The sequence below is a fragment of the Mesorhizobium sp. P2_F7 genome (assembly GCF_056403695.1).
Window position 1 is genome coordinate 840,322 of record NZ_JBFUFA010000002.1, and the last position, 50,167, is coordinate 890,488.

General features: G+C 63.2%; 48 protein-coding genes (1 of these 48 cut by a window edge). 21 read left to right on the forward strand and 27 right to left on the reverse strand.

All coding sequences use genetic code 11. The features are described from left to right. The 4 genes from AC1DZ8_RS09490 to AC1DZ8_RS09505 form a co-directional block, all read right to left on the reverse strand. Window positions 1–758: the 5' portion of an NAD(P)-dependent oxidoreductase gene (locus AC1DZ8_RS09490; protein WP_477309335.1), read on the reverse strand. The gene continues 223 nt to the left of window position 1, outside the view; the window shows 758 of its 981 coding nt (coding positions 1–758); its start codon is at window positions 756–758; the stop codon falls past the left edge of the window. 88 nt (window positions 759–846) lie between these two features. Beyond that, on the reverse strand, window positions 847–1,563 hold the full coding sequence (locus AC1DZ8_RS09495; protein ID WP_477309366.1) for a FadR/GntR family transcriptional regulator: 717 nt from the start codon (window positions 1,561–1,563) through the stop codon (window positions 847–849). Window positions 1,564–1,565: 2 nt separating this feature from the next. Beyond that, window positions 1,566–2,735 carry a mandelate racemase/muconate lactonizing enzyme family protein gene (locus tag AC1DZ8_RS09500; RefSeq protein ID WP_477400757.1) on the reverse strand — a complete coding sequence of 390 codons (1,170 nt, stop codon included), beginning with the start codon at window positions 2,733–2,735 and terminating at the stop codon, window positions 1,566–1,568. A gap of 56 nt (window positions 2,736–2,791) precedes the next feature. Then, window positions 2,792–3,679 carry a sugar phosphate isomerase/epimerase family protein gene (locus AC1DZ8_RS09505; protein ID WP_477287538.1) on the reverse strand — a complete coding sequence of 296 codons (888 nt, stop codon included), beginning with the start codon at window positions 3,677–3,679 and terminating at the stop codon, window positions 2,792–2,794. 401 nt (window positions 3,680–4,080) lie between these two features. On the opposite strand from AC1DZ8_RS09505, the gene AC1DZ8_RS09510 reads away from it, so the two are divergent. From AC1DZ8_RS09510 to AC1DZ8_RS09520, 3 genes are all read left to right on the forward strand, one after another. Continuing rightward, complete coding sequence (locus AC1DZ8_RS09510; protein WP_477309032.1) at window positions 4,081–5,136, forward strand: sugar phosphate isomerase/epimerase family protein; 1,056 nt, start codon at window positions 4,081–4,083, stop codon at window positions 5,134–5,136. Between the two features lie 146 nt (window positions 5,137–5,282). After that, window positions 5,283–6,470 (forward strand): Gfo/Idh/MocA family protein, encoded by a 1,188-nt coding sequence (locus tag AC1DZ8_RS09515; protein WP_477400759.1) that lies wholly within the window; start codon window positions 5,283–5,285, stop codon window positions 6,468–6,470. A 98-nt stretch (window positions 6,471–6,568) separates the two neighbouring features. Next, window positions 6,569–7,420 (forward strand): sugar phosphate isomerase/epimerase family protein, encoded by an 852-nt coding sequence (locus tag AC1DZ8_RS09520; protein ID WP_477309038.1) that lies wholly within the window; start codon window positions 6,569–6,571, stop codon window positions 7,418–7,420. A gap of 295 nt (window positions 7,421–7,715) precedes the next feature. Here AC1DZ8_RS09520 and phnE (AC1DZ8_RS09525) read toward each other — a convergent pair whose 3' ends face one another. The 9 genes from phnE (AC1DZ8_RS09525) to AC1DZ8_RS09565 all read right to left on the reverse strand — a co-directional run bounded on the left by phnE (AC1DZ8_RS09525) (window position 7,716) and on the right by AC1DZ8_RS09565 (window position 16,054). Then, a complete protein-coding gene (gene phnE, locus AC1DZ8_RS09525; protein ID WP_477309795.1) occupies window positions 7,716–9,086 on the reverse strand; it encodes a phosphonate ABC transporter, permease protein PhnE in 1,371 nt (456 codons plus the stop codon). Window positions 9,087–9,088: 2 nt separating this feature from the next. After that, window positions 9,089–10,045 (reverse strand): phosphonate ABC transporter, permease protein PhnE, encoded by a 957-nt coding sequence (gene phnE / locus AC1DZ8_RS09530; RefSeq protein ID WP_477309796.1) that lies wholly within the window; start codon window positions 10,043–10,045, stop codon window positions 9,089–9,091. Window positions 10,046–10,100: 55 nt separating this feature from the next. After that, the gene (gene phnD, locus AC1DZ8_RS09535; RefSeq protein ID WP_477309797.1) at window positions 10,101–11,009 is read right to left on the reverse strand and encodes a phosphonate ABC transporter substrate-binding protein; all 909 of its coding nucleotides are present in this window, start codon (window positions 11,007–11,009) and stop codon (window positions 10,101–10,103) included. Between the two features lie 88 nt (window positions 11,010–11,097). After that, the gene (gene phnC / locus AC1DZ8_RS09540; RefSeq protein WP_477400762.1) at window positions 11,098–11,955 is read right to left on the reverse strand and encodes a phosphonate ABC transporter ATP-binding protein; all 858 of its coding nucleotides are present in this window, start codon (window positions 11,953–11,955) and stop codon (window positions 11,098–11,100) included. Between the two features lie 109 nt (window positions 11,956–12,064). Next, entirely contained in the window at window positions 12,065–12,781 is a 717-nt protein-coding gene (locus AC1DZ8_RS09545) for a DUF1868 domain-containing protein (protein WP_477309799.1), read from the reverse strand. 88 nt (window positions 12,782–12,869) lie between these two features. After that, the gene (locus AC1DZ8_RS09550) at window positions 12,870–13,487 is read right to left on the reverse strand and encodes a DapH/DapD/GlmU-related protein (protein WP_477309800.1); all 618 of its coding nucleotides are present in this window, start codon (window positions 13,485–13,487) and stop codon (window positions 12,870–12,872) included. After that, window positions 13,484–14,191, reverse strand: a complete 708-nt coding sequence (phnL, locus tag AC1DZ8_RS09555) for a phosphonate C-P lyase system protein PhnL (protein WP_477309801.1) — start codon at window positions 14,189–14,191, stop codon at window positions 13,484–13,486. Before phnL ends, AC1DZ8_RS09550 begins: the two co-directional genes overlap by 4 nt. Window positions 14,192–14,399: 208 nt before the next feature. Then, window positions 14,400–15,176, reverse strand: a complete 777-nt coding sequence (gene phnK, locus AC1DZ8_RS09560) for a phosphonate C-P lyase system protein PhnK (protein WP_477309802.1) — start codon at window positions 15,174–15,176, stop codon at window positions 14,400–14,402. Further along, entirely contained in the window at window positions 15,173–16,054 is an 882-nt protein-coding gene (locus AC1DZ8_RS09565; RefSeq protein WP_477309803.1) for an alpha-D-ribose 1-methylphosphonate 5-phosphate C-P-lyase PhnJ, read from the reverse strand. The genes phnK and AC1DZ8_RS09565 overlap by 4 nt, the downstream gene beginning before the upstream one ends. A gap of 65 nt (window positions 16,055–16,119) precedes the next feature. On the opposite strand from AC1DZ8_RS09565, the gene AC1DZ8_RS09570 reads away from it, so the two are divergent. Beyond that, on the forward strand, window positions 16,120–16,338 hold the full coding sequence (locus AC1DZ8_RS09570; RefSeq protein ID WP_477309804.1) for a hypothetical protein: 219 nt from the start codon (window positions 16,120–16,122) through the stop codon (window positions 16,336–16,338). Between the two features lie 2 nt (window positions 16,339–16,340). Here the strand turns inward: AC1DZ8_RS09570 and AC1DZ8_RS09575 are convergent, their stop codons facing one another. The 3 genes from AC1DZ8_RS09575 to phnG are packed head-to-tail and all read right to left on the reverse strand — an operon-like array spanning window position 16,341 to window position 18,527. Beyond that, entirely contained in the window at window positions 16,341–17,453 is a 1,113-nt protein-coding gene (locus AC1DZ8_RS09575) for a carbon-phosphorus lyase complex subunit (RefSeq protein ID WP_477309805.1), read from the reverse strand. A 1-nt stretch (window position 17,454) separates the two neighbouring features. Continuing rightward, window positions 17,455–18,066 (reverse strand): phosphonate C-P lyase system protein PhnH, encoded by a 612-nt coding sequence (phnH, locus tag AC1DZ8_RS09580; protein WP_477309806.1) that lies wholly within the window; start codon window positions 18,064–18,066, stop codon window positions 17,455–17,457. After that, a complete protein-coding gene (gene phnG, locus AC1DZ8_RS09585) occupies window positions 18,066–18,527 on the reverse strand; it encodes a phosphonate C-P lyase system protein PhnG (RefSeq protein WP_477309807.1) in 462 nt (153 codons plus the stop codon). Before phnG ends, phnH begins: the two co-directional genes overlap by 1 nt. A gap of 119 nt (window positions 18,528–18,646) precedes the next feature. On the opposite strand from phnG, the gene phnF reads away from it, so the two are divergent. Then, the gene (phnF, locus tag AC1DZ8_RS09590) at window positions 18,647–19,396 is read left to right on the forward strand and encodes a phosphonate metabolism transcriptional regulator PhnF (protein ID WP_477309808.1); all 750 of its coding nucleotides are present in this window, start codon (window positions 18,647–18,649) and stop codon (window positions 19,394–19,396) included. A 389-nt stretch (window positions 19,397–19,785) separates the two neighbouring features. Here the strand turns inward: phnF and AC1DZ8_RS09595 are convergent, their stop codons facing one another. From AC1DZ8_RS09595 to AC1DZ8_RS09625, 7 genes are all read right to left on the reverse strand, one after another. Then, complete coding sequence (locus AC1DZ8_RS09595; protein ID WP_477309809.1) at window positions 19,786–20,805, reverse strand: zinc-binding alcohol dehydrogenase family protein; 1,020 nt, start codon at window positions 20,803–20,805, stop codon at window positions 19,786–19,788. A 68-nt stretch (window positions 20,806–20,873) separates the two neighbouring features. Then, entirely contained in the window at window positions 20,874–21,839 is a 966-nt protein-coding gene (locus AC1DZ8_RS09600; RefSeq protein WP_477309810.1) for an ABC transporter permease, read from the reverse strand. After that, entirely contained in the window at window positions 21,836–23,389 is a 1,554-nt protein-coding gene (locus AC1DZ8_RS09605) for a sugar ABC transporter ATP-binding protein (RefSeq protein ID WP_477309811.1), read from the reverse strand. Before AC1DZ8_RS09605 ends, AC1DZ8_RS09600 begins: the two co-directional genes overlap by 4 nt. A 206-nt stretch (window positions 23,390–23,595) precedes the next feature. Then, window positions 23,596–24,591, reverse strand: coding sequence for a substrate-binding domain-containing protein (locus AC1DZ8_RS09610; RefSeq protein ID WP_477287580.1), 996 nt, complete (start codon window positions 24,589–24,591; stop codon window positions 23,596–23,598). 12 nt (window positions 24,592–24,603) lie between these two features. After that, window positions 24,604–24,819 carry a hypothetical protein gene (locus AC1DZ8_RS09615; RefSeq protein ID WP_477309812.1) on the reverse strand — a complete coding sequence of 72 codons (216 nt, stop codon included), beginning with the start codon at window positions 24,817–24,819 and terminating at the stop codon, window positions 24,604–24,606. A gap of 68 nt (window positions 24,820–24,887) precedes the next feature. Further along, window positions 24,888–25,886 carry an aldo/keto reductase gene (locus AC1DZ8_RS09620; protein WP_477400767.1) on the reverse strand — a complete coding sequence of 333 codons (999 nt, stop codon included), beginning with the start codon at window positions 25,884–25,886 and terminating at the stop codon, window positions 24,888–24,890. Between the two features lie 53 nt (window positions 25,887–25,939). Further along, window positions 25,940–27,445, reverse strand: coding sequence for a UxaA family hydrolase (locus AC1DZ8_RS09625; protein ID WP_477309814.1), 1,506 nt, complete (start codon window positions 27,443–27,445; stop codon window positions 25,940–25,942). A 262-nt stretch (window positions 27,446–27,707) separates the two neighbouring features. Here AC1DZ8_RS09625 and AC1DZ8_RS09630 point away from each other — a divergent pair, with 262 nt between their 5' ends. The 6 genes from AC1DZ8_RS09630 to AC1DZ8_RS09655 all read left to right on the forward strand — a co-directional run bounded on the left by AC1DZ8_RS09630 (window position 27,708) and on the right by AC1DZ8_RS09655 (window position 32,775). Then, on the forward strand, window positions 27,708–28,610 hold the full coding sequence (locus tag AC1DZ8_RS09630; protein WP_477309815.1) for a GntR family transcriptional regulator: 903 nt from the start codon (window positions 27,708–27,710) through the stop codon (window positions 28,608–28,610). Window positions 28,611–28,752: 142 nt separating this feature from the next. Next, entirely contained in the window at window positions 28,753–29,109 is a 357-nt protein-coding gene (locus AC1DZ8_RS09635; protein ID WP_477309816.1) for a DUF2946 family protein, read from the forward strand. Window positions 29,110–29,210: 101 nt separating this feature from the next. Continuing rightward, window positions 29,211–29,750 (forward strand): copper chaperone PCu(A)C, encoded by a 540-nt coding sequence (locus tag AC1DZ8_RS09640; RefSeq protein WP_477309817.1) that lies wholly within the window; start codon window positions 29,211–29,213, stop codon window positions 29,748–29,750. A gap of 36 nt (window positions 29,751–29,786) precedes the next feature. After that, window positions 29,787–30,305: a YcnI family copper-binding membrane protein gene (locus tag AC1DZ8_RS09645; RefSeq protein ID WP_477400770.1), complete on the forward strand. Its 519-nt coding sequence runs from the start codon at window positions 29,787–29,789 to the stop codon at window positions 30,303–30,305. A 53-nt stretch (window positions 30,306–30,358) separates the two neighbouring features. Continuing rightward, on the forward strand, window positions 30,359–31,981 hold the full coding sequence (locus AC1DZ8_RS09650) for a copper resistance CopC/CopD family protein (protein ID WP_477400772.1): 1,623 nt from the start codon (window positions 30,359–30,361) through the stop codon (window positions 31,979–31,981). Window positions 31,982–32,076: 95 nt separating this feature from the next. Further along, a complete protein-coding gene (locus tag AC1DZ8_RS09655) occupies window positions 32,077–32,775 on the forward strand; it encodes a hypothetical protein (protein ID WP_477309819.1) in 699 nt (232 codons plus the stop codon). A 30-nt stretch (window positions 32,776–32,805) separates the two neighbouring features. On the opposite strand, the gene AC1DZ8_RS09660 is transcribed toward AC1DZ8_RS09655, so the two are convergent. Then, window positions 32,806–33,243, reverse strand: coding sequence for a VOC family protein (locus AC1DZ8_RS09660; protein WP_477309820.1), 438 nt, complete (start codon window positions 33,241–33,243; stop codon window positions 32,806–32,808). A 219-nt stretch (window positions 33,244–33,462) separates the two neighbouring features. On the opposite strand from AC1DZ8_RS09660, the gene gndA reads away from it, so the two are divergent. Then, window positions 33,463–34,890, forward strand: a complete 1,428-nt coding sequence (gene gndA, locus AC1DZ8_RS09665; protein WP_477309821.1) for an NADP-dependent phosphogluconate dehydrogenase — start codon at window positions 33,463–33,465, stop codon at window positions 34,888–34,890. A gap of 8 nt (window positions 34,891–34,898) precedes the next feature. On the opposite strand, the gene AC1DZ8_RS09670 is transcribed toward gndA, so the two are convergent. Further along, on the reverse strand, window positions 34,899–35,942 hold the full coding sequence (locus AC1DZ8_RS09670) for a LacI family transcriptional regulator (RefSeq protein WP_477309822.1): 1,044 nt from the start codon (window positions 35,940–35,942) through the stop codon (window positions 34,899–34,901). 394 nt (window positions 35,943–36,336) lie between these two features. Between AC1DZ8_RS09670 and AC1DZ8_RS09675 the strand changes: the two genes are divergently transcribed. The 7 genes from AC1DZ8_RS09675 to mgrA all read left to right on the forward strand — a co-directional run bounded on the left by AC1DZ8_RS09675 (window position 36,337) and on the right by mgrA (window position 43,658). Then, window positions 36,337–37,575, forward strand: coding sequence for an ABC transporter substrate-binding protein (locus AC1DZ8_RS09675; RefSeq protein WP_477309823.1), 1,239 nt, complete (start codon window positions 36,337–36,339; stop codon window positions 37,573–37,575). Window positions 37,576–37,657: 82 nt separating this feature from the next. Continuing rightward, window positions 37,658–38,551 (forward strand): carbohydrate ABC transporter permease, encoded by an 894-nt coding sequence (locus tag AC1DZ8_RS09680; protein WP_142870207.1) that lies wholly within the window; start codon window positions 37,658–37,660, stop codon window positions 38,549–38,551. After that, window positions 38,544–39,479, forward strand: coding sequence for a carbohydrate ABC transporter permease (locus AC1DZ8_RS09685; protein ID WP_477309824.1), 936 nt, complete (start codon window positions 38,544–38,546; stop codon window positions 39,477–39,479). The genes AC1DZ8_RS09680 and AC1DZ8_RS09685 overlap by 8 nt, the downstream gene beginning before the upstream one ends. A 5-nt stretch (window positions 39,480–39,484) precedes the next feature. Beyond that, on the forward strand, window positions 39,485–40,579 hold the full coding sequence (locus AC1DZ8_RS09690; protein ID WP_477309838.1) for an ABC transporter ATP-binding protein: 1,095 nt from the start codon (window positions 39,485–39,487) through the stop codon (window positions 40,577–40,579). A gap of 76 nt (window positions 40,580–40,655) precedes the next feature. Next, complete coding sequence (locus AC1DZ8_RS09695) at window positions 40,656–41,402, forward strand: sugar phosphate isomerase/epimerase family protein (RefSeq protein ID WP_477309825.1); 747 nt, start codon at window positions 40,656–40,658, stop codon at window positions 41,400–41,402. A gap of 11 nt (window positions 41,403–41,413) precedes the next feature. Continuing rightward, entirely contained in the window at window positions 41,414–42,556 is a 1,143-nt protein-coding gene (locus AC1DZ8_RS09700; RefSeq protein WP_477309826.1) for a Gfo/Idh/MocA family protein, read from the forward strand. 55 nt (window positions 42,557–42,611) lie between these two features. Beyond that, window positions 42,612–43,658: an L-glyceraldehyde 3-phosphate reductase gene (gene mgrA / locus AC1DZ8_RS09705; RefSeq protein ID WP_477309827.1), complete on the forward strand. Its 1,047-nt coding sequence runs from the start codon at window positions 42,612–42,614 to the stop codon at window positions 43,656–43,658. Window positions 43,659–43,748: 90 nt separating this feature from the next. Here the strand turns inward: mgrA and AC1DZ8_RS09710 are convergent, their stop codons facing one another. Further along, window positions 43,749–44,840 (reverse strand): S1 family serine peptidase, encoded by a 1,092-nt coding sequence (locus AC1DZ8_RS09710; RefSeq protein WP_477400777.1) that lies wholly within the window; start codon window positions 44,838–44,840, stop codon window positions 43,749–43,751. 402 nt (window positions 44,841–45,242) lie between these two features. On the opposite strand from AC1DZ8_RS09710, the gene AC1DZ8_RS09715 reads away from it, so the two are divergent. After that, window positions 45,243–46,322: a trypsin-like serine peptidase gene (locus AC1DZ8_RS09715; protein WP_477309829.1), complete on the forward strand. Its 1,080-nt coding sequence runs from the start codon at window positions 45,243–45,245 to the stop codon at window positions 46,320–46,322. 150 nt (window positions 46,323–46,472) lie between these two features. Continuing rightward, window positions 46,473–48,308, forward strand: a complete 1,836-nt coding sequence (locus tag AC1DZ8_RS09720) for an MORN repeat-containing protein (protein WP_477309830.1) — start codon at window positions 46,473–46,475, stop codon at window positions 48,306–48,308. A gap of 172 nt (window positions 48,309–48,480) precedes the next feature. Here the strand turns inward: AC1DZ8_RS09720 and amrB are convergent, their stop codons facing one another. Beyond that, window positions 48,481–50,127, reverse strand: a complete 1,647-nt coding sequence (gene amrB, locus AC1DZ8_RS09725) for an AmmeMemoRadiSam system protein B (RefSeq protein WP_477400792.1) — start codon at window positions 50,125–50,127, stop codon at window positions 48,481–48,483. Window positions 50,128–50,167 lie beyond the last annotated feature (40 nt).

The window sequence follows — 50,167 nt, forward strand, 5'->3', positions numbered from 1 at the left end:
TCGAGCGCGGCGCCGCCAATGCGGTCCTTGCGCAACGCCTCGATCAGCGCCTCGTCGTCGATCACCGGCCCGCGCGAAATGTTGATCAAAAGCGCATCCGGCTTCATGCCGGCAATGCGTTCGCGGTTGATCAGGCCTCGCGTTTCCGGCGTCAGCGGGCAGCACAGAGCGATGATGTCGCTCTGTTCGACCAGCGCGTCGATCGACAGGAAGCCGATCCTGTCGGGCGCCGGCTGCATGCTGCGCGTCGTCGCCACGACATTGAGACCGAAGCCGTGCGCGGCGATGTGGCCGACCGCCTGGCCGATGGCGCCGAAGCCGATAATGCCGATCGTCTTGCCGGCAAGCTCGCTGGCATGGCTGGCGTGGTCGCGGCCGGCATTCCAGCCTTTGGCGCGCAAGTCGCGGTCGACGACGCGGAAGCGACGAAGCAGGGCAAGGGCTGCGAACATCACATATTCGGCGACCGAGCGCGCATTGACCGCCGGCACGTTGGCGACCAGCACGCCGGCTGCGGCTGCGGCCTCCATCGGCACCATGTCGAGGCCGGCGCCGTGGCGGACCGCGGCCCGAAGCTTCGTTGCGTTTTCGAACAGCGTCGGCGGCAGCGGCGCGCGCACGATGATGACGTCGGCGTTCCTCGCTTCGGCGGTCAGTGTCGCGGCGTCGAGCGCGGAGGCGACGACGAGTTCGCCGGCGCCCACCAGCATGGCGGAGGCCCGCGGATGCAGCGTGTGCGTGGACAGGATTCTGGGCATGGAGCTCTCGTTCTTAGTCGCAATTCCCAAGGGAAAGCGCTGCGCGCTTTTCCCGGGAAAACCGTTTCACACTTTTCCTGGAATTGCTCTAGGCCTTTTCGAGCGTGGCGTTTTTCTGCTCTGTGCCGCGGCCCTCGATGATCCCCTTCCAGTAGCTTTCCGCGCCTTGCAGATGGGCGCTCATCAGCGCCTGGGCGAGGTTGCCGTCGCGGCGCAGCAGCGCCTCGTAGATCTGGATGTGCTCGGCATGCGAGCGCACGCTACGCTCGGGGTCGTTGAAGTAGATCGGCAGGCGCAGCTCGCCCATCAGATAGTAGACGCTGCAGATGTTGTGGAAGACGCCGTTCTTGGTCGCGCGCACGATTTCGAGATGGAATTCGCGGTCCTCCTTGGCGAGGCCTTCGCCGGCGGCGATGCGCTCTTCGGACGCTTTCAGGATCTCACGCAGGCGTTCGAAATTCTCTTCCGTTGCGCGCGAGCAGGCGAGTTCGGCGGCCTTGATCTCGTGGATCTTGCGCAGTTCAACGGTCTCGTAGATCTGCACCGGGTCGAGCGGCAGGCCCGCGCGGGCGAAAAGGGCCAAAGCTTCCACACTGGCTTGCCTGGTGTCGACATAGATGCCGGATTTGGCGCGGCGCTCGACGATGCGCATGGCTTCGAGAATGGCCAGCGCCTCGCGGATCTGGCCGCGGCTGACGCTGAAATGCTCGGCCAGTTCGCGCTCCGAGGGCGTGCGGCCGGTCTCCTTGTCCGAATGGGAGAACAGATAGGCGGCGAGTTCGGCGAGAAGGTTCTTTTCTTTCATCGTCAACTGCGTTGCGCGTGCGCCTCCAGGAACCGCTCCGAAATGGTGAATCCCAGACCGGGCTTTTCAGGGATCGCTATCATACCGTCCTTTGCTTCGACAGTCTCTTCGATAAGATCATGGATCATCGGGTTGGCGCCGAGCGAATATTCGACGGTGAAGCTAGCCGGCGAAGCAGCGCAGACATGCAGTCCGGCAAAGAAGCAGGGCGCGCCGGCCCATAGATGCGGCGCGAAGCGCAGATTGAAGGCGCTGGCGATGGTTCCGATCTTCATCGCCTCGCTGATGCCGCCGCAAAAGGCCGGATCGGGCTGGAAGATGTCGGCTGATTTCAGCACGGCAAGATCGCGGAAGGCATAGCGCGTCGCTTCGCTTTCGCCAGTGGCGATCGGGATCGAGCCCGAAGCGCGCACCTCGGCCATGCCAGCCTTGTCGTCGGCGATGACCGGCTCCTCGAACCAGGCCAGGTCGAGATCGGCGGCGAGGTGGATGAAGCGCTTGGCCTCGGCCACCGTATAGGTGCCATGCGCGTCGACCATCAACTCGACATCGGGGCCGAGCGCCTGCCGGGCGGCACGGGCGCGGGCGGCAGAAATGTGCGGCGCGCCGTCCATGGCGCCGACGCGCATCTTCAGCGCCTTGAAGCCGCCCTTGGCGATGTAGGATTTGAGCTGCTCGCCTATGGCGTCGGCGGCGGCCCAGCCGCCGGAGGCGTAGGCCTGCATGCGGTCGAGCTTGCGGCCGCCGATCAGCCGCCACACCGGTTGTCCCAGCGATTTGCCGAGAATGTCCCACAATGCGATGTCGACGGCGCTGATCGCTGCAATGCTCATGCCGCGCCGTGCCAGCTGCGGCATGGCGTGGCCGGCATGCGCGGCTGTCTGGTGGCGCACGCCGTTGTAGAGCATCTCCCAGATGATGCCGATGTCGGCCGGGTCGCGGCCGATCAACTGCGGGCCGACCTCATGGTTCAGCATGTGGACCAGCGCGCCATAGCTACCGGCGCTGCCGGCGGCGTTCTTGCCTTCGCCCCAGCCGACCAGCCCGTCATCGGTCTCGATGCGCAGGATGGCGGCGTCGAAGGTCGTCACCTGGCCGAAGTCGCTGCGATGCTGCTTCGCGACTTCGATCGGTATGCGGACCCACCAGGCCTGGACGTTTCTGATGCGCATGGTCATCCCCGGCCCCGCCGCCGGCAGGCGGAAGGGCGCATTCCCAATCGGATCGGCTACTTGATCAGCGGCAGCAGCGTTTCGGCGGTGATGCGCATCTGGTCGGTGTAGAATTTCTCCGTCAGCACGCTGGAACCGTGGTCCTGGATGAACTTCAGCTGTTCGGGCGAGATGTCGACCGGGTGGCGCTCGACCATATCAGGATAGGGCGCGGCCGGCGTGCGATCGACAGGCGCGACGAACTCATTGGTCAGCGCACCGTCATAGCCGACTTCCTTCAGCGTCTGCACGATCCGCGGCCAGTCGATCTGGCCGAGGCCGGCGGCAAAGCGGTTGTTGTCGGCGACGTGGAAATCGAACAGGCGTTTGCCGACCTGGCGGATGGCATCATGGACGTTGAATTCTTCCATATGGAGGTGGTAGGCGTCGAGGCAGACGCCGCATTCGGGGCTGACCGCATCGGCCAGCGCCAACGCCTGGGCGCCGCGGTTGAACAGATAGGTCTCGAAGCGGTTGAGCGGCTCGACCGCGATTTTCACGCCGACCTTCTTGGCGTGGGTGAAGCACTCGCGGGTGGCGTCGACCACCCACTTCCATTCCTCTTCCTCGGTGCCGTCCGGCACAACCTTGCCGACGGTGGCGGGCACCAGCGTGATGATCTCGCCGTCGAGTTCGCTGATCATGGTCAGCACGTCCTTGACATACTGCACAGAGCGTTCGCGCTGGCCCTGGTCCCTGGCGGCGAGGTTGCGTTCGCCCAGCATCAGCGTCACCGCGCCCCAGCAGCGTATGCCGTGTTCCTTCAGCAGCGCGCGGGTCTCCTTGGTCTTGTATTGCTCGGGCTCACCGGAAATCTCGATCGACTCGTAGCCGAATTTCTTGATGCGCTTCAGCGTCACCTCCAACGGTTCCGCGCGCATCCAGTTGTGCGTCGAAAGATGCATGGTCTATCCTTCCCAGAATTCGTCTGTGCCAGTTCGCCTGCGATGCGCCTCACCGAAGCGCGTCTCATGATTCCTCCCCAAGGCGCTCCAGCATTTTTACGCAAACTGGTTCGACCAATTGGGCCTGAATGGAGGTCTACAGCAATTTTTGTCGCCCGGCAAGAACTGCCATTGTGCGATCGTGACCGCCATTTACTGTATTGATTATGCTTGCATATGTCCCCCATTTTGGGGTGCGCCGGCTGCTGCTCTTCCGCGTCAAATGGCTTGACCCATTTTCGGTATTTGGTAATACCAGAATGGCAAGTCGAGAATGCACATCACAAAAGACCAAAGAGGCTGGCCCTGCTTTCATCAGGCGCTATGCTTGGTCCTTGGAAAAATGGATTGGGAGGATGCCGATGCCGTCGACAATGAAGGGTCCGGGGCTGTTTCTGGCGCAGTTCGCGGGCGATGCCGCGCCGTTCAATTCGCTGGCTTCGATCACCAAATGGGCGGCCGGTCTCGGCTACAAGGGCGTGCAGATCCCGACCTGGGACGCACGCCTGTTCGATCTCAAGAAAGCGGCGTCTTCCAAGGCCTATTGCGACGAGGTGAAGGGCATCTGCGCTGACGCCGGCGTCGAGATCACCGAATTGTCGACGCATCTGCAGGGGCAGTTGGTGGCGGTGCACCCTGCCTATGACGCGCAGATGGATGGCTTCGCGCCGGCCTCGGTGCACAACAATCCGAAGGCACGGCAGAAATGGGCGGTCGAGCAGATGAAGTTCGGCGCCAAGGCATCGCGCAATCTTGGGCTGAATGCTTCGGTGTCGTTCACCGGCTCGCTGGCTTTCCCTTACCTCTATCCCTTCCCACAGCGGCCCGCCGGACTGATCGAGGAGGCCTTTGGCGAACTCGGCAAACGCTGGAAGCCGATCCTCGATGTCTATGAAGACAATGGCGTCGATGTCGGCTACGAAATTCACCCCTCTGAGGACGTGTTCGACGGCGCCACCTTCGAGATGTTCCTCGATGCGGTCGGCGGTCACAAACGCTGCAACATCAACTACGATCCGTCGCACTTCCTCTTGCAGCAGCTCGACTATCTCGAATTCATCGACATCTATCACGAGCGCATCAAGGCCTTCCACGTCAAGGACGCCGAGTTCAACCCGACCGGTCGGCAAGGCGTCTATTCCGGCTATCAGAGCTGGACCAACCGCGCCGGTCGCTTCCGCTCGCTCGGCGACGGGCAGGTGGATTTCGGCGGCATCTTCTCCAAGCTGACGCAGTACAACTATGATTCCTGGGCGGTGCTGGAATGGGAGTGCTGCCTGAAGCATCCGGAAGACGGCGCGGCCGAAGGGGCACCCTTCATCCAGCACCACATCATCCGCGTGACGGAAAGGGCATTCGATGATTTTGCCAGCGGCACCACGGACAAGAAGCTGCTGCGCGCGATGATGGGAATCTAGCACCGTTTCCCTCCCCCTCGAGGGGAGGGTGGCCCGAAGGGCCGGGTGGGGTCGGTTCGTGCCGAGCTCGACCCGGCGACCCCACCCGATCCGCTGCGCGGATCGACCTCTCCTCAAGGGGGAGGTGAACAACGAGGAGACGAAAAATGGTCGGCGCATCGAAGTCGGAAGCGGGAGGCGGCCCGATCCGCTATGGCATGGTTGGCGGCGGCCAGGGCGCCTTCATCGGCGCCGTGCATCGGATCGCGGCGCGCATGGACAATGACTTCGTGCTGGTGGCCGGCGCGCTGTCGGCCAATCCCGAACGCGCCAAGGCTTCCGCCGCCGAACTCGGTCTCGACCCGGCGCGCAGCTATGCCTCCTATGCCGAGATGGCCAAGGCCGAAGCCAAGCGCCCGGACGGCATCGAGGCGGTGGCGATCGTCACACCAAACAATGTGCACGTGCCGGCAGCCAAAGCGTTTCTCGAAGCCGGCATTCACGTCATCTGCGACAAGCCGTTGGCGACGACTTTGGCTGAGGCCAAGAAGCTTGCTGCCGTGGTCGAAAAGACCGGCAAGGTGTTCGTACTGACGCACAATTACACCGCTTATCCGATGATCCGCCAGGCGCGCGAGATGGTGGCCAAGGGCCAGCTTGGCGATATCCGCATCGTGCAATCCGAGTATCCGCAGGACTGGCTGACCGAAGACCTTGCCGCCACCGGCCAAAAGCAGGCGGCGTGGCGCTCCGATCCGAAGCAGGCAGGAGCGGGCGGCGCGCTCGGCGACATCGGCACCCATGCCTACAATCTCGCCCGCTTCGTCTCCGGGCTGGAGCTCGATTCCCTGTCGGCCGATCTCGACGCATTCGTGCCGGGGCGGCAGCTCGACGACAACGTCAACGCGCTGCTGCGCTTCAAGCCGGTCGGCAAGGCGCACGCCGCCAAGGGCATGATCTGGGCGAGCCAGGTGGCGCCCGGCCACGAGAATGGCTTAAAGCTGCGCATCTATGGTTCGAAGGGCGGGCTGGAGTGGGTGCAGGCCGACCCGAACTATCTCTGGTACACGCCGTTCGGCCAGCCCAAGCAGCTGTTGACCCGCAATGGCGCCGGCGCGTTGCCGGTCGCCGGACGCGTCAGCCGCGTGCCGTCGGGACATCCGGAAGGTTATCTCGAAGGCTTCGCCAACATTTATCAGGAGGCTGCCCGCGCCATCCGCGCGGCGCGCAGGAAAGGCGGCAAGCCGGGTAAGGACGTGGTGTTCCCGACGATCCAGGATGGCGTCGAAGGCATGGCCTTTATCGAGGCCTGCGTGAAGTCATCGAAGAAGAATGGGGCGTGGACGAAACTTTAGCACCCCGCCGGTCAACGAGGGCGAAGCGGCTGGATGACGGGGCATGGCGAAGCTGGCGAAGAGAGACCAGCGCGCCGTCAAAAGGGGAGGGAATGTCGATGAAAATCGGCATGTGCATGTTCTTGTGGACGACCAGCGTCTCGAAGAAGCACGAGGCGCTGCTCAGGGACATCAAGGCGACAGGTTTCGACGGCGTCGAGATCCCGGTCTTTGCCGGCGCACCTGACGACTACAAGAAGCTCGGCGAGTTGCTCGACCGCATCGGGCTGGAGCGCACCGCCGTCACGGCGATGGGCGACCCGGCGATGAATCTGATCGCGCCGGATGCCGCGACCCGCAAGGCCGGCATTGAGTATATGAAATGGGCGATCGACTGCAGCGTGGCATTGGGTGCCGACAGGCTGAGTGGCCCGCTGCATTCGACGCTCGGCGCCTTTTCCGGCAGCGGGCCGACGGCGGCCGAGAAGAAGCGCTCGGTCGCCTCGCAGCGCGCCATTGGCGATCATGCCGGTAAGCGGGGAGTCACGATCGGGTTGGAGGCGCTCAACCGTTTCGAGTGCTATCTGCTCAACACGATGGCTGATCTGTCCGAGCACGTCGACGCCATCGACCGGCCGCACATCAAGGCAATGTATGACACCTTCCATGCCAATATCGAGGAAGCCGACCCGATCGGCGCCTATACCAAGCACCGCCGGAATGTCGTCCACATCCATATTTCCGAAAATGATCGCGGCGTGCCGGGGCGCGGCAACATTCCGTGGAAGGAGACGTTTTCGGCGATCCGCAAGAGCGGCTACGACGACTGGCTGACCATCGAGGCGTTCGGGCGTTCGCTGAAGGATCTGGTGGCGGCGACCAAGGTGTGGCGGGATTTTTCGGAGACGCCGGAAGCGGTTTATCGCGACGGGTATAAGCATATCAAGGATGGGTGGAAGAGGGCGGCGTAAGCGCTCTGCGCCTGGTCTATTTTCTATTTGCGTTCGCGGCGGTTGCCAGGTGGTTCCCCCACTCCGTCTCGGCTTCGCCGAGCCACCTCTCCCCCCTCCGGAAGGAGAGGAAAGGGAGCATGGCGGCCGGGGAGAGGAGAAAGCCTCGGCCCAGGAGGACAGGCGCCTTCTAGGACAGCCGGGCGCCCTTCCTCTCCCCCGTCGATCGGGGGAGAGGTGTCGAGCGAAGCTCGACGGAGTGGGGGTCGATCCTTAGGCGCCGGCGAGACGATGCCCGCGCTTCTGCGTCACAAGGCTACCCCTGCTCAGCCTGGATCCTGTTGTAGTCGTGAATGGTCCGGCTGAGCCTGCGGCGCAGGAAGTTCGAGATGTTGTCGAAGACGAAGACGACGAACAGCGTCAACAGCACCATGTAGAAGACGTTGGCCCAGTTGGAGTTGGTGCGCATCGCTTCCCATAGTTTCAGGCCGATGCCGCCGGCGCCGACGGCGCCGATGATGGTAGCGCCGCGGGTGTTGGATTCCCACTGGTAGAGCGTCTGGCTGATGAACACCGGGATCACTTCCGGCATGACGCCGTAGCGTTGCACCAGCAACCCGTTGGCGCCTGTCGACTTGATGCCTTCGCGCGGCTTGTCGTCGATGTTTTCCAGGCTTTCCGAATAGGTTTTGCCGAGCGTGCCGATCTCGGTGAAGAAGATCGCAGCACTTCCGGCCAGCGGTCCCGGGCCGAAGGCGCGGGTGAAGAACAGCGCCCAGATCAGCATGTCGACCGAACGCATGAAATCGAAGAAGCGCTTGAGCACCTGGCTGAGCAGGCCGCTCGGCGTGATGTTGCGGGCGGCAAAGAAGGCCAGCGGAAAGGCGACGAAAGCACCGAGCAAGGTGCCGAGAAACGCCATGACGATGGTCTGCAGCAGCTTCGTCCAGACATCGCCGTGCTGCCACTGCGCATTGTTCCAGATGTTGTCGCCGGCCAGCGCGAGGTTCGAGGTGCCGGGCTTCAGTTCGGGTCCGGACCAGATCAGCGAGATCACTTCACCGGCCGATTTACCGAAGAAGGGCGAGCGCGTGTCGAACACGAAATTCGCCCAGCCGAGGAAGCGCTTGCGGACCTTCACGCGGTCGACGGTGACGCGTACCTCGCCGACAAAGCCCATCTTGGCGACGATCTCGTCGTCGTGCGCGGTGATCCAGTCGGGCAGCGGACCCGAAATCACCGGCTTGCCGCTGGTCAGCGCGACCGGCACAGTCTGGCCATTGGCGACGATCGTCGCCTTGGTCTTGTCGAAGGTGACGGACTTGGCCTGGCCGTCGATCAAGACGGTGAATGTGCCGTCCGCGTTTCTGACCACCCAGTCGGGATTGGGGTTGTCGCCAAGGGCGGAAAAGCGCGGGTATTTTGGCGTGATCTCGGGCTGGTCGAGGCGGAATTCAGGCTGCAGATCGTAGCTGATCCATTGCGACAGAAAGAGCGGCAGGCGCTCCCAGTGCGAATCCCGCATCACTTGCGGCAGATTGAAGAACCACAAGGCGTAGACGAGGTAGAACAGGATGCCGACGAACAGGAACAGCGGCGCGAAGCGCTTGTAGGCCGGCCGCCGGAACACGTGAGGATAGCGCTCCTCGATCGACGATATTTGCTCGGCGGTCATCGTGGTGGCCATGATCAGGCACTCATCAGGAAGGCTTGCTCACCGACCAGCTTGCGGCGCAGCCAGGCGGAGAACTGGTCGATGATGAAGATGGTCGTGAACAGCAGCAGCACCAGCGCCAGCGTCTTGGCGCCGAAGCCGCGTGAGATCGAGAGCTTCAGTTCCTCGCCGATGCCGCCGCCGCCGACGGCGCCGATAATGGTCGACGCCCGCACGTTGATCTCGACACGCAACAGCGTGTAGGACATGAAATTGGGCAGCACCTGCGGCAGGTCGGCAAAGCGCACCCGCTCGAACCAGTTGGCGCCGACGGCTTTCAGGCCTTCCTCGGCGCGCATGTCGATGTTCTCGTTGATCTCGTAGAACAGCTTGCCCAGCGCGCCGATCGAATGCAGGCCGATGGCGATGATGGCGGCGATCGGGCCGGTCGAGACGATGGCCGCGAACAGGCCGGCAATGACGATCTCGGGAAAGGCGCGCAGCAGTTCCATGAAGCGCTTGACGACCAGCCGCAACGCCGGATGCGGCGTTAAATTGCGCGCCGCAATGAAGGAAAATGGCACGGCGAAGATGAAGCCGATGAAGGTCGAGACCAGCGCAACGTTGACCGTGGTCAGCATCAGCTCGAAATATTCAGGGATGTAGAAGCCGCCCCATACGTAGACTCGGCCAAGCGGGAAGTTGAATTCCTGGGTGCCGGTGTCATGCGGCGAGGCGATGTCGAACAGCGCCCGCCAGACGTCGTTCCAGTCCTTGGGGATCAGCCAACTGAGGAAATCGAGGATGTGCGGCAGCCGGTCGAAGAAGTGGCCGGCATTGGCCTCGTCGGCGAACCACATGCTGGAAAGCATCGCGGCAAGCAGCAGCGCGACGCCGAGCACGGTATAGAGCCGGCGCAGCGATGTCTGGCGTCGCCAGGCATCGGCCGTCTGGTGAGGGGCGCCGGAGGGGGCTGTCACGGAAAGGGTCATGATCGGAGATGCAAAAAGGGCGGTGCTTTGAGCACCGCCCTTTTCGATTTCGCCGTTAGCCGCCGATGGCTGCCTTACGGGCTTCGACGATGACGCTGTAGAAGTCAGGCTTGACCGGGACGTAGCCGGTGAAATCGCCACCTTCGACGCCTTCGAAGCAGGCCTTGTCCTTCTTCGGCAGGTCGGTGAAGAACGCGGTCAGCTTGGCGGTCATGTCGTCACCGAGTGCGGTGCGCACGACCAGCGGGCCGTTCGGGATCAGGCCCGAGCGCCAGACTTCGACGAAGTCGTTGGGGTCGACGGCGCCCTTGGCGACTTCCTTGTGGAAGGTGCCGGAGGTGTAGCCGTTCTTGAAGTCGCCGATGCCCGAGGAATCGTCCACCGCGACGTCGACCTTGCCGTCGCGGACAGCAAGAACGTTGTTCTCATGGCCGCCGTTGAACTGGGTCGAGGCGAAGAACGTTTCGTTCGAGGCGCCGGTGTCCTTCGGGATCTGGGTCAGCGGGATCAGGTAGCCCGAAGTCGAATCCGGATCGGCGTAGCCGAGCTTCTTGCCCTTGGCCGACTTGATGTCGGTGATGCCCGAGGATTTCAGCGCCAGGCCGATCGAATAATAGCCGGTGGCGCCGTCGGTCTGCTGGGTGGTGAGGATCGGGGTGACCGCCTTCGGGTCCTTGATGTAGACGCTGGCGTAGCCGGAAGCGCCGAGTTCGGCGAAGTCGAGCGTGCCGCCGAGCAGGCCCTGGATGACACCGTCATAGTCGGCGGCCGGGAACAGCGAGACTTTTTCGAAGCCGAATTCGGTCTTCAGGTGGTCGGCCAGGCACTGGTAGTTGCGCAGGCGGTCGGTTTCGTTCTCGCCGCCGAGGATGCCGACGCGGAATTCCTTGAGGTCGGCCGCGTGGGCCATGCTGGTTGCCATGGCGAGCACCGAAACGGCGCTGAATACCATCTTCCTGAACATTGATGTCTCTCCTGTAAGTTCCGGCCCCGCGCCGGCAGCGTTCTTGATTTGAAGGATGCCCTTGACGCGGGCGGACGATCACAGTCGCTCAGTAGCCGGGAAATGCGGGCTCGAGTGGGCTGGCGGATGCGGCGATCTTTTGCTTGTAGGCGATGCTGGTCGAGGTGATGGCCTCGGAGATCTCGGCGCCGTTGGCGTCGGCGCCATAGACCAGGCGCACGGCCTCGCGGTTAAGCTCTTCCGGCGGACCGTCGAAAACGACCTTGCCGGCGGCCATGCCGATGATGCGGTTGCAATAGGCACGCGCGGTGTCCAGCGTGTGCAGATTGGTGACGACGGTGATGCCTTCGCGCAGATTGATGTCCTGCAACGAGTCCATCACCACCTTGGCGTTGAGTGGGTCGAGCGAAGCGATCGGCTCGTCGGCGAGCAGCACCTTCGGCTGTTGCATCATGGCGCGGGCAATGGCGACCCGTTGCTGCTGGCCGCCGGACAGCGTGCCAGCGGGTTGCAATGCGGTGCGGGCGATGTCGAGGCGTTCGAGGGCTGCGACCGCCTCGGCGCATTCGGCGCGGGTGAACATGCCGAGCAGGTTGGAGACGGTCGAACGGTGATTGAGCCGGCCGAGCAGCACATTGGTCAAGACGTCAAGGCGCGGCACAAGGTTGAACTGCTGGAAGATCATGGCGCAATCCCGCTGCCATCGCCGAAGCGGCGAGCCGCGCAGCCGGGAAACCTCGGCGCCGTCAAAAAAAATCGACCCCTGGCTGGGGTCGATGAGACGGTTGATCATGCGAAGGAGGGTGGATTTTCCGGCGCCCGAACGGCCGATAATGCCGACCATCTGGCCCTGCGGGATCGACAGGTCGATGGCGCTGACAGCGGTGTTCTTGCCAAATCGGCGGGACACGCCACGGATTTCGAGCGTTGCAGAGCTTGCTGACATGGCAGGTTCCAGTGCGGACCATATTGATCGTCAGGCACTCGCCTAGCGCAGCCACATGAACCTGCCGTGTCGCCTGCATGTCAGTTTTGTTACGCTCCACAGCTGCGCGTTATGACCGGCCCAGGATCAGCAGCTCTTCGAAATGGTTCATGTCGTTGAAGCTGCAGAAGGCGGGCGGCTTGATTTCGATCACCGGGGCCTGCCGTTCGAACAACGCAAGACTGTCATCGAACAGGTCCTGCCATGCGCCAGCCCTGTCGTCGGCAAGACGCTTGATCTGGTAGGTGAAGGTGATGTGGAAGGCGTAGCTGTCGTGATCGGGATGGCGGTAGCCGAACGGCACCGACAGCGCATCGCGCCACGCACTCATGACACGCCTGTCGTCCTCCGTCGCGCCGGCAACGGTGAGCCCGGTCGGCACGACCTCGATCACTTTTATGTTGAACGGGGCGAGGCCCTCGAAGCCTTTCAAGCGTTCCAGATAGAGGTTGGTCATGGCGTCGATGCTGGTTTCGAGCGGCACGTCCTGCGGCCAGTAGGGCAAGCGGCGACGGTATTCGATGATGCCCTGGAACAGCGTCATGTGCAGGCTGGAGATGGGCGTGAAGGCCAACCGGTCAGCATCCGGCATGGCGCGCATGCGCTCGCGTACCTCGATGACCGCTGCTTCCGATGGCGAGCCCTGGACAAGGTGGCTGACCACCGTGTTGCCGGGCTCGAGGAGGAAATTGCCCGATGTGTCGTATCGGGTACCGAGATGCACCGGAGGCTTCGGGTTGGTGCCTTCGAAAAAGCCGGCGAGCGAGGGTCTGATGGATTGAGGCATTGCGATCTCCTTTTGGGAGATGGCCTCGTGTCCGAGTCATGTGTCAAGGATGTGAATCGGGCCGGTCTTATGACGATGATGTGATGAGCTAGCCGCCGTATTTTTCCAGGAAAGCCTCAGCCTCAAGCTCGCGAAAATCGTCGAGTGCGGCGCGCAGTTTTGCGTGGTCCCAGTTCCACCAGGCGAGCGCCTGGTAGCGCTCCGCCGTGCGGCGGTCGAAACGCTCGCGGATCGGCTTTGCCGGCACACCACCGACGATGGTGTAGGGCGCGACGTCTTTGGACACCACCGCACCGGCGCCGACTGCGGCGCCGTCGCCGACGGTTACGCCGGGCAGGATGGTCGAGCCGTGACCGAGCCAGGTGTCGTGGCCGATGGTGACGCGTTTGGCGCGGCGCTGGGCGAAGAATTCGCTCTCATGCTCGGCGTCGTCCCAATAGTCGGAGGCGCGGTAGGTGAAGTGATGCAGCGTCGGCCGCCAGGTCGGGTGGTTGGTGGCGTTGATGCGCACGGCAGCTGCAATGTTGGAGAACTTGCCGATGGTCGCGCACCAGACGGCGCAGTCCTGCATCATGTAGGAATAGTCGCCGAGGATGCTCTCGGACACGCGGCTGCGGTCGGCGATCTCGGTCCAGCGGCCCAATGTCGAGTTTTCGACCTGTGCCGTTTCGTGCACCAGCGGCGCTTCCGACAGTTTCTTGCTCATGCGGCAATTTTTCCGGCGGCGAAAGAGGTCACGTCGATGATGCGATCGGCGACGGCGTCACGCACATCCAGGTCATGGAAGATGCCGAGCAAAGCGACGCCCGCCGCCTTTTTGGCGGCAATCAGCGCAACCACGACATCGCGGTTTTTGGCATCGAGCGAGGCGGTAGGCTCGTCGAGCAGCAGCACCGGGTGCTCGGTGATGAAACCGCGCGCGATGTTGACGCGCTGCTGTTCGCCGCCGGAGAAGGTTGCCGGCGGCAGCGCCCAGAGTTTCTCGGGCAGGTTGAGCTGCGCCAAAAGCGAGCGCGCCTTCGTCCGCGCGCTCTCGCGCTCCTCGCCGCGCTCGACCAGCGGCTCGGCCACGACGTCCAGCGCCGAGACGCGCGGCACGGTGCGCAGGAACTGGCTGACATAGCCGATCGTCTGGCGGCGCACGGCCAGCACCGTGCGCGGGCTGGCATTGGCGAGGTCGATCAGGCTACCTTCATGCTGGACGATGATCTGGCCTTCATCGACGGCGTAGTTGCCGTAGAGCATTTTCAGGATCGAGCTTTTGCCGGCGCCCGAAGGGCCGCCGAGCACAGCGCATTCGCCGCCTCTGATCGAGAACGAGACGCCGGCGACGACCGGCAGTTTGATGCCGTCGCGCAGATGCATGGTGAAGCTTTTGGCGACGTCGGAGACAACGAGTGGGGTAGGCATCAGAAGGTTCTCCAATCGTCGTTCGTTTGCGGGCCAGCACCCCCCTCTGCCTTGCCAGGCATCTCCCCCTCAAGGGGGGAGATTGGCTGTCGCGTTCGGTTTCGCCAGTCTCCTGCGTCACAGAATGGGCGGGACATAAGAGCTGCTAATCTCCCCCCTTGAGGGGGAGATGGCCGGCAGGCCAGAGGGGGGTGACCTGGCGCCATCGTCACACCTGCAAAATCGAGGAAACAAGCAATTGCGTGTAGGGCGCGCGCGGGTCGTCGAGGACACGGTCGGTGAGACCGCTTTCGACGACGCGGCCGTCCTTCATCACCATCATGCGCTGTGACAGAAGCCGGGCCACGGCGAGGTCATGGGTGACGACGATCGCCGCGAGGCCGAGATCGGTGACCAGGCAGCGCAAGAGGTCGAGCAGGCGCGCCTGCACCGAGACGTCGAGGCCGCCGGTCGGCTCGTCCATGAATACCAGCCGTGGGCCGGTGACGAGGTTGCGGGCGATCTGCAGGCGTTGGCGCATGCCGCCGGAAAAGGTGCGCGGTTCGTCGTCGATGCGGTCCTCGTCGATCTCGACGCGCGACAGCCAGTCGACGGCAGTGGCGCGGATCTTGCCGTAGTGGCGGTCGCCGACCGCCATCAGCCGTTCGCCGACATTGGCGCCGGCCGACACCGTCATGCGCAGGCCGTCGGCAGGGTTCTGGTGGACGAAGCCCCAATCGGTGCGCATCAGGAAGCGGCGCTCGGCTTCGCTCATGCGGTAGAGCTCGCGGAACTGGCCGTCGCGCATGCGGTAGCTGGCGGTGCCGGAAGAGGGCAGCAGCCGCGTCGACAGGCAGTTGAGCAGCGTCGTCTTGCCGGAGCCGGATTCGCCGACGACAGCCAGGACTTCACCCGGCCAGAGGTCGAACGTGACATTCTCGCAGCCGACGCGCGAGCCGTAGAATTTGGACAATTCCGATACGCGCAGCAGCGGTTCGTCGGTCATTCTGCGGGCTCCATGGCTTCTGGGGCAAGGTGGCCGCGATGGCCGTCGGCGCGCCGCTTCTCGCAATGGTCGGTGTCGGAGCAGACGAACATGTGGCCGCCATGATCGTCGAGGATGACCTCGTCGAGATAGACGTTCTCGGCGGCGCACAGCGCGCAAGGCTGGTCGAAGGTCTGGACCTCGAACGGATGATCCTCGAAGTCGAGGCTGACGACATCGGTGAAGGGCGGCACGGCGTAGATGCGCTTTTCGCGCCCGGCGCCGAACAGCTGCAGCGCCGGCGAGCGATGCATTTTCGGATTGTCGAATTTCGGCGTCGGCGAGGGGTCCATGACGTAGCGGCCTTCGACCTTGACCGGATAGGCGTAGGTGGTGGCGATGCGGCCGTGCTTTGCGATGTCCTCGTAGAGCTTCACATGCATGAGGCCGTATTCCTCCAGCGCGTGCATCTTGCGGGTCTCGGTCTCGCGCGGCTCGAGGAAGCGCAGCGGCTCGGGGATCGGCACCTGATAGACCAGAACCTGGCCGGCGCTGAGAGGATGTTCGGGGATGCGGTGGCGGGTCTGGATGATCGTGGCGCTGGCGGTATCGGTGGTGACAGCGACATTGGCGACCTTCTTGAAGAAGGCACGGATCGAGACCGCATTGGTGGTGTCGTCGGCGCCCTGGTCGATGACCTTCAGCACATCATCCGGACCGATGATCGAGGCGGTCACCTGCACACCGCCGGTGCCCCAGCCATAGGGCATCGGCATTTCGCGCGAGGCGAAGGGAACCTGATAGCCGGGGATGGCGATGCCCTTGAGGATCGCCCGGCGGATCATCCTTTTGGTCTGCTCGTCGAGATAAGCGAAGTTGTAGGTGGCGATGTCGGTCATGGCGATCAGGCCTGCCTTGTGCTATCGAATTGGTGTCCAGGACGCTGAAACAGGGGCGAAGTCGGATGACCCAGACCGGTTGGATACATCTTGGAATTCTGCTGCTGGCGTTCGTCGGCGTGGTCGCTTTTCTTCTTCGAAGAATGGTTCTGCCTGCGCCAAAGGAAGGCGCGCACGGCGAGACGGTTGGCGGCGCCACCGGTGGTTACGGCAGCGGCTACAGCGGAGGGCATGGTGGCCATTCGCACGACAGCGGCGGTGGTCACGGTGGGGTGGGCGACTAGCCTCATTCCGCGGCCTCCTTCTTTTCTTCCGCCACGTCGGCATTTTCGCGCGCGTCGTATTCGGCGCGCATGCGGCGCACGAGGTCGAGTTCGGCCTGGAAGTCGACATAGTGCGGCAGCTTCAAATGCTCGACGAAGCCGGTCGCCTGAACATTGTCGGAGTGCGAGATGACGAACTCCTCGTCCTGCGCGGCAGCGACGACATCCTCGCCGAGTTCCCTGGCGCGCAGCGCGCGATCGCACAGCGCCATGGCCATTGCCTTGCGCTCGCTCTGGCCGAAGACCAGGCCATAGCCACGCGTAAATTGCGGCGGTGCCTTGGCCGAGCCCTTGAACTGGTTGACCATCTGGCACTCGGTGACGCGGACCTTGCCGAGCGGCACCGCGAAGGGCAGTTCCGGCACGTCGAGTTCCAGCTCGACCTCGCCGATGCGGACCTCGCCGACAAAGGGGTGGTTGCGGGCATAGCCGCGCTGGGTGGAGTAGCCGAGCGCCAGCAGGAAACCTTCGTCGCCGCGTGACAGCGCCTGCAGGCGGATGTCGCGCGCCATCGGAAATTCCAGCGGTTCGCGGGTGATGTCGCCGGGGACATGGTCCTGCGGCATCTCGCCGTCCGGCTCGATCAGGCCTTCGCGGGCGAGGATCGCCGAGACGCGCGGCATCGCCTCCGCCTCGCCGGCGCGCTGCAACGGTTCGGCGACATCGGCGCCGGCGGCGAGTTCCGGGTCGAGCAGGCGGTGGGTGTAGTCGAAGGTCGGACCGAGCAGCTGGCCGCCGGGCAGGTCCTTATAGGTCGCCGACACGCGCCGCTCGACCAGCATCGCGCCGGTGTCGATCGGATTGCTGTAGCCGAAGCGCGGCAGCGTGGTGCGGTAGGCGCGCACCAGGAAGATCGCCTCGATCATGTCGCCGCGCGCCTGGACAATGGCGAGCGCCGCCAGTTCGCGGTCATAGAGCGAGCCTTCGCTCATCACCCGGTCGACGCCGAGCGCCAACTGTTCGACGATCTGGTCGAGGCGCAGTGCCGGCACCGAGCGGTCGCCGCGCCGGCGGTCGGCAAGCAGGCTGTGGGCATTGGCAATTGCGGCTTCGCCGCCTTTTACCGCGACGTACATTTTACGCCTCCATCGTCTTGATGCGCGTCGTGCGCGGCAGGCAGGCAATGCCGCCGGGGGCCGCCAGGATGATGTCGATGCCGCGCGGAAAACGCTGGCTGTTCTGCTTCCACTGTTCGACGAAATGACGCGGCATCTGCGCCGGCGCGATGGTCGCGCTGGTTTCGATCCCGGGGCCTTCAAGCAGCAGCGGCGCGCCGGAGGTCAGATCGCTCACCCGCAGGATCAGTGTCGTCGAACGGTCGGGATAATCCTGTGTGCCCTGCGAAAAGCCGTCGAGGGCCGCCATCTCCGCCGGGTTGGCGATCAGGGCGAAATGCGCGTCGGCCGGCGTGTTGGCAAGCGGCGCGCCGGCGTGGAAGCCGAGCCAGGCTTTCACCGCGGCCGACGTCTGCAAAGCAGGGTCGAGCCAGAGCGGGGTGTCGTGGTCGCAGAGCGAGAGCGCAATGGCGCCTGCGGTGGCCGACAGTGGTGCCGGGGGGCGGGCGAAGGCCGGCAAAGGCTGCACGCTGCCCGGTCGTGCCATGGCGTCCATGACGGCGCGGAAGACGGTCTGGGCGTTGAACACCGGATCGGCGAAGCCGCCGTCGATCGATTGGGCTGCGATGTCCATCAGTCTTCTCCGCGCACCATAGTGAAGAAATCCACTTTCGTTGCCGCCGTCTCGGCGCGGCGCTTTTCGCGCGCTTCACCTTGGGCAGCGCGCAATGGCGCGACCAGCGCGGTCTCGACCGACTGGCGCTGCGCGGGGTCCTGCCAGAGCGCGTCGGCGATGGCCGCCAGCTTCGCCTTCTTCCGATCGCGGCCGAGCATGTAGCTGTGGCCGACCTGTCCGGAGGGCAGCCGAACGGTGGCGCGGGTGACCGTGGCTTCGCCGACATTGAAGGGCGCGCCGCCGCCGCCGATACGGCCGCGTACGGTCACCAGGCCGGTTTCCGGCCCGCGCAAAAGCTCGGCTTCCGAGGTCATGCCGGCCTCGTTCCAGAGCCGGGCGATGTCGTCGCCGCTTGCCTGCGCCAGCGTTGCCATGACGGCTTTGCGCTCGGCCTGGTCGCGGGCTTCCTGTCCTCGCATGCGGCTACTCCCTGAATGCGTAAAATTTGTCTAGTGATATAGACAACTATACAAGTTATACCTATTATCTAAACCGTGTCCATGACGGGTGGATGACATGGGTGTGATCGGGGGCAAAAATGGCCGGGCAACAGATGGCGAGCAGCATCGAGCGGCGCAGCGGCGTCTCGCTGTGGCGGCAGATCGCCGACCAGATCCTGCACTCGATCGCTGCCGGCGATTTTGCCGAGAATGCTGCGCTACCGCCCGAGGTGGTGCTGGCTGAGCGCTACGGCGTCAACCGCCACACGGTGCGCAGCGCCATATCGGCGCTGGTACAGGAAGGCGTGCTGCGGGCCGAACAGGGGCGCGGTACCTTCGTGTTGTCGCGCAAGCGGCTATCCTACCCGATCGGCGCCCGCACGCGGTTTTCGACGGGCCTGCAAGGGCAGACATCGGAACGTCATATCGTGCTGCTCACATCAGCGGTCGAGCCGGCTAGCCAGCATGTCGCCGAGGGCCTCGACCTTGCCAGGGGCACTGAAGTGATCCGGTTGGAGACGCGCGGCGAAGCCGATGGACGGCCGGTGTCGCGCGCTGCCAGCTGGTACGAGGCAAAGCGTTTCGCCGCCATCGATGCCGTGATGGCGGAGACCGGTTCTATCACCGCCTCGCTCCGACGTTTCGGCGTGGAAGATTATCTCAGGCAATCGACGGTGCTGTCGGCACGCCATGCCGATGCCGCCGACCTTGCCGACCTCAATCTCCAGCCGGGAGCGATCGTGCTGGTCGCGGTCGCCGTCAACGTCACGCCGGATGGCCGGCCGATCCAGTTTTCCGAAACGCGGTTTCCTGCGGAGCGGGTGGAACTGAAGCTTTCGGCGCTTTAGGAGTGACGGCCTTATACGAGACTCATACTGATGTCAGACCAAGTTTGGTCACGCTCGTTTTTCAGCGGCTTGACGTTTGAGGACCGCCTTCCCCCACTCCGTCTCGGCTTCGCCGAGCCACCTCTCCCCCCCTCCGGAGCAGGGCAATCGCATATGGACTCTTTCGAGGAATCGAACGGCGAACAAATCGGAATCGCGTCGAGAACAAACGTCGCGAGATTCCATCTTTGTTCCGCATATGCGATTCCCCTGCCCTCCGGAGGGAGAGGAAGGGAGCCCGCCTTGCCAAGCTCGCCCTTCCTCTACCCCGTCGATCGGGGGAGAGGTGGTCTGCGAAGCAGACCGGAGTGGGGGTCGACCTGGGCGGGCCGTCATCAGTTCGGGCCATGTTATGATCCCACCTCGATGACCGCCTTGATCAGGCCGGATTTCTCGTGCGCCCAGCGGGCGAGATCGTGCGGCGTGGCGGCTAGCGTGGTGCGGTGGGTGACGAGCTTGGCCAATGGCACGGCGCCGTTGCGGATGGAGGCGGCGACGTGGTCGAAGTCGGCCTTGAGTGCGTTGCGGCTGCCGACCAGGGTCATCTCGCGCTTGTGGAATTCCGGATCGGAAAAGACGATGTCGTCCTTGACGACGCTGACCAGCACCAGCGTGCCGCCATGCGCGACATGGGCGAAGGCAGATTGCACCGATTGGGTGTTGCCGGTGGCATCGAAGACGACATCAAAACCTTCGCCGCCGGTAGCATCGCGCACCAGCTCGGCTGCCGCTTTTTGCGAGCCGTCTAGCGTAGCGAAGCCGAGTTCGCTTTTGGCAAAGTCGAGCCGCTCCGAACTCATGTCGAGCAGGCTGACATCGAGCCCGGCGATGCGGGCAAACAGGGCGGCGCCAAGGCCGATCGGCCCGGCGCCGATGACCAGCGTGCGGGCGCCTGGTTCAGCGCGGGCGCGGCGCACGGCATGGGCGCCGATAGCGAGGAATTCGACAGCCGCGGCGTCGGCCAGCGACAGGCCGTTTGCCGGGTAAAGATTTTCGGCCGGCACCAGGATCTGCTCGGCCATGGCGCCGTCGCGGTGGACGCCGAGCACCTCGATCCGCACGCAGCAATTGGGCTTACCATGCCGGCAGGCGATGCATTTGCCGCAAGCGAGATAGGGGTTGATGATGACGGGCTCGCCGACGGAGAGGTCGACGCCTTCGCCGGTCTCGACGACAGTCCCCGACACCTCATGGCCCATGATGCGGGGGTAGGCGAGGAACGGATGTTTGCCCTCGAAGATATGATAGTCGGTGCCGCAGATGCCGACATGGCTGACGGCAACCAGCGCCCAGCCGGCAGGCGGTGCGCCCGGTGCGGCGCGGTCTTCCAGGACAAGGTCGCCGGGCGAGCGGCAGATGACGGCTTTCATTCAGCAATACCAGTTTTCAAAAAAGGCGCCGGTCCGTTGAGCGGACCGGCGAAGACAGTCAGGGAGGATTATTTGCCGCGGCGGCGCAAGCCGTCGAAGTAGACGATGACGATGATCAGCACGCCGGTGATGATGCGCTGCCAGAAGGCGTTGACGTTCAAGAGATTGGCGCCGTTGTTGATGGTGGCGAGAATGAAGGCGCCGAGCAGCGGACCATGCACCGAGCCGACGGCGCCGAACAGCGAGGTGCCGCCGATCACCGAAGAGGCGATCGCCTGCAGCTCCCAGCCCTCAGCCTGGGTCGGATTGCCGATGCCGATGCGCGACGCCAAGAGCACGCCGACGAAGGCGGCGCACAGGCCAGACAGCGTGTAGGCCATGTAGATGGTGCGCTGGACATTGACCCCGGACAGACGCGAGGCCTCGGCGTTGGATCCCACCGAGAAGAGATAACGGCCCCAGCGGCTGTGGTGCAGGAAGATGTAGGCCGGTATGCCGACCAGGATCACCATCCAGAACAGATTGGGGACGCCGATGAAGGAGTTGCGCGAAAATTCCTGGAAGGCGTCGTTGTTGATCGAGATCGAGTTGCCATTGGTCATCAGCAGGCCGATGCCGCGCAACGAGGTCAGCGTCGCCAGCGTGATGATGAAGGGCGGCAGGCCCATCTTGACGATGCCGAAGCCGTGGAACAGGCCGATGGCAACGCCGACCAGCAGCGTAAGCAGGATGGCGATAAAGACCGGCACGCCGGCATTGATCAGCATGGCGGCGATGACGGTGGCGAAGCCGACCACGGCGCCGACCGACAGGTCGATGCCGCCGGTGATGATGACGAAGGTCTGGCCGACCGCCAGGATGGCGATCATCGAGCCCTGGCGCAAAAGGTTGGAGATGTTGTTGCCCGAGGCGAAGCTCTGCGTCGCCAGCGACAGGATGACCCACAACAGAACCAGCAGCGCCAGCAGCGTCAGCCCGAATAGGGCGTTGTAATTGCGTTTCGGTCTTTCGGCAGGGGCTGCTTCGGTGCTCATGTCTGTCCTCCCAGCTTTTCTTGTTTCTCGGCGAGCGCCTGTGTGAGAATTTCCTCGTGATCGGCGGTGCGGAAGCCATGCGTGGCGACCAGCTTGCCGCGCCGGAAGACGTGCAGCGTGTCGGCCAGTTCGTAGACTTCCGGAAGGTAGGACGAGATCAGGATGATGCCGGCGCCTTTCGACAAAAGCGCGCCGAACAGGCGGTAGATCTCGGCCTTGGTGCCGACATCGACGCCGACCGTCGGTTCATCGAAGATGAACAGCTTGGCGCCATGCGCCAGCCATTTGCCGATGACGATCTTCTGCTGGTTGCCGCCGGACAGGCTGGAGGCGAGCGCGCCGCGCGTCGGCGTCTTGATCCTGAGGTCGGCGATCTGGCGATCGGCTTCCGCCTTCTCCTTGGCGCCGGAGATCAGCATGTTGTTGGAAATGCGCTTGTAGATCGGCAGATTGAGGTTGAGGCCGACCGGCAGGTTCAGGCACAGGCCCTGGTCGCGGCGGCTTTCCGGCGCCAGCGCCATGCCGAGTTTGATGGCGTCGTGCTCGGAGTTGATCAGCACCGGCTTGCCTTGCCACAGGATCTGGCCGGCCGACTTCTTGTGGCGGCCATAGAGGGTGGTGACGAACTCGCTGCGGCCGGCGCCGATCAGGCCGTAGAGGCCGACGATCTCGCCCGCGCGGACACTCATCGAAACGTTCTCGAAGCCTTTGCCGGAGAGATTCTTCGTTTCGACGATGGTCGCACCCGGCGTGAAATGCTCCTTGTGATAAACCTGCTCGATCGAGCGGTTGATCATCAGCTTGACCAGTTCGGCGTCGTTGGTCTCGGCAATGTTGCGGGTGCCGACCAGCGTGCCGTCGCGCAACACCGAAACGCGGTCGGCGAGCTCGAAAACTTCTTCCATGCGATGGCTGATGTAGATGATGGTGACGCCTTCGCCCTTCAGCCGGCGGATCAGCGTGAACAGCTGGTCGGCTTCCTTGCGGGTGAGGTAAGCGGTCGGCTCGTCGAAGATCAGGAATTTGGTGCCGCGCACGGTGGCTCGCGCCGCGGCGATCAATTGCTGCTGGCCGATGGTGAGGTCGCCCAGCGTGACATGCGCCGGCAGGTCGAAGCCGAGACCGTCGATGATCTTCTGCGCTTCCCTGACCATGGCGCGCTGCTGCAGGATGCCGAAGCGCGAATTCTCCTCGCCGAGGAACATGTTGGCGGCGACGGTGAGATGGCGGCAGAGTACGACTTCCTGGTGCACGGCATTGATGCCGAGCGCCATCGCCTCGTGCGGTGTGGCAAGTGCCGCCGGTTTGCCTTCCCAGATGACATCGCCGGAGGTGCGCGGCATGACGCCGGTCAGAAGCTTGATGAGGGTGGATTTGCCGGCGCCGTTCTCGCCGACTATGGCGTGGATCTCGCCCGCCTTGAAGGCAAGGTGGACCGGCTTCAGCGCATGTGTGCCGGGATAACGCTTTTCCAGCCCGTGCAGTTCGAGGATCGTCCTGCCAGGCTCAAGCGTGGGGGCGGGGTGCAGGTCTTGCGCCGTCGACGTCATGACAATCCTCCCAGATTGGTCTTACGAATGGGCACGCAGCGATGCTGTCGGATTGCATCGAAGGCATTCGGCCGGCTTCTGTCTCTTTGTTTTTACGCAATTCCGGACGGAAAACCGCAGACACTTTTCCTGGAATTGCCCCATGGGCCGGTGAGGGGTGTTTCCGGGGCAACGAGGCCCCGGAAACGATGCGCTTGTGGAAAGGCTTAGTCGAGCTTCGGATTGAGCAGCGCGTCGATCTTCGGCTCTTTCATGTTGGCCTTGGTGACCAGGTTGGCGCCGGTGTCGACATTGGCTTCGACCTTCTCGCCCTTGGACGCCGCGAGCGCGGTCTTGATGCCGTCATAGCCCATCCGGTACGGGTCCTGGACGACGAGGCCGGAGATGACGCCGTCGTTGAGGAACTTGATCAGCTTCTCGTCGCTGTCGAAACCGATCAGGCCGACCTTGCCGGCAAGGTTGTTCTCGGCGATCGCCTGGCCAACGCCCTGCGCCATGATCAGGTTGGAGGCGAAGATGCCTTTCAGGTCCGGATTGGCGGTGATCAGGTCGGTGGCGATGTTGAGGCCGGTGGTGGCCTGGCCGTCGGCATATTTGTCGGCGATCAGTTCCAGGCCGGGATATTTGGCCTTGAGCTGTTCCTTAAAACCCTGCGCGCGCTGTTCGAGCGAGCCGGCGCCGGGAAGTGCTGTGATCAGCGCAACCTTGCCCTCGACCTTACCGCCATTGGCTTCGCCGATGGCTGCGGCAAGACCGTCAGCGGCGACGCGGCCGCCCTGGACGTTGTCGGTGGTCAGGAACGAGGTGAAGGCCTTGGAGTCGGCGCCGGAGTCGATTCCGATGACCTTGACCTTGCTGGCTGCTTCATCGATCGGCTTGCCGAGCGCCTTGAATTCGGTCGGCGAGATGACGACGGCGGCCGGGTTGCCGGCAACGGCGTTCTCGAGGATCGAAATCTGGCCGTTGACGTCGGTTTCAGCCTGGGCGCCGAGTTCCGGCACGTTGACGCCGAGATCCTTGCCGGCCTTGCGGGCGCCGGCCAGAACGATCTGCCAATAGAAGGACGTGGTGTCCTTGACGATGATCGGAATGGTCACATCCGCGGCCGAAGCCGGCGCCGTGTGCAGTGCGCCGGCAAGCATCGAGGCGGCTGCAAGCGCAACGAGTGAGCGGCGGTTGAGAATGCTGGTCACGAATTTCATTAGGAATCCTCCCTAGATCGCCCGGTGAAGGTTACGGAAGCTCTGTTCGGATAGGCGCGGCCCAAACAGAACTTTATCAATAAAAAACAGTTGCCGCTTTTTGATAGTGCATCGGTCCAGCCGACGCAAGCGGTGTTTCATATCGGCCTGCGCATGGCTCGGCGGAGAAGCCTCCTTGCCGATCCTCAATGCCACGTCCAGACGCTCCCGATCCTCCTTGATCGCCATGGAATATTAATTCCATCATCGAGTCAATATGGAATGTTCATTCTTTCTTGAGAATCGCGTGATCGTCGTCAGCCGAGTTCCTGAACGACGGTGTAAGGAGCATATTTGGCGAATTCCGATTGCGGCACCTTGATGTCGAACAGGTCGAGATTGCGTGTCAGATTGGCGGCCTTGGCCGTTCCGGTCAGCACGCTGGCCACGACCGGCTCGTGCAGCGGAAATTGCAACGCGGCCGCCGCCAGCGGATAGCTGCCCTCGGTGGCGATTGTCTCCATCGCGCCGACACGCTCGAGTATGTCATGCGTCGCCGGCATATAGTCGAAATGCGCGCCGTGCACAGGGCCAGTCGCCAGGATGCCGGAATTGAAGACGCCGCCGATGATCAGCGAGGTCTGCCGCTGCCGGCAGAGCGGCAAAAGCTCGGCCTCGGCCGAGCGGTCGAGCAGCGAATAGCGGCTGGCAAGCAGGATGCAGTCGAGCGGGGCTTCGCGCAGCACGTCGAGGCAGATTTGCACCTCGTTGACGCCGAGCCCATAGGCGGAAATGACGCCGGACGATTTCAGCTCCTCCAGCGCCTTCAGACCGCCATCCATCAGCTGGCGGAAATGCAGCTTCGTCTTCTGGACGCCATGCGTGTAGGTGCCGATGTCGTGGACAAACAGGATGTCTATCCGGTTTAGCCCGAGCCGCGCGTAGGAGAACTCGACCGAGCGCATGATACCGTCATAGGAATAATCGTAGTCGAGCGCGAAAGGCAGCGGGTCGACATAGGAATGATCGGGAACCTGATCTTCCGATACGGGACGGAACAGGCGCCCGACCTTGGTCGACAGCACGTAGGAATCCCGCGGCTTGTAGCGCAGGAAATCGCCGGTCCGCCGTTCCGACAGGCCGAAGCCATAGAAGGGCGCGGTGTCGAAATAGCGCAGGCCGGCCTCCCAGGCCGTCTGCAGCGTCTCCATCGCCGCCTCGCGCGGACAGGCCCGGTAGAGGCCGCCGATTGCGGCTCCGCCGAAGCTTATCTCGGTGACCTCGAGCGCAGTCGTGCCGATGCGGCGTTTGTCCATCCAAAGCCTCCCCTTGCGGGCTATCTTGCCGCCCGTAGTTTTTTGTCAGTGTTTTACAGCGTCGCGCCGAGGTGCCACGGCACGAACTCGTTGTCGCCGTAGCCGAACGCTTCGCTCTTGGTCTTGCGGCCCGACGCCGTCTCGACGATCAGTTCGAACAGCTCGCGGCCCATGCCGGCAATGGTCTTTTCGCCCGAAGCGATGACGCCGCAGTTGACGTCCATGTCCTCTTCCATCTGGTGGTACATGGTCGAGTTGGTGGCGACCTTGATCGACGGCGTTGGCCGGCAGCCGAAGCAGGAGCCGCGGCCGGTGGTGAAGACGATGATGTTGGCGCCGCCCGCCACCTGGCCGGTGGCCGAGACCGGGTCGTAGCCGGGCGTGTCCATGAATACCAGGCCGCTGCCGGTGACCTTCTCGGCATAGCCGAAGACGCCGTTGAGCGGCGTCTGGCCGCCCTTGGCAACGGCGCCCAGCGACTTCTCCAGAATGGTGGTCAGGCCGCCGCGCTTGTTGCCGGGCGAAGGGTTGTTGTCGATCGAGGCGCCGTGCTTGGCGACATGGTCTTCCCACCACTTGACGAAACCGTCGAGCTTCTTGGCGATCTCCGGGGTCGCCGCGCGATAGGCGAGCAGATGCTCGGCGCCATAAATCTCCGTCGTCTCGGACAGAATGCCGATGCCGCCGACGCCGGCCAGGATATCGACGGCAGCGCCCAGCGCCGGATTGGCCGTTATGCCCGACATGCCGTCGGAGCCGCCGCATTGCAGGCCGACGACAATCTCTGAGACCGGGATCGGCTCACGCTGCAATGTGCCGACTTCCTCGGCGATTTCGGCGAGCACGCCCATCGCCTTTTCCACCGATTTGCGCGAGCCGCCGGCGTCCTGGATGTTGAAGTGGCGTTTGCCCGCCGCCGCACCCTTCTGGCCGTAAAGGGTGAGTTGATTGACCTCGCAGCCAAGGCCAACCATCAGCACGCCGCCGAAATTCGGATGGCGGGTGTAGCCGGCCAATGTGCGGTGCAGCACCATCATGCCGTCGCCGGTGCCGCTCATGCCGCACCCCTGGCCGTGGACGATCGGCACGAAGCCATCGATCCCGGGATATTTCGGCAACAGTACGCGGTTGGCCTCGTCGGCAATGGCGTGGCAGACGGTGGCCGAACAATTGACGCTGGCAATGATGCCGATGAAGTTGCGGGTGCCGGCGCGCCCATCGGCGCGGCGGTAGCCCATGAAGGTGCGGGCGCGATCGGCTTCCGTCGCGTGCTCGGCCTCGCTCGGCGGCACCACCGGCAGGCGGCCTGATTCGAAAACCAGATTGTGCGAATGGACGTGGTCGCCGGGCGCGATGTCCTGCGTTGCGCGGCCGATCGCCTGGGCATACTTGACCACCGCCTCGCCGGCGGCGATAGGCTTGATCGCCACCTTGTGGCCGGGCTCGATCAAGGCCGTGGCGACGGCGCCGCCGGGCAGGGCGGTGCCGATCTCGATGCGGCCATTGGCGACCGCGACATTGTCGGCGGGGGACAGAAGAATGCTGTTCGAGGCGTTCACGGGCAGTTTCCTGGGTCTGTTTCCTGGGGGGATGCGCGGATTGACACGCGTCTGTTTCCATATAATGTCTTTTATCGGGAAAAAACATTTGTGCGTCAATTGTTTTTTCGGGAGGAGACCATGCATCCGATGGACGCGTGGGTTGTAGGAGCCGCGTCTGACACGCAAAGCGTTTTGCTTTGCCGGGTCATGCGCTAGGAAACATCTGTGATATCGCGCTTCAAGCCAGCCACAGCAAGCGCCGGCGCGCAACGGGGCAGGGATGTCGAAGAGCAACAATGTCTACAAGGATGCTTACAACAGGGGTTTGCGGCTGCTCGATGAAACGCAGAGCTTGCCGTCCGAGCCAGAGTTGGGCACCCTGCTCGGCGTTAGCCGCACCACAGTGCGCACGATTCTGGCACGCATGGAAGAGACCGGGCTGATCGCCTGGAACAAGCGCAGCAAGACCGTGCTCAGGGCGCCGAAGCCGGACGATTTCTTCCCCGAGGAGGAGACCGACACGCTGGCCCAGATCATCGAGCGCTCGTTCATGCGAAGGTTGCTCGCCGGTGGCGCCGAGGCCGGCATGCAGATCAACGAACTAGAACTGGCGCGCGAGATCGGCGTCGGCACTACCAGCGTGCGCGAATTCCTGATCCGATTCTCGCGCTTCGGCCTGATCGAGAAGCGGCGCAACAGCCACTGGGTGCTGAAGGGTTTTACGCGCGCCTTCGCGCTTGAGCTGACCGAAATCCGCGAGATGTTCGAGATACGCTCGGCGGCGGCCTTTGCCGCCTTGCCGCAGGACAGTCCGGTCTGGGCCGACCTCGACCGGCTGGAGGACGAGCACCGGCTGCTGGCCAGCGAGATTGCCACCCGCTTCAACGAATTCTCCGAGCTCGACGAGCGCTTCCACAGGCTGATCCACCGGGCGTCGCACAACCGCTTCATCGTCGACTTCTACGACGTCATCGCCATGATCTTCCATTACCACTACCAGTGGAACAAGGCGCAGGAGCGCGAGCGCAACGAAGTCGCGGTGGGCGAGCATCTCGCCTATATCGCAGCGCTGAAATCGCGCGATCTCGGCAAGGTCGATGCCGCCTGCCGCAAGCATCTGAAGTCGGCGCGCAATACGCTGCTGACCTCGATCCCGGAGATAGGCGTCCGCCCGGCTCCCTGACGGCATTGCACGCGCGACATCGAACGCGCCGCGTTGCCGCAGCGATGATTTGGCGATTTTCGGGCTGCCTGCCGCGTGCTAGACATCTGTCGTTGCTGCGTGAAGAGGCAGGTCTTTGAATATCCGGCGTAAGAGATGGAGCATGACGGCCGCGTTTGTCGCGGCCTGTGTGTTGCTGCTCCAGTCGACGCTCGGCGCCTTTGCTTTCGGCACGGCGCCGGATGCCTCGCAGCTCGACGCCTTTGGCAACGTCATCTGCACCCATGAGGGAGCGGTCCAGCTTCCCGGAGGCGATCCGCACCAGCAGCATATGCCGGCATGCTGCATGCTTGGCTGCAGCATGGCCTCGGTTGCCTATGCGCCGCCGCCTGGTGCCGGCCTGGTCCAGGTCAACCTGTCCTTCGAGACTGTCGCCTTCGTGCTTGCCTCTGTCAGGCATCCCGATGTAACGCGCGAACGGTCTCCAGCCAATCCGCGCGCGCCGCCGCTTACGGCCTGAAACTGCGGCATCTCGCGTAACCTGCGCGAGCGCCAATCATCCAATCACCGACATCGTTCGCGACCGGCAACGGCGTGACCTCATATTCATGGAGCTTCCCCATGTCCCGTTTTCTTCGTGCCGCCGCATTGCGCCGCAGCGCGTCTTTGTTCCGCACATTCGAGCAGCGTCTCGGCAGCGCCGTCTTCGCCTTCGCCCTGTTGTTCGTAGGCGCCCATTCCGCTCTTGCACATGAGTTCAAGGCTGGCGACATCGAGATCGAGCATCCCTGGTCGCGCGCGACGCCGGCCGGCGCCAAGGTCGCCGGCGGCTACTTCACCATCGTCAACAAGGGCAGCGCGCCGGACCGGCTGCTGTCGATTGCCTCCGACATTTCGGGCAAGGCCGAACTGCATGAAATGGGGGTGAAGGACGGCGTCATGACCATGCGCCCGGTCGAGGGCGGCCTGGAAATCCCGGCGGGTGGCAAGGTCATCCTGGGCCCCGGCGCTTACCACATAATGTTCATGGATTTGAAGCAGCCGCCCAAGGAAGGCCAGATGTTTGCCGCCACGCTGACCTTCGAGAAGGCCGGAGTGGTGACCGTCGAGTTCGCCGTGCAGGCCATTGGCAGCGCGCCGCCGCAGGAAGACAACGACTGACCAATTATTGCCAACCGATTTTCGAGAGGGACCATCATGAACAAGTATCTTTTGCCCGCCGCTGCATGTCTCGTCCTGTGGACAAGTGCCGCCTTCGCCCATATCACGCTTGAAACGCAGGAAGCGCCGGTCGGCTCGACCTACAAGGCCGTGCTGCGTGTGCCGCATGGCTGCGACGGCAAGGCGACGATTGCCGTGCGCGTGCAGATCCCGGAAGGGGTGATCGCGGTGAAGCCGATGCCCAAGCCCGGCTGGACGCTGCAGGTCAAGAAAGGCAAGTACGAGAAATCCTACCAGCTCTATGGCGAGGCGGTGACGTCGGGCGTCAAGGAAGTCGACTGGAGCGGCGGCAGCCTGCCGGACGAATTCTACGACGAGTTCGTCTTCCGCGGCACGCTGGCCGCCGATCTGCCGGCCGGCCAGAAGATCTATTTTCCGGTGGTGCAGGAATGCGATGGCGCCACCACGCGTTGGATAGAGATTCCGGCGGCCGGCCAGGATGAGGATGCGCTGGAAGATCCGGCGCCCGGCCTCAACCTGCTGCCGAAGAAGTGATGCATTGGTGGCGCGCTGCTTCGAAGCAGCGCGCCGCTGTTTTGGTGGGTGGCATGCGCGTGAGCTATTTCCGGCTGATAGAACGAACCACTGGCAGGTGCCTCGGCCTGCTGGCCGCGATCGTGCTGCTCGCCGTCCTCGTCATGCCAAACCAGGCCCTTGCCCATGCGGCGTTGGTCAAGGCCGAGCCGCCCGATGGCGCGGTTCTGGCGCAAGCGCCGAGCCAATTTTCGTTGACCTTCAGCGAGCCGGTGTCACCGCTGGTGCTGACCCTGGTGCGGCCTGACGGCACGCCTGTCGCGCTGACCTCGTTTCGGCTCAACGACGAGATGGTCGAGATCGACAATCCGCAGAAGCTCGGGCCGGGTACACATGTCTTGAGCTGGCGGGTGATTTCCGCCGACGGCCATCCGGTCGGCGGCTCGGTGCTGTTTTCCGTCGGCGCGCCAAGCCAGGCGCCGGCGGTGGCGGAAGCCGTCGACATGGATTTGCGGTCGGCGATCTGGACCGGTAAGGTTCTTCTCTACATCGGGCTTTTCCTCGGCGTCGGCGGCGCCTTCGCGCTGACATGGCTCGCAGGCGTGCGATCGGGCCAGCGTTTCGTCATTGCCGCCATTCTGTGCGGCCTGGTCGCAGTACCCCTGTCGCTCGGGTTCCAGGGGCTGGATGCGCTGGGGGCGCCACTTGCCCGGCTGGCGCAACCGGTGGTCTGGCGGACCGGGCTCGGCACCAGTTTTGGATGGACGGTGATAATCGCTCTGGCGGCGCTCGGGCTTGGCCTGTTGTCTCTGGTCGGGCCGCGCGCCGTTGCCAGGCCGCTGGCGCTCGCCGGACTGGCCGGTGTTGGCGCGGCCCTTGCCGCCAGCGGCCACGCCAGTGCGGCAGAGCCGCAATGGCTGACGCGGCCGATGGTGTTCCTGCACGGCGCCGGTATCGCCTTCTGGGCCGGAGCGCTGCTGCCGCTCGGCCTGGCGCTGAACAGCCAATCGGCGGAAGCCGGCGCGTTTCTGCGGCGATTTTCACGCACGATCATGCCTGTGGTGGCGACGCTTGCCGCGGCGGGCATCGTGCTCGCCATCATCCAGGTGCAGACACCGGCGGCACTCATCAACGCCGCCTATGGCCGGTTGCTGCTGATCAAGCTCGCGCTGCTGGTGTTTCTGTTCACGCTGGCAGCGGTCAATCGCTGGCGGCTCACCGCCTTGGCCGAGGCCGGAGCGACGGAAGTGCGGCGCCGGCTCAGCCGCTCGATCGCAGTCGAGATGCTGATCGTACTCCTGATCTTCGGCGTTGCCGCCGGCTGGCGCTTCACGCCGCCGCCACGGGCGCTGGCGATCGCCGCGGCGCAACCGACATCGACCCACATCCACACGCTGAAGGCGATGGCCGACATCGACATCACGCCCGGCCACACCGGGGAGGTCACCGCCTCAATCGTCATCATGGATGGCGATTTCGGCCCGCTCGACGCGAAGGAAGTCACGCTGGTGCTGTCCAAGCCCGATTCCGGCATCGAGTCGATCAAGCGTCCGGCGACCAAACCCGGCGACGGCACCTGGCGCGTCGACAATCTCGTCATCCCGGTACCCGGCCGCTGGACGGCGCGGCTCGATATTCTGGTTTCGGATTTCGAGGTGGTAAAGATCGAGGCGCCTATCGATATTCGCGCCGACTAATACACCAAATGGCTATGTTTTCGTTTTTCGCATAAGCTGCTGGTCGCCTAGTGCGGTTCATTTTACTAATGCGTTGAGATGTTCGGGATCGGGTGATGCTGCTGACGGAGCGCCTTTCTTGGCAAGAAGCAATTGAATCAGCGGCCGTATCAACCCGATTTATAGGGAAAGTATGTTGCGGTCTTCTGGTCTTTTTTCTTGTCTGCGGATGCGATCTCACAGGTAAAACAAGCTTGATGCAGCCGAGTTTGACCCGTGAGCAGCGCCTGAAGTTTGCCCGAGACTCCTACTACAAAGAGCAATGTAAAAAGCAATGGGCGGTACTTTGGCCCTTGGCGCGAGAGGGCGATGGCGAAGCCCTGTCGGAGCTTGCCTCTGAGCCTGGGCTCAGGATGCCGGCCACGGATTCGGATATGAAAGTCGATCCGGGAGATAAGGCAGCTGCCAATGTGCTTGTCATGACGATCTACGGCGTGGCGGCGTCAAAACACCCTGGCGACAAGCGCAATCTCAACCATATCTTTGACCCGGCTCTATGGAACAAGGGCGACGTAACGGTTGTATCCATGCGTTCAGGCTCGATCGGCTATCGATCAATCAAGCCTCCCCCTCCGGTCTCAATGACAAAGCTGAAAAATTGCCTCTCTCAGGCAAATTCGCCCGCTGCCGGCGATAAATGCGTCGCTCAAGCCATCGAATTGGGGCTCATTCCAAGCTTTTCCGAATACAGCAAAGCTATGGACGCAGTCCTGGCCACGTACCGCCCGGAGAGCTGCATTCCTCGTCCCTGGTAAGAGGATACCCGACGCCGCTCTCAATGCGCTTCAGCCGAGTTCCTCGGCCAGTCCGATGAGATGCCCTTCAGGCCCGCGGATGTAGCAGAGCCGATACACGTCCTGGTAACGGACGACTTCGCCGACAAGCTGCGCGCCGCGCTTGCGGAGCCTTTCAAGCGTGTCGTCGATGTCGTCCACGGTAAACATGACGCGGAGGTAGCCCAGAGCGTTCACCGGGGCGTTGCGGTGATCGGCGACGACAGGCGGCGTGAGGAAGCGGGAGAGCTCGAGCCGGCTATGGCCATCCGGCGTGCGCATCATGGCAATCTCGACGCGCTGATCGCCCAGTCCGGTGACACGGCCGGACCATTCTCCTTCGATCGTCGCCCGCCCTTCGAACTCGAGGCCGAGTTCGCGAAAGAAGGCAATCGTCCCTTCGAGGTCCTCGACGACGATTCCGACATTGTCCATCCGTTTGACTGCCATATGTCCAACCTAACGCCATATGTTCGATCGGCAAGGCGTTGGCTGGTCACCAACGGACACTTCCTGACTCGGCTCGACCTCAAGTCTCACGCAACGCGGGCCGTCACAATTCAGCGAAGCGGTTGACGCGGCGCGAAAGGCCCGTCAATCATCTCGCCGAAGAACGGGCATCCCCGCAAAACGCGCCTCAACAAAAGATCCGAAAACAGGGAAGAAACGATGGAAAAAGCCGAAATCGGCCTGATCGGCCTTGGCACGATGGGCTCCAATCTGGCGCTCAACATTGCCGAGCACGGGCACCGCATCGCCGTCTTCAACCGCACCAGGGCGCGCACCGATGCTTTCCTTGAAAGCGCCGGCGCGCTAAGGGACAGGGTGGTGCCCTGCTACAGCCTTGAGGAACTCGCCGAATCCATCCGCCCGCCGCGGCCGATCATCATCATGGTGCTGGCCGGCAAGCCGGTCGACGAACAGATCGAAGCGCTGCGCGGCGTGCTGTCGGCCAATGACATCGTCATCGATGCCGGCAACGCCAATTTCCGCGACACGATGCGGCGCTTTTCAGAGCTGTCCGGCTCCGGCCTGACCTTTATCGGCATGGGCGTGTCCGGCGGCGAGGAAGGCGCGCGCCATGGGCCGTCGATCATGGTCGGCGGCACCGAAGAGTCCTGGAAGCGCGTCGAAAGCGTGCTGACCGCGATCTCGGCCAAGTTCAAGGACGAGCCGTGCGCTGCCTGGCTCGGCACCGACGGCGCCGGGCATTTCGTGAAAACCATCCACAACGGCATCGAATATGCCGACATGCAGATGATCGCTGAGATCTACGGCATATTGCGCGACGGTCTCGGCATGGGGCCGAAGGAGATCGGCGCCGTCTTTGAAAACTGGAACAAGGGCCGGCTCGATTCGTATCTGATCGAGATCACCGCCAAGGTTCTGGCCGCCGACGATGCGAAGACCGGCAAGCCGGTGGTCGATATCATCCTTGACCGGGCCGGCCAGAAGGGCACCGGCAAATGGTCGGTCATCGAGGCGCAGCAGCTCGGCATTCCGGCGACGGCGATCGAGGCTGCGGTGGCGGCGCGCTCGTTGTCATCGATCAAGGACGAGCGTCAGGCGGCGGAAAAGGCCTATGGCAATATCGGCGTGACCAGGATCTCCGGCGACAAGGCGGCACTTCTGAAAGACCTGGAGCTGGCGTTGCTCGCCGGCAAGATCGCCGCCTATGCGCAAGGTTTCGCGGTGATGAGCGGCGCTTCGAAGGAGTTCAACTGGAACCTGCCGATGCCGACCATCGCCAAGATCTGGCGCGCCGGCTGCATCATCCGCTCGCAGATGCTCGACACCATGGCGGAAGCCTTCGGCTCCGGCGGCGCCTCCACCAACCTTTTGATGGCGCCAGCCTTCATCACCATGATGCAGGAGGCGCATCCGTCGCTCCGGCGCATCGTCGCCAAGGCTTCCGAAGCCGGCTCGCCGGTCCCGGCTCTGGCGTCGGCGCTCGCCTATTTCGACAGCTATCGCCAGGGCCGCGGCACCTCGAACCTGATCCAGGCGCAGCGCGATTTCTTCGGCGCGCACGGCTTCGAGCGCATAGGCGAGCAGGGGGCATTCCATGGGCCATGGGGCAGTGGCGCTGCCGGCTAGATCCGGGGCTAACCGCGATAGGCGATGACGTCGCCCGGCTTGACCACGGTCTGCAAAGAGCCGGGTGCGCCGCCGCCTATCCAGCCTAGCACGGCGCGGGCAAGCTCGGTGCCCGCCAAGCGGAAGTCTTCGTTGACGATAAGCAACTCCCGGCGGAACAAATGCAGCAGTTCCGACGACTGCTTGGATACGACATCGACGTCGCGGCCGAGTTTCAGGCCCGCATCCTCGATGCCGGCGACGATGGCCAGCGTTGCGGGGGCAGCGCTGCTGACAAAACCGTCAGGCCTCACGTCGCGGCGCATCAGTTGCGCGGTCCGTGTCCTGATCTGATCGATCGACTGGTCGATTGAAACGGTATTGAACGGCACTTCGCTGGCGTCAACCTCGCCCAGCGCATCGGCAAAGCCGTTCACCGTGTGGCCGTAGTAGGTCAGCCCCACAGGCGGTGTCACCAGCGCCAGCCTGCGCCGGCCGATGCCGGCCAGATGGCGCACCGCCTCGGCGGCGAAGGCGTAGTTGTCGAAGTCATGATAGGGGTGCACCAGCCCCATATCGGTGCGGCCATGGGTGGCAAAGGGAATGCCGCGCTCCAGCATGTAGCGGGCGCGCGGATCATTGGGCTGCGTGCGCGAAATGATGACGCCGTCGGCCGAGCCGGACTCGACCAGGTACTTCACCGGATCCAGCGGATCCTGCGAGCGCGAATAGGGCGTGACGATCAGGTGATAGGGTGTGTCGGCAATGACCTCCGAGACACCGTAGATGATGTCGGAGACAAAGCTCATGATCTCGCGCTCGGTGTTGAGCACGAGGCTGATGACATTGGTCTTGCCGGTCCGCAGGCGCACGCCGGCACGGTTCGGGCGGTAGCCGATCTGCCTGGCGACGAGCTGAACGCGGCGCCTGGTCTCGGCGCCGATCTCGGGCGCATCCTTCAGCGCACGTGAGACGGTGGTGACTCCGAGCCCGGTCATGAAGGCAAGCGTCTTCAGCGTCGGGCGCTCATGCGCCGACGCCTCGTCGTCCTTGTCCGTCTGGTCCCTGTCCATTCGTCCCGCCCCGTCAGGCGCATAGCAGCCGCCGGACCAGTCGACAATCGCTTCGATGACGATATGGCACGGCCGTTCACCCGCCGAGCTTCAATATACTGAAACGTTACAGATTGCCAACATCGAGCCGCGCGGGTCTCTCAAGCCATGGTTTTGGCAGGGTTTTCGCGGCCAGGAACGTTGCGCGACCAACCAGGTTCCGGACGGTTTTCTTGCGCTGCAGCATGATTTTGCAGCGCAACAGCCGGTTTTGCGCGGAGTTTGCCGGCTTGCGCGCAATGAATTTGTTCGCGCCTCGAAAAAATATTGGACCGCGTTTACCTCAGGGGTTGCGCGCACCGCACAATTGCCGTATCGAAAATCTGTAACGTTTCAGATTCTGGGAGGAACCGAAATGCGCTATAAACTTTTGACCGCTGCTTTTGCCGCGACGGCCGCGCTGCAATTTGCCGGCCCGGCAGCAGCCACCGACCTGGAAGTCACCCATTGGTGGACGTCGGGCGGCGAGGCGGCGGCGGTTGCGGAACTGGCCAAGGCCTTCGATGCGACCGGCAATCACTGGGTCGACGGCGCCATTGCCGGCTCCGGCGGCACCGCGCGGCCGATCATGATCAGCCGCATCACCGGTGGTGATCCGATGGGCGCCACCCAGTTCAACCACGGCCGGCAGGCGGAGGAACTGGTGCAGGCCGGCCTGATGCGCGACCTCACCGACGTCGCCACCAAGGGCAAGTGGACGGAAATCGTGCGGCCGAAGAGCCTGCTCGACAGCTGCACCATCGACGGCAAGATCTATTGCGTGCCGGTCAACATCCATTCCTGGCAATGGCTGTGGCTGTCGAACGAGGCCTTCGCCAAGGCTGGCGTGCCGACGCCGAAGGACTGGAATGAGTTCGTCGCGGCAGCGCCGGCGCTGGAAAAGGCCGGCATCATCCCGCTCGCTGTTGGCGGACAGGCATGGCAGTCCTCCGGCGCCTTCGATGTGCTGCTGGCGGCCGTGGGCGGCTCCGATGCATTCCTCAAGGTCTACAAGGACAAGGACGCCAAATTTGCCGCCGGCCCCGAGATCGCCAAGGTGTTCAAGGCCGCCGACGATGCCCGCAAGATGGCCAAGAACACCAATGTGCAGGACTGGAACCAGGCAACCAATCTGGTCATCACCGGCAAGGCCGGCGGCCAGATCATGGGCGACTGGGCGCAAGGCGAATTCCAGGTTGCCGGCAAGGTCGCCGGCAAGGATTACACCTGCTTGCCGGGCCTCGGCCTGAACGAAGTGATCGCCACAGGCGGCGACGCCTTCTACTTCCCGCTGCTCAAGGATGCCGACAAGTCCAAGGCGCAGGAAGTGCTGGCCGAAACGCTGCTCGACCCCAAGACGCAGGTCGCCTTCAACCTCAAGAAGGGCTCGCTGCCGGTGCGCGGCGACGTCGATCTGAACGCCGCCAATGACTGCATGAAGAAGGGCCTCGCCATCCTCGCCAAGGGCGCCGTCATCCCGTGGACGGACCAGCTGATGTCGCAGGACACCCAGAAGCAGAAAGAGGATCTCTTCGCTGAATTCTTCGCCAAGCCCGACATGACCGTCGAAGAGGCGCAGAAGCGCTTCGCCGACCTCATCGCGGCGGCAGACTGACGTTGGAGGCAATCCACCTCGCTCCCGGCCTTGCCACAAGCAGGGCCGGGATCGCACTGCCCTTACCCAGCCGGCTGACGAGATGAGCAAGAGCGAACGCCCCAACCCGCTGTTCCGCAACCTCAATGCGAAGGTCGCTTCGATCCCGATGATCCTCACCGCGTCGGTGGTCTTCGTTGGCGGCACGTTGTGGACGGTGCTCTATTCCTTCACCAATTCGAAGTTGTTGCCGCGGCTGAATTTTGTCGGACTCGATCAGTATTACCGGCTGTGGTCGACACCGCGCTGGCTGATCTCGATCGAGAATCTCTTGATCTATGGCGCGATCTCGCTGGTGTTCTCGCTGGTCATCGGCTTCCTGCTTGCGGCACTGCTCGACCAGAAGATCCGCTTCGAGGACACGTTCCGCACCATCTTCCTCTATCCGTTCGCGCTGTCCTTCATCGTCACCGGCCTGGTCTGGCAGTGGCTGCTCAATCCGGATTTCGGCATCCAGCATGTGGTGCGGGACCTCGGCTGGACGAGCTTCAGCTTCGACCCGCTCTATAATTCCAGCATCGTCATCTACGGCATTTCGATCGCGGCGCTGTGGCAAGGCACCGGGCTCATCATGTGCCTGATGCTGGCCGGCCTGCGCGGGATCGACGAGGATATCTGGAAAGCGGCGCGGGTCGACGGCATCCCGATGTGGAAGACCTATCTGTTCATCGTCATCCCAATGATGCGGCCGGTCTTCATCACCACGCTGGTCATCATCGCGTCCGGCATAGTCAAGGTCTACGACCTTGTGGTGGCCCAGACCAGCGGCGGTCCCGGCATCGCCTCCGAAGTTCCGGCAAAGTATGTCTACGACTACATGTTCTTCGCCCAGAATCTCGGCCAGGGCTTTGCCGCATCGACCATGATGCTGCTCTCGGTGGTGATCGTCATCGTGCCATGGGCTTATCTCGAATTCGGAGGCAAGAAGCGTGGCTGACCCGGCCGTCACCTTGCCCGCCGGCGCGGGTGCCGCCGAGCGCGAAGCCTTGGGGCCGCGCGGGCCGAAGCCGCGGCATGTCTTCTCGCGCCGCAACATCTTCCTTTATGGCACGCTGTTCGTGATGGCGGTCTACTATTTGCTGCCGCTTTACGTGATGGTCGTCACCTCGCTCAAGGGCATGCCCGAGATACGGCTCGGCAACATCTTTGCGCCGCCGCTCGAAATCACCTTCGAGCCGTGGGTCAAAGCTTGGGCGACGGCCTGCACCGGCCTCAATTGCGACGGGCTTTCACGCGGCTTCTGGAATTCGGTGCGCATCACCGTCCCCTCGGTGCTGCTGTCGATCGCGATTGCCTCGGTCAACGGCTATGCGCTCGCCAACTGGCGCTTCAAGGGCGCCGACACATTCTTCGTCATCCTGATCGTCGGCGCTTTCATCCCCTACCAGGTGATGATCTATCCGATCGTCATCATCCTGCGCGAGATCGGCCTCTATGGCAGCCTGAGCGGCCTGGTGATCGTCCATTCCATTTTCGGCATGCCGATCCTGACCCTGTTGTTCCGCAACTACTTTGCGTCGATGCCGGAGGAACTGTTCCGCGCGGCGCGTGTCGACGGCGCCGGCTTCTGGGGCATCTTCCTGCGCATCATGGCGCCGATGTCGCTGCCGATCTTCGTCGTCGCCATCATCCTGCAGGTCACCGGCATCTGGAACGACTTCCTGTTCGGCGTCGTCTACACCCGTCCCGACACCTATCCGATGACGGTGCAGCTCAACAACATCGTCAATTCGGTACAAGGCGTGAAGGAGTACAACGTCAACATGGCCGCCACCATCCTGACCGGCCTTGTGCCACTCATCGTCTACTTCATCTCCGGCAAGCTTTTCGTGCGCGGCATCGCCGCCGGTGCGGTGAAAGGGTGATGGCGATGACGGCAGCCAACGGCACCAGCGTTTCGATCCAGGACCTGTCGCTCAATTTCGGCGCTGTATCGGTGCTGCAGACGCTCAACCTCGATGTCGCCGAGGGCGAGTTCATCGTCCTGCTCGGTCCCTCGGGCTGCGGCAAGTCGACCTTGCTCAACTGCATCGCCGGCCTGCTCGACATTTCCGAAGGCCGCATCTTCATCAAGGGCAAGAACGTCACCTGGGAGGAGCCCAAGGACCGCGGCATCGGCATGGTGTTCCAGTCCTATGCGCTCTATCCGCAAATGACGGTGGAGAAGAACCTGTCCTTCGGCCTGCGCGTTGCCGGCGTGCCAAAGGACGAGATCGCCAAGCGCATCGCGCGCGCCGCCGAGATCCTGCAGATCGAGCCGCTGCTGCAGCGCAAGCCCGCAGCCTTGTCCGGCGGTCAGCGCCAGCGCGTGGCGATTGGGCGGGCGCTGGTGCGCGACGTCGACGTCTTCCTGTTCGACGAGCCGCTGTCCAATCTCGATGCCAAGCTGCGCGCCGAGCTGCGCGTCGAGATCAAGCTTCTGCACCGCAATCTGCAGAACACCATGATCTACGTCACCCACGACCAGATCGAGGCAATGACGCTGGCCGATCGCATTGCGGTGATGAAAGGCGGCGTCATCCAGCAGCTCGATGCACCGCAGACGATCTACAACCGCCCGGTCAACCGCTTCGTCGCCGGCTTCCTCGGCTCGCCGGCGATGAATTTCCTCGAAGGGCAGATGGAGGCCGGTCCGACGTTCAAGACCGACGGTGTTTCGGTGCCGCTGGAGCGCTATGCCTTTGACGGTACGGAGCGTCCGACCGGCGCTTGCGTGCTCGGCATCCGGCCCGAACACATCGCCTTCGGTGACGCGGCGAAGTCGATGCCGTTTTCCGCCAGCGGTTCGGTCGAGATCGTCGAGCCGATGGGTTCCGACACGCTGGTGTGGACAAAACTCGGCGGCCGCAACCTCTCGTTCCGCGTCGAGGCGGAACGGACGCTGAGCAGCGGCGACCCGGTCCAGTTCGGGTTCGACCCGGCGCGCGCCTCGCTGTTCGATGCGGCGACCGGCAATCGCCTCTAATTTTCGAGAATCATCCCAATCACATCCCCCAAGAACGATCCCCCAAGACCCACCACCCAAGAAACGGACAGAGACGATGAACTGGTCATTCCAACTCTACAGCGCCCGCAATTTCCTGCCCTGGGACGGCATCCTGAAAATGCTGGGCAAGCTCGGCTACAAGGAAGTCGAAGGCTTTGGCGGCGTCTATGATGACCCCAAGGCGTTCCGCGCCGAACTCGACAAGAACGGGCTTGCGATGCCGACCGGGCATTTCTCGATCGATGCGCTGGAGAATGATTTCGATGGCGTGCGCAAGACAGCCGATGCGCTCGGCATTACGCTGGTCATCTGTCCCTATCTCCTGGCCGAGCAGCGGCCGGCCGATGCTGCCGGCTGGCGTGGCTTTGGCGAGCGTCTGGCCAAGGTCGGCGAAACCGCCAAAAAGGCCGGCTACGGCTTTGCCTGGCACAATCATGATTTCGAGTTCAAGAAGCTCGCCGACGGTTCGGTGCCGCAGGACCACATCCTGTCGGCCGCACCTGATATCGGCTGGGAGATGGACGTCGCCTGGGTGATCCGCGGCGGCGTCGATCCGCTGCCGTGGATCGAAAAGCACGGCAAGCGCATCAGCGCCGTCCATGTCAAGGACATGCCCAAACCGGGCCAAGGGCTCGACGAGGATGGCTGGGCGGATGTCGGCCACGGCACCATCGATTGGGCCGGCCTGATCAAGGCGCTGCGTGCCAAGACCCCGGCCAAGTACTACGTCATGGAACAGGACAACCCCAACGACATCGAGCGCTTCGCCAGCCGCTCGCTCGCTTCCGTCAAGGCTTACTAGGAACAACGATCATGGCAAAGAAACTGGGTATCGGCGTCATCGGCTGCGGCAACATCTCGAAGGCGTATTTTTCGCTGGCGCCGCTGTTTCGCGGCATCGAGATGCGCGCCTGCGCGGACATCAACATGGACGCGGCCAAGGCACGGGCGAAGGAGTTCAAGCTGCGCGCCGAGACCGTCGACGAACTGCTCAAGGACGACGAGATCGACATCATCGTCAACCTGACCATCCCGGCGGTGCATTACGAGGTGTCGAAGCAGATCCTCGACGCCGGCAAGCATGTCTATTCGGAAAAGCCGTTCGTGCTGTCGATCAAGGAAGGGCTCGACCTGAAAAGCCGCGCCGAGAAGAAGGGCCTGCGCATCGGCTCGGCCCCGGACACTTTCCTTGGCGGCGCGCACCAGCTGGTGCGCAACCTCATCGACAATGGCACGCTGGGCAAGATCACCAGCGGCACCTGCCACGTCATGGGTCACGGCATGGAGCACTGGCACCCCAACCCGGATTTCTTCTTCCAGCCGGGTGCCGGGCCGGTGCTCGATATCGGGCCTTACTACATCACCAACCTGATCCAGCTGATCGGGCCGGTGAAGCAGGTGGCGGCCGTTGCGACGACGCCTGCCAAGGAACGCACCATCAGCTCAAAGCCGCGTGCGGGTGAAAAGGTCCCGGTCAACACGCCGACGACCATCCACGGCCTTCTCGAGTTCGAGAACGGCGCGGTGATTACGCTCAACACCAGCTGGGACGTCTGGAGCCATGGCCATGCGCCGATGGAACTCTATGGCGAGGCCGGTACGGTGTATGTGCCGGATCCGAATTTCTTTGGCGGCGACGTGCGCATCACCGAGGCGGCCAAGCCGGTGAAGAAACTGCCGAAATGGAAGCATCCGTTCGGCGTGCCGAACGAAATGCACGGCCAGGGCATGATGGCCAATTACCGCACCGCAGGCCTTGCCGACATGGCGCTGGCGATCGCCGAGGGCCGGCCGCACCGTTGCTCGATGGAACTGGCGCTGCATGCTGTCGACGTCATGACCGGCCTGTTGCGGTCGGGCGAGACCGGCAAGTTCGTCGCCATGCAGACCACATGCGAGCGGCCGGCGGCGCTCGGCGTCAAGGACGCAAAAGGGCTGTTGGCGAAGAAGAAATGAGGTAGAAGGGTGTCGGCGCTCGCGCCGACACCCATTCAATCCAGGATATGTACCCATGCGCTGGCAGCCGGCTGAAAACCGCTATGAGAAAATGGTCTACAACAGGTGCGGGCGATCCGGCCTGAAACTGCCGGCGATCTCGCTCGGGCTGTGGCACAATTTCGGCAACGACACGCCGCACAAGACCAAGCAGGCGATTGCGCGCAAGGCCTTCGATCTCGGCATCACCCATTTCGACCTCGCCAACAATTACGGCCCGCCGCCCGGCTCGGCGGAAACCGCCTTCGGCGAAATCCTGCGCACCGATTTCGCCGGCTATCGCGACGAGCTGATCATCTCGACCAAGGCTGGCTACGAGATGTGGGCCGGTCCTTACGGCGAATGGGGCAGCCGCAAATATGTGCTGGCCAGCCTCGACCAGAGCCTGAAGCGGATGGGGCTCGACTATGTCGACATCTTTTATTCGCATCGCTTCGACCCCGACACGCCACTCGAAGAAACGATGGGCGCGCTCGACCATGCGGTGCGTTCGGGCAAGGCGCTCTATGCCGGTATCTCGTCCTATAATTCGCAGCGTACGCGCGAAGCGGCCGACATATTGAAGCAGCTCGGCACGCCCTGCATCATCCATCAGCCGAGCTATTCGATGCTCAACCGCTGGGTCGAAGAGGATGGGCTGCTCGATACGTTGGAAGGGCTCGGCGTCGGCTCGATCGTGTTCTCGCCGCTGGCGCAAGGCATGCTGACCGACAAATATCTGGGCGGCATTCCCGAGGGCAGCCGCGCTTCCCAGGGCAAGTCGCTGCGGCCGGCCTTCATCAACGACAAGACCATCGCCAACATCCAGGCGCTGAATAAGATTGCCGGCAAGCGCGGCCAGACACTGGCGCAGATGGCTTTGGCCTGGGTGCTGCGCAAGGGCCGGGTGACCTCAGCGCTGATCGGCGCCAGCCGGCCGGAGCAGGTCGAAGACTGCGTCGGCGCGCTCAAGGTGCTCGAGTTCAGCGACGCCGAACTCGCCGAGATCGACACTTATGCGCGCGAGTCCGATATCAATCTGTGGGCGGCTTCAGCGGAACGCAAGGGTCCGCCGCGGAAGTAAGCTAAAAACACAGCCGGCAAACGATACGAATGCAAACGGCGGGAATATCCCGCCGTTTGCATTTTCATGAGACGATGAACCGCTCTTGCCTCAGGGTTTCTTGGCGGTGCCGAGGCCGGCCTTGGGCGCTGGCGCGGCGGCCGGAGCCGGGGTCTTCATCTTGGCCTCGATCCAGCCGGTGTAGTTGGCCAGCCGCGTGTAGATGCCATAGGCGTTCTTGTGGCCGCAGGCGGCGGTGCCGTCGGACGGGCCTTCGCCCCAGCTGACAACGCCGACCTGGACCGGACCGTCGGCGCCGGTCATGAACAGCGGACCGCCGCTGTCGCCGTTGCAGGCGTCGCGTTCGCCGCTGTCGGTGCCGGCGCAGATCATGTTCTTGGTCAGCGGATCGGACATGTCGGCGGCAATCGCATTGGCGGCGGCCTCGATGCCCTTTTCCGAATAACGCATGCGGTGCGAGAGATCGCCGAGCGCCGCCTTCAGGTCATGCGCGTAGATCGACTTGATGCCGCTGTTGCAGGCGGCGCTCGGCTCGAGATCGAGATCGGCCACCATCAGCGCGGTCGGGAAGGTCCCGTCCTGCATCTTGCCCCAGCCGATGACGGTGGTCTTGCCGCTGTCGGGCGTCGGCTCGTTGGTGATCTTGATGACCGGTGCGTCGGCGGGCTCCGCCAGCCGGAGCAGGCCGAGGTCGTTGTCCAGCGTCTGTTCGCTGTAGCCCTCGTTGACGATAACCTCGACCACCTTGTAGCGCTTGCCTTCGGTGAGATCGGTGGCGCCGGTCAGCACGGTCACCGTGTCGGGCGAAATCGGCCGGCCCTTGTCGTTCAGGCAGTGCGCCGCTGTCAGCACCCATTGCGGCGCGATCAGGCTGCCGCCGCAAAATTGCGCGTTCGGCTGCGAGGCGGGGCTGGGGTCCAGCCGGGCGGTGGTCAGCAGCGCCACCTGGAACGGATAGGCGCCCTTGTCGGCTTCCTTGCCGCCATAGACTCGGTCGGCGCCGTCAGGATTCTCGGCCTTGGCCTTGTCCCGGGCTTCGGCGACGCGTTGCATCGGCGAGACCGCCGCTTCCGGCCTGACGGCGGCGTCGGCCGCATGCAGCGCGTTGACGGCGGGGAAAGCGGCTGCGATGCCCAACAGCGATGCAGCGGCGAGCGGCCTGAACCGATGGATAATGTTCACCTTGAAACCTCCTGAGATGAAAATTGGCGGGCCATACCAACCTAGCGCAAAATCAGCGTAAGCGAACCCGGTACGCCGCTCGCACCTTGCGCCATATCAAACGGCGCGCGAGCGGTCATAAAACCGAATACCACTTTTGCTAATCGTGCCCAGTCGGGCAGAGCCCACCCAAACCCTATAGCCCCCCACGGGCTACGCGGAAGCGATTTGTCATTGCCAATGTTGGATTATTTTAGGCAGTATATCGACGCGGATGCGTTTGGCGGAGGGCTTTAACGAGGCCGCCCGGAACGATGATCCGACACGGGCGGGTAACCAAACTGATTTTTTTACGCCACCACGATCTCGACAATATTTCTGTATTTTGATCCACTCCTTGCTGACTTTTGGGAGAGTCTCACCATGACGAAACTGACAAGCACTATCATTGCGTCCGCATTGCTATCCACCGCACTGTGGACGATGCCCGCCTTCGCCGCCGATCCCGGTTCCGCGAATGCCGGCAATGGCGAAAGCATGCGCGATGTGGGTACGGGCGACTACCAGCCTGGCCGGGCAAAACCGATCGCCCCGCCGAAGCTGACCGAAGACGAAGCCAGCCGGGCAGCGCCGCTGACCGATGAGGCGACGGCGGTCAAATCCTATGGCATCGTCGGCCGTTCCGCCGATGGCAAGGACATCAAGATCGATGCCGGCGAGACGCTGAAGGACCTTGTCATCAAGGAACTGAATGCGCCGGCTAACGCACCGGCCGCCGACAAGACCGGACTGACGGGCGGCGACGAAGCCGGCCGCCAGGTGTTCGGCGAAGACGACCGCGAGCAGATCAAGAACACCAAGACCTATCCATTCACCGCGATCGGCTATATCGAAGGCAAAGCCAAGAGCGGCTATGGCAGCTGCTCGGGGACCTTGATCGGTCCGCGCACGGTGCTCACCGCCGCGCATTGCCTCTACAGCAATGAAGACAAGGCCTGGCTCGACGACGTCATCTTCGTGCCGTCGCTCAACGGCAACACTGCCGACGATGCACCGTTCGGCGCTTTCAGCTATGAGAGCGTCTATATCCTGCAGGGTTTCATCGACAATTATCAGGGCTACTACGGCTCGGTCATTCCGTGGGATCTCGGCATCATCACGCTGAAGCAGGATATCGGCACCAATCTCGGCTGGCTGGGTTATGCCAACTATGAGAATCTGGGCGATTTCACCGCCAACATCGTCGGTTACCCCGGCGACAAGCCGATGGGTACGATGTGGAAGGCGACCTGCGAAGTGCACGCCGAAAACATCGGTGTGGAGTATTTCCAATACGACTGCGACACCTATCCGGGGTCGAGCGGCAGCTCGGTCTACGCCTATGACAATGGCGCCAAGCAGCGCGTCGTCACCGGCGTGAACGTGGCCGAAAGCCCCAACGCCAACACCGCGGTGCGCTTGAACGCCGCCAACGTGCAGTGGATCAACGGCCTGTACAAATAGGCCAGATCTTTCGCCGGCAAACTGCGGCGAGAACCGGCAATACCGAACCGGCGGCGGGACTTTCCCGCTGCCGGTTTTTTGCATCGAAATCGCTCCCTTGCACAGTTTTGCAGCGACGCTTACGCTAGGCGATCCAAGGGGTTGGGAACGATGGCACGGGCAAAAATGATCTTCGGGGTCAGGGCGATGGCGGCTGCATCGATGCTGGCCGCGCTGACATGTTTTCCGGCGGCGGCCGATCAAGACGGTCCCTCACCTGGCGCCTGGGCCGAGCGGGTGCAAATCCTCTACCAGAGCCAGACGCGGTCGGTGCTGCGCAAGAACGTCCGAGTCTGGGATTTCCATCCGGAGATAGGCCTGGATTTCGTCTGGGAGCCGGCCGCCGGCCAGTCACCGGACAGGACGGTCACGGCCGACGGTACCGTCAACGGCAAGGGCAGGCTGGTCTGGCGGGTGCGCGGCTCGGCGAGCTATGACCCCAAGACCATCTATTCCAGCTATTTCGGCGAGATCAGGAATGGCCGGCCCGATGGGCAAGGCCGGCTGGAACTGCGATCAGGCGAGATACTCGACGGCCAGTGGGTCGCCGGCCGGCTCGACGGTCACGGCATCCATGTCGATGCCGACGGCAACCGCTATGAAGGGCAATTCAAGGCTGGTGTGCCAAATGGCGAGGGCCGGCTGGAGACGAAGACTGGCGAAATATTTGTCGGCTTGTTTGCCGACGGGCTGAAGAACGGTAAGGGCCGCACCCGGCTGCCGGGCGGCACCGTCTATGAATCGCAATGGGCGATGGGCAAGGAGATCGGCGGCGCGCGCCCCGACGTGCTGGCCGATGCCCGAGTGGGCGGGTTGCTCAAGGCGCAAACCGGCGGCGGCGCCGCAGACAAGGTCGAGATCGGCATTGCCGTCGACCAGCGCATGACGCAGCAGGCCGACATGCAGTACCAGCATCTTGTGCGCGACGAAGACATCGCGATCTATCCGGTGGCGGACGAATACAATGACGCCTGGAACGGCACCGGGCAGATTCGTACCGGCAATGTCTATGACGGCATGGATTGGGAGCAGGCGGCGGCCTTCGCCGAAGTCGACCTCAAGACCACCGATCAGTCCAGGGTCAAGCTCGACAGCCTGGAAATGAAGGTTGCTTCCAGCGAAGCTTACCGCAAGCCAATGTTGTCGATCAGCGAGCACTATGGCTGTGTCGGTTTCCGCCCCGATTTCTCGATCGTCAACAATGGCTGGGGCGATGTGAAGGACATGAAGATGTCGATCCAGTTCACCAGGACCGACGAGGAAGACAACACGACCGGCGAACCGAGCCGCATGTTCACCAAGGACATCGGCACTTTCGGCGACGGTGTCGACGTCTCGGTCAAGAACGTGCTGGCCGAGGCCGGCGTCGATACGACAACGCTCGAAACCGAGCGCTTCACTTGCCCATCGAGGGACGCGCTCGACGTCTGCCGCGCCCAGGTCGCCAACAAGGTCAAGTTTGGCGACGTCGCCGATTACATCAATGGCAGCGTCGAGAAGATGAGCGTCACCGGGATCGGCAAGCTCGATTATTCCTGGGCCGACGACCAGGGCAATGTCTCTCAACAGAGCGAGCCGTTTCGCGTCGTCGTCTCGTTGGTCAGCATCGAGGTCCCGGAATCGCTCGCCGAATGCGGCGATGGCGGCGGCTCATCGCCCGAAGCGCTACGCTACCAGAACATCGAATTCCCGATCGGCAAGACCGACTACAGCATCCCCATGCCGCTGCGCGGCAACAAGAATCTCAGCGCCTACACGGCCCGGCTGAAGATGTGGTCGTCTATGTCGTCGATCCATCGTTTCAGCATTGCCGCGCATTTCGCCGACGGCAGCACGCGCGAGAGCAAGCCGGCAACATTCTTCTATTTCCGGCCGAAGCAATCGCTGTTCGAAACCAGGACCAAGCCTGCGGTCTGCTATCTGCCCGCCGATCTGGAGGGCTGCTGAGAGACCGTTTGGAAATTCTACTCTGGCGGCCATCTGAAGGCGGTTTCTGCGCTTCCGGTGCTCACGGACCCAAATGTCCGCTGCGCTCCGGTTCTCGAAACCACCATCATATGACTCACCAGAGCGAATCTCGAAACGGTCTCTGCGGCCTGTATGGCGCTTTGGCTAATAACTATTTCGAGCCCATCTCGAAATAATTGGGCAGCGGGATCAGCCTCGCAAAGATTGTGCCCTGGCTGAACACCCTGAGTTCCAGCATCGACCCGGACGATCGCTCGGCCTTCTGGTCGAACAGGAAATTGCCGAGCGAATAGATCTCCGCGACATCGCCACCGGCGAGCGGCAGGATCGCCTCGCTCGACACATGCGGATGGCCGCCGATGATGGCGGTGACGCCGCGCAGCCGCATCTGGTCGGCCAGCATCTCCTCGCGCGGCGACGGTTCGGTCTTGTACTCGCGTCCCCAATGGACAAAGGCAACCACCGGCCGCTCGGCATTGTCGTGCAACAGCCGGTCGAGCAAGGCAGGCGTCAAAAGGTCGGTGTTCCTGGAGCCGTTGGTGTCGATGTCGGTCAGCCCGACAAGGTCGAGATCGGCAAGTGCTTGCGTCTCGCCCTGGCCGAAATGGGCGATGCCGGCAGCATCGAGCGCGCTCAGCGTCTCGGCATAACCGGACGGGCCGAGGTCATAGGCGTGATTGTTGGCGAGGCTGACGGCGGCGACATGCAATCTCTTCAACATGCCGATGGCGAGATCGGCTGGCATCGCCAGCGTCATGTCGTCGATCGCTTCGGGCACGTTGGGCAGGATGACGCCTTCGAGATTGACGATCAGCGGCCTTGACCGGGTCAGGGCAAGCACGCTGTCGACGATCTTCTCGGCAATGCCGTCGCGGACCAGGACCTTCTTCATGGCGCGGCCGAAATTCACGTCGCCGGCGAAATAATAGAGCTTGTCGTTTGGCCGGGTCGGATTGTTGAAGCCAGGACCAAAGGTGCCGAACAGGGCCACGACATAGCTGGTGGTGCGCTCGACATAGTCGCTCGAATGCGCTTGCGAATTCTCGTTGGCGACGACCAGCGGCTGAGCGCCGAACAGTTCGCGCTGCAGCCTGGTCTGGATGTACAGCGCGCCGACTGAGTCGGCGTGCGCTGGCTGCTGCAGCGCCGCAATCCCGCCGAGCGAGCCTGCGGCGAGCATGTTCAGCGTCTGCTGGTCGAAACGCCGCGCCTCATGCTGAGGCAGATAGTGCGAGAAATCGGTGGATTCGACGATCAGCGTGTCCTTGTCGACGATCGCTTTCAGAGCCTCCGCCAGCCGATCCCAGTCGGCCCGCTTGGCTTTGACCGACATCGCCACTGGCACGATTTCAGCCTCGGGAAAATAGTGGTGCAGGAAGGGCAGCATGGCCTGCACGCCATGCTCTTTGGCAAACAGGCAGGATTCTTCGACCGTGTCGTTGTTCGCTTCGAGAAGGCGCACGGCCGCTGTGTCGGCGTGGACCGGGCCAAGCGGTGTCTCGAAACCGCGCGTCGTGGTGGCGAAGAGCTTTTGCGTCTTGTGGAAATGGTCCGGCGACAGGATGACGATGCGCTTGTAGCGGAAGTCGGACGCGGCATGGAAACCGAGTGCAACGAGGTCGGCGGCCAGCAGGTGGTGCGGCACGGTTATGCCGGTGAGGCGCTGGTTGGACGGGTCGATTTTGGTGGCGCTGGCGATGGCGTCGGTGAAGGGGGTAGCGTCGTCATAGAAGGATGGGAAGTTCTCTGTGCCTTGTGGGCAGGCGACGGGCGCCGCGAATGCGTGAAGGGGAAACACGAGAGCGATTGCAAAGATCAGAAGAATGATAGTCCGCGCC

Coding starts and splice junctions, on each gene's coding strand:
- AC1DZ8_RS09495 (WP_477309366.1), bottom strand. CDS start 1,563: ATGAAAGAAAAGAACCTTCTCGCCGAACTCGCCGCCTATCTGTTCTCC.
- AC1DZ8_RS09500 (WP_477400757.1), bottom strand. CDS start 2,735: ATGCGCATCAGAAACGTCCAGGCCTGGTGGGTCCGCATACCGATCGAA.
- AC1DZ8_RS09505 (WP_477287538.1), bottom strand. CDS start 3,679: ATGCATCTTTCGACGCACAACTGGATGCGCGCGGAACCGTTGGAGGTG.
- AC1DZ8_RS09510 (WP_477309032.1), top strand. CDS start 4,081: ATGCCGTCGACAATGAAGGGTCCGGGGCTGTTTCTGGCGCAGTTCGCG.
- AC1DZ8_RS09515 (WP_477400759.1), top strand. CDS start 5,283: ATGGTCGGCGCATCGAAGTCGGAAGCGGGAGGCGGCCCGATCCGCTAT.
- AC1DZ8_RS09520 (WP_477309038.1), top strand. CDS start 6,569: ATGAAAATCGGCATGTGCATGTTCTTGTGGACGACCAGCGTCTCGAAG.
- phnE (WP_477309795.1), bottom strand. CDS start 9,086: ATGGCCACCACGATGACCGCCGAGCAAATATCGTCGATCGAGGAGCGC.
- phnE (WP_477309796.1), bottom strand. CDS start 10,045: ATGACCCTTTCCGTGACAGCCCCCTCCGGCGCCCCTCACCAGACGGCC.
- phnD (WP_477309797.1), bottom strand. CDS start 11,009: ATGTTCAGGAAGATGGTATTCAGCGCCGTTTCGGTGCTCGCCATGGCA.
- phnC (WP_477400762.1), bottom strand. CDS start 11,955: ATGTCAGCAAGCTCTGCAACGCTCGAAATCCGTGGCGTGTCCCGCCGA.
- AC1DZ8_RS09545 (WP_477309799.1), bottom strand. CDS start 12,781: ATGCCTCAATCCATCAGACCCTCGCTCGCCGGCTTTTTCGAAGGCACC.
- AC1DZ8_RS09550 (WP_477309800.1), bottom strand. CDS start 13,487: ATGAGCAAGAAACTGTCGGAAGCGCCGCTGGTGCACGAAACGGCACAG.
- phnL (WP_477309801.1), bottom strand. CDS start 14,191: ATGCCTACCCCACTCGTTGTCTCCGACGTCGCCAAAAGCTTCACCATG.
- phnK (WP_477309802.1), bottom strand. CDS start 15,176: ATGACCGACGAACCGCTGCTGCGCGTATCGGAATTGTCCAAATTCTAC.
- AC1DZ8_RS09565 (WP_477309803.1), bottom strand. CDS start 16,054: ATGACCGACATCGCCACCTACAACTTCGCTTATCTCGACGAGCAGACC.
- AC1DZ8_RS09570 (WP_477309804.1), top strand. CDS start 16,120: ATGACCCAGACCGGTTGGATACATCTTGGAATTCTGCTGCTGGCGTTC.
- AC1DZ8_RS09575 (WP_477309805.1), bottom strand. CDS start 17,453: ATGTACGTCGCGGTAAAAGGCGGCGAAGCCGCAATTGCCAATGCCCAC.
- phnH (WP_477309806.1), bottom strand. CDS start 18,066: ATGGACATCGCAGCCCAATCGATCGACGGCGGCTTCGCCGATCCGGTG.
- phnG (WP_477309807.1), bottom strand. CDS start 18,527: ATGCGAGGACAGGAAGCCCGCGACCAGGCCGAGCGCAAAGCCGTCATG.
- phnF (WP_477309808.1), top strand. CDS start 18,647: ATGGCCGGGCAACAGATGGCGAGCAGCATCGAGCGGCGCAGCGGCGTC.
- AC1DZ8_RS09595 (WP_477309809.1), bottom strand. CDS start 20,805: ATGAAAGCCGTCATCTGCCGCTCGCCCGGCGACCTTGTCCTGGAAGAC.
- AC1DZ8_RS09600 (WP_477309810.1), bottom strand. CDS start 21,839: ATGAGCACCGAAGCAGCCCCTGCCGAAAGACCGAAACGCAATTACAAC.
- AC1DZ8_RS09605 (WP_477309811.1), bottom strand. CDS start 23,389: ATGACGTCGACGGCGCAAGACCTGCACCCCGCCCCCACGCTTGAGCCT.
- AC1DZ8_RS09610 (WP_477287580.1), bottom strand. CDS start 24,591: ATGAAATTCGTGACCAGCATTCTCAACCGCCGCTCACTCGTTGCGCTT.
- AC1DZ8_RS09615 (WP_477309812.1), bottom strand. CDS start 24,819: ATGGCGATCAAGGAGGATCGGGAGCGTCTGGACGTGGCATTGAGGATC.
- AC1DZ8_RS09620 (WP_477400767.1), bottom strand. CDS start 25,886: ATGGACAAACGCCGCATCGGCACGACTGCGCTCGAGGTCACCGAGATA.
- AC1DZ8_RS09630 (WP_477309815.1), top strand. CDS start 27,708: ATGTCGAAGAGCAACAATGTCTACAAGGATGCTTACAACAGGGGTTTG.
- AC1DZ8_RS09635 (WP_477309816.1), top strand. CDS start 28,753: ATGACGGCCGCGTTTGTCGCGGCCTGTGTGTTGCTGCTCCAGTCGACG.
- AC1DZ8_RS09640 (WP_477309817.1), top strand. CDS start 29,211: ATGTCCCGTTTTCTTCGTGCCGCCGCATTGCGCCGCAGCGCGTCTTTG.
- AC1DZ8_RS09645 (WP_477400770.1), top strand. CDS start 29,787: ATGAACAAGTATCTTTTGCCCGCCGCTGCATGTCTCGTCCTGTGGACA.
- AC1DZ8_RS09650 (WP_477400772.1), top strand. CDS start 30,359: ATGCGCGTGAGCTATTTCCGGCTGATAGAACGAACCACTGGCAGGTGC.
- AC1DZ8_RS09655 (WP_477309819.1), top strand. CDS start 32,077: ATGCTGCTGACGGAGCGCCTTTCTTGGCAAGAAGCAATTGAATCAGCG.
- AC1DZ8_RS09660 (WP_477309820.1), bottom strand. CDS start 33,243: ATGGCAGTCAAACGGATGGACAATGTCGGAATCGTCGTCGAGGACCTC.
- gndA (WP_477309821.1), top strand. CDS start 33,463: ATGGAAAAAGCCGAAATCGGCCTGATCGGCCTTGGCACGATGGGCTCC.
- AC1DZ8_RS09670 (WP_477309822.1), bottom strand. CDS start 35,942: ATGGACAGGGACCAGACGGACAAGGACGACGAGGCGTCGGCGCATGAG.
- AC1DZ8_RS09675 (WP_477309823.1), top strand. CDS start 36,337: ATGCGCTATAAACTTTTGACCGCTGCTTTTGCCGCGACGGCCGCGCTG.
- AC1DZ8_RS09680 (WP_142870207.1), top strand. CDS start 37,658: ATGAGCAAGAGCGAACGCCCCAACCCGCTGTTCCGCAACCTCAATGCG.
- AC1DZ8_RS09690 (WP_477309838.1), top strand. CDS start 39,485: ATGACGGCAGCCAACGGCACCAGCGTTTCGATCCAGGACCTGTCGCTC.
- AC1DZ8_RS09695 (WP_477309825.1), top strand. CDS start 40,656: ATGAACTGGTCATTCCAACTCTACAGCGCCCGCAATTTCCTGCCCTGG.
- AC1DZ8_RS09700 (WP_477309826.1), top strand. CDS start 41,414: ATGGCAAAGAAACTGGGTATCGGCGTCATCGGCTGCGGCAACATCTCG.
- mgrA (WP_477309827.1), top strand. CDS start 42,612: ATGCGCTGGCAGCCGGCTGAAAACCGCTATGAGAAAATGGTCTACAAC.
- AC1DZ8_RS09715 (WP_477309829.1), top strand. CDS start 45,243: ATGACGAAACTGACAAGCACTATCATTGCGTCCGCATTGCTATCCACC.
- AC1DZ8_RS09720 (WP_477309830.1), top strand. CDS start 46,473: ATGGCACGGGCAAAAATGATCTTCGGGGTCAGGGCGATGGCGGCTGCA.